This is a genomic window from uncultured Aliiroseovarius sp. (genome assembly GCF_947497285.1).
Taxonomy (GTDB): domain Bacteria; phylum Pseudomonadota; class Alphaproteobacteria; order Rhodobacterales; family Rhodobacteraceae; genus Aliiroseovarius.
In genome coordinates this window covers 572948-629563 of sequence record NZ_CANMFT010000001.1, presented here as the reverse complement: position 1 = coordinate 629563, position 56616 = coordinate 572948, and the positions used below count along the sequence as shown (strand labels likewise).

General features: G+C 60.2%; 58 protein-coding genes and 1 tRNA gene (2 of these 59 only partly in view). 18 read left to right on the top strand and 41 right to left on the bottom strand.

Annotation, left to right across the window (positions count from 1 at the left end):
- Positions 1-194 carry the 5' portion of a riboflavin synthase gene (locus tag Q0864_RS02995; RefSeq protein WP_298566029.1) on the bottom strand. It extends 394 nt beyond the left edge of the window, so 194 of the gene's 588 nt are visible here — the first part of the coding sequence; its start codon is at positions 192-194; the stop codon falls past the left edge of the window.
- Positions 195-447: 253 nt separating this feature from the next.
- Between Q0864_RS02995 and Q0864_RS02990 the strand changes: the two genes are divergently transcribed.
- From Q0864_RS02990 to Q0864_RS02980, 3 genes are all read left to right on the top strand, one after another.
- Positions 448-1740, top strand: coding sequence for a capsular biosynthesis protein (locus Q0864_RS02990; protein WP_298566026.1), 1293 nt, complete (start codon positions 448-450; stop codon positions 1738-1740).
- Positions 1741-1834: 94 nt separating this feature from the next.
- Positions 1835-2983 carry a polysaccharide biosynthesis/export family protein gene (locus tag Q0864_RS02985; RefSeq protein WP_298566025.1) on the top strand — a complete coding sequence of 383 codons (1149 nt, stop codon included), beginning with the start codon at positions 1835-1837 and terminating at the stop codon, positions 2981-2983.
- A gap of 11 nt (positions 2984-2994) precedes the next feature.
- Complete coding sequence (locus tag Q0864_RS02980) at positions 2995-5058, top strand: capsular polysaccharide biosynthesis protein (RefSeq protein ID WP_298566023.1); 2064 nt, start codon at positions 2995-2997, stop codon at positions 5056-5058.
- Between the two features lie 16 nt (positions 5059-5074).
- Here the strand turns inward: Q0864_RS02980 and ribD are convergent, their stop codons facing one another.
- Together ribD and nrdR are read right to left on the bottom strand one after the other, a co-directional pair.
- A complete protein-coding gene (gene ribD, locus Q0864_RS02975; RefSeq protein ID WP_298566021.1) occupies positions 5075-6172 on the bottom strand; it encodes a bifunctional diaminohydroxyphosphoribosylaminopyrimidine deaminase/5-amino-6-(5-phosphoribosylamino)uracil reductase RibD in 1098 nt (365 codons plus the stop codon).
- Positions 6169-6639, bottom strand: a complete 471-nt coding sequence (gene nrdR / locus Q0864_RS02970; protein ID WP_298566019.1) for a transcriptional regulator NrdR — start codon at positions 6637-6639, stop codon at positions 6169-6171. The genes ribD and nrdR overlap by 4 nt, the downstream gene beginning before the upstream one ends.
- 218 nt (positions 6640-6857) lie before the next feature.
- Here nrdR and Q0864_RS02965 point away from each other — a divergent pair, with 218 nt between their 5' ends.
- A complete protein-coding gene (locus tag Q0864_RS02965) occupies positions 6858-7061 on the top strand; it encodes a dodecin family protein (RefSeq protein ID WP_298566018.1) in 204 nt (67 codons plus the stop codon).
- A gap of 233 nt (positions 7062-7294) precedes the next feature.
- Here the strand turns inward: Q0864_RS02965 and Q0864_RS02960 are convergent, their stop codons facing one another.
- The 5 genes from Q0864_RS02960 to Q0864_RS02940 form a co-directional block, all read right to left on the bottom strand.
- Positions 7295-7720, bottom strand: a complete 426-nt coding sequence (locus Q0864_RS02960) for a secondary thiamine-phosphate synthase enzyme YjbQ (RefSeq protein ID WP_298566179.1) — start codon at positions 7718-7720, stop codon at positions 7295-7297.
- A 564-nt stretch (positions 7721-8284) separates the two neighbouring features.
- Positions 8285-9202, bottom strand: a complete 918-nt coding sequence (locus tag Q0864_RS02955; protein ID WP_298566017.1) for a Stf0 family sulfotransferase — start codon at positions 9200-9202, stop codon at positions 8285-8287.
- Positions 9203-9223: 21 nt separating this feature from the next.
- Positions 9224-11212: an RNA polymerase sigma factor RpoD gene (gene rpoD / locus Q0864_RS02950; RefSeq protein ID WP_298566015.1), complete on the bottom strand. Its 1989-nt coding sequence runs from the start codon at positions 11210-11212 to the stop codon at positions 9224-9226.
- 180 nt (positions 11213-11392) lie between these two features.
- Positions 11393-13360 (bottom strand): DNA primase, encoded by a 1968-nt coding sequence (gene dnaG / locus Q0864_RS02945; RefSeq protein ID WP_298566014.1) that lies wholly within the window; start codon positions 13358-13360, stop codon positions 11393-11395.
- 52 nt (positions 13361-13412) lie between these two features.
- A complete protein-coding gene (locus tag Q0864_RS02940) occupies positions 13413-14000 on the bottom strand; it encodes a TetR/AcrR family transcriptional regulator (protein WP_298566012.1) in 588 nt (195 codons plus the stop codon).
- Between the two features lie 141 nt (positions 14001-14141).
- Between Q0864_RS02940 and Q0864_RS02935 the strand changes: the two genes are divergently transcribed.
- The 7 genes from Q0864_RS02935 to Q0864_RS02905 all read left to right on the top strand — a co-directional run bounded on the left by Q0864_RS02935 (position 14142) and on the right by Q0864_RS02905 (position 20144).
- The gene (locus tag Q0864_RS02935) at positions 14142-14429 is read left to right on the top strand and encodes a hypothetical protein (protein ID WP_298566010.1); all 288 of its coding nucleotides are present in this window, start codon (positions 14142-14144) and stop codon (positions 14427-14429) included.
- Positions 14430-14560: 131 nt separating this feature from the next.
- Complete coding sequence (locus Q0864_RS02930; protein ID WP_298566178.1) at positions 14561-15847, top strand: homoserine dehydrogenase; 1287 nt, start codon at positions 14561-14563, stop codon at positions 15845-15847.
- Between the two features lie 7 nt (positions 15848-15854).
- Entirely contained in the window at positions 15855-16607 is a 753-nt protein-coding gene (locus Q0864_RS02925; protein ID WP_298566009.1) for a ceramidase domain-containing protein, read from the top strand.
- A gap of 84 nt (positions 16608-16691) precedes the next feature.
- Complete coding sequence (glpX, locus tag Q0864_RS02920; RefSeq protein WP_298566007.1) at positions 16692-17663, top strand: class II fructose-bisphosphatase; 972 nt, start codon at positions 16692-16694, stop codon at positions 17661-17663.
- The gene (locus Q0864_RS02915) at positions 17663-18232 is read left to right on the top strand and encodes a cysteine hydrolase family protein (RefSeq protein ID WP_298566005.1); all 570 of its coding nucleotides are present in this window, start codon (positions 17663-17665) and stop codon (positions 18230-18232) included. The genes glpX and Q0864_RS02915 overlap by 1 nt, the downstream gene beginning before the upstream one ends.
- Positions 18229-19977, top strand: coding sequence for a single-stranded-DNA-specific exonuclease RecJ (gene recJ, locus Q0864_RS02910; RefSeq protein ID WP_298566003.1), 1749 nt, complete (start codon positions 18229-18231; stop codon positions 19975-19977). The genes Q0864_RS02915 and recJ overlap by 4 nt, the downstream gene beginning before the upstream one ends.
- A gap of 92 nt (positions 19978-20069) precedes the next feature.
- Positions 20070-20144, top strand: a tRNA-Glu gene (locus Q0864_RS02905).
- 120 nt (positions 20145-20264) lie between these two features.
- Here the strand turns inward: Q0864_RS02905 and Q0864_RS02900 are convergent.
- From Q0864_RS02900 to Q0864_RS02880, 5 genes are all read right to left on the bottom strand, one after another.
- Positions 20265-20621, bottom strand: coding sequence for a hypothetical protein (locus tag Q0864_RS02900; RefSeq protein WP_298566001.1), 357 nt, complete (start codon positions 20619-20621; stop codon positions 20265-20267).
- 45 nt (positions 20622-20666) lie between these two features.
- Entirely contained in the window at positions 20667-21749 is a 1083-nt protein-coding gene (locus Q0864_RS02895) for a diguanylate cyclase (RefSeq protein WP_298565999.1), read from the bottom strand.
- Positions 21746-22336, bottom strand: a complete 591-nt coding sequence (locus tag Q0864_RS02890) for a heme NO-binding domain-containing protein (RefSeq protein WP_298565997.1) — start codon at positions 22334-22336, stop codon at positions 21746-21748. Before Q0864_RS02890 ends, Q0864_RS02895 begins: the two co-directional genes overlap by 4 nt.
- 90 nt (positions 22337-22426) lie before the next feature.
- The gene (locus Q0864_RS02885) at positions 22427-23122 is read right to left on the bottom strand and encodes an HAD family hydrolase (protein ID WP_298565995.1); all 696 of its coding nucleotides are present in this window, start codon (positions 23120-23122) and stop codon (positions 22427-22429) included.
- A gap of 42 nt (positions 23123-23164) precedes the next feature.
- Positions 23165-23443 carry a DUF3572 domain-containing protein gene (locus Q0864_RS02880; protein WP_298565993.1) on the bottom strand — a complete coding sequence of 93 codons (279 nt, stop codon included), beginning with the start codon at positions 23441-23443 and terminating at the stop codon, positions 23165-23167.
- Between the two features lie 100 nt (positions 23444-23543).
- On the opposite strand from Q0864_RS02880, the gene Q0864_RS02875 reads away from it, so the two are divergent.
- Complete coding sequence (locus tag Q0864_RS02875) at positions 23544-24929, top strand: diguanylate cyclase (RefSeq protein WP_298565991.1); 1386 nt, start codon at positions 23544-23546, stop codon at positions 24927-24929.
- Positions 24930-24992: 63 nt separating this feature from the next.
- On the opposite strand, the gene Q0864_RS02870 is transcribed toward Q0864_RS02875, so the two are convergent.
- The 4 genes from Q0864_RS02870 to Q0864_RS02855 all read right to left on the bottom strand — a co-directional run bounded on the left by Q0864_RS02870 (position 24993) and on the right by Q0864_RS02855 (position 27221).
- Positions 24993-25508 carry a periplasmic heavy metal sensor gene (locus Q0864_RS02870; RefSeq protein ID WP_298565990.1) on the bottom strand — a complete coding sequence of 172 codons (516 nt, stop codon included), beginning with the start codon at positions 25506-25508 and terminating at the stop codon, positions 24993-24995.
- The gene (locus Q0864_RS02865) at positions 25505-25924 is read right to left on the bottom strand and encodes a hypothetical protein (protein ID WP_298565989.1); all 420 of its coding nucleotides are present in this window, start codon (positions 25922-25924) and stop codon (positions 25505-25507) included. Before Q0864_RS02865 ends, Q0864_RS02870 begins: the two co-directional genes overlap by 4 nt.
- Positions 25911-26498 (bottom strand): RNA polymerase sigma factor, encoded by a 588-nt coding sequence (locus Q0864_RS02860; protein ID WP_298565988.1) that lies wholly within the window; start codon positions 26496-26498, stop codon positions 25911-25913. The genes Q0864_RS02865 and Q0864_RS02860 overlap by 14 nt, the downstream gene beginning before the upstream one ends.
- A gap of 78 nt (positions 26499-26576) precedes the next feature.
- Complete coding sequence (locus Q0864_RS02855) at positions 26577-27221, bottom strand: EF-hand domain-containing protein (protein ID WP_298565987.1); 645 nt, start codon at positions 27219-27221, stop codon at positions 26577-26579.
- Between the two features lie 198 nt (positions 27222-27419).
- Between Q0864_RS02855 and Q0864_RS02850 the strand changes: the two genes are divergently transcribed.
- Positions 27420-27839, top strand: a complete 420-nt coding sequence (locus Q0864_RS02850) for a DUF983 domain-containing protein (protein ID WP_298565985.1) — start codon at positions 27420-27422, stop codon at positions 27837-27839.
- Between the two features lie 9 nt (positions 27840-27848).
- Positions 27849-28562, top strand: a complete 714-nt coding sequence (locus Q0864_RS02845) for an NUDIX hydrolase (protein ID WP_298565983.1) — start codon at positions 27849-27851, stop codon at positions 28560-28562.
- 3 nt (positions 28563-28565) lie between these two features.
- On the opposite strand, the gene Q0864_RS02840 is transcribed toward Q0864_RS02845, so the two are convergent.
- The 3 genes from Q0864_RS02840 to Q0864_RS02830 form a co-directional block, all read right to left on the bottom strand.
- The gene (locus tag Q0864_RS02840) at positions 28566-29471 is read right to left on the bottom strand and encodes an EamA family transporter (protein ID WP_298565982.1); all 906 of its coding nucleotides are present in this window, start codon (positions 29469-29471) and stop codon (positions 28566-28568) included.
- A gap of 41 nt (positions 29472-29512) precedes the next feature.
- Positions 29513-30034: a lipocalin family protein gene (locus Q0864_RS02835; protein WP_298565980.1), complete on the bottom strand. Its 522-nt coding sequence runs from the start codon at positions 30032-30034 to the stop codon at positions 29513-29515.
- A gap of 94 nt (positions 30035-30128) precedes the next feature.
- Positions 30129-31172 (bottom strand): aldo/keto reductase, encoded by a 1044-nt coding sequence (locus tag Q0864_RS02830; protein WP_298565979.1) that lies wholly within the window; start codon positions 31170-31172, stop codon positions 30129-30131.
- A gap of 158 nt (positions 31173-31330) precedes the next feature.
- On the opposite strand from Q0864_RS02830, the gene Q0864_RS02825 reads away from it, so the two are divergent.
- Complete coding sequence (locus Q0864_RS02825; protein ID WP_298565977.1) at positions 31331-31939, top strand: hypothetical protein; 609 nt, start codon at positions 31331-31333, stop codon at positions 31937-31939.
- Positions 31940-31960: 21 nt separating this feature from the next.
- On the opposite strand, the gene Q0864_RS02820 is transcribed toward Q0864_RS02825, so the two are convergent.
- Positions 31961-32740, bottom strand: a complete 780-nt coding sequence (locus Q0864_RS02820) for an SDR family oxidoreductase (protein ID WP_298565975.1) — start codon at positions 32738-32740, stop codon at positions 31961-31963.
- A 121-nt stretch (positions 32741-32861) separates the two neighbouring features.
- Here Q0864_RS02820 and Q0864_RS02815 point away from each other — a divergent pair, with 121 nt between their 5' ends.
- The 3 genes from Q0864_RS02815 (at position 32862) to Q0864_RS02805 (ending at position 36744) form a co-directional block, all read left to right on the top strand.
- On the top strand, positions 32862-34469 hold the full coding sequence (locus Q0864_RS02815) for a peptide chain release factor 3 (protein WP_298565973.1): 1608 nt from the start codon (positions 32862-32864) through the stop codon (positions 34467-34469).
- Positions 34470-34473: 4 nt separating this feature from the next.
- Positions 34474-35130: a hypothetical protein gene (locus Q0864_RS02810; RefSeq protein ID WP_298565972.1), complete on the top strand. Its 657-nt coding sequence runs from the start codon at positions 34474-34476 to the stop codon at positions 35128-35130.
- A 150-nt stretch (positions 35131-35280) separates the two neighbouring features.
- A complete protein-coding gene (locus tag Q0864_RS02805) occupies positions 35281-36744 on the top strand; it encodes a DEAD/DEAH box helicase (RefSeq protein WP_298565970.1) in 1464 nt (487 codons plus the stop codon).
- A gap of 139 nt (positions 36745-36883) precedes the next feature.
- Here the strand turns inward: Q0864_RS02805 and Q0864_RS02800 are convergent, their stop codons facing one another.
- The 20 genes from Q0864_RS02800 to Q0864_RS02705 form a co-directional block, all read right to left on the bottom strand.
- Positions 36884-38545, bottom strand: coding sequence for a ribonuclease J (locus Q0864_RS02800; RefSeq protein ID WP_298565969.1), 1662 nt, complete (start codon positions 38543-38545; stop codon positions 36884-36886).
- Positions 38542-39321, bottom strand: coding sequence for a type III pantothenate kinase (locus Q0864_RS02795; RefSeq protein WP_298565968.1), 780 nt, complete (start codon positions 39319-39321; stop codon positions 38542-38544). The genes Q0864_RS02800 and Q0864_RS02795 overlap by 4 nt, the downstream gene beginning before the upstream one ends.
- A gap of 10 nt (positions 39322-39331) precedes the next feature.
- A complete protein-coding gene (locus Q0864_RS02790) occupies positions 39332-40096 on the bottom strand; it encodes a biotin--[acetyl-CoA-carboxylase] ligase (RefSeq protein WP_298565967.1) in 765 nt (254 codons plus the stop codon).
- The gene (gene nuoN / locus Q0864_RS02785; RefSeq protein ID WP_298565965.1) at positions 40086-41522 is read right to left on the bottom strand and encodes an NADH-quinone oxidoreductase subunit NuoN; all 1437 of its coding nucleotides are present in this window, start codon (positions 41520-41522) and stop codon (positions 40086-40088) included. The genes Q0864_RS02790 and nuoN overlap by 11 nt, the downstream gene beginning before the upstream one ends.
- An 11-nt stretch (positions 41523-41533) precedes the next feature.
- On the bottom strand, positions 41534-43078 hold the full coding sequence (locus tag Q0864_RS02780) for an NADH-quinone oxidoreductase subunit M (protein ID WP_298565962.1): 1545 nt from the start codon (positions 43076-43078) through the stop codon (positions 41534-41536).
- Positions 43078-45228, bottom strand: coding sequence for an NADH-quinone oxidoreductase subunit L (gene nuoL / locus Q0864_RS02775; RefSeq protein WP_298565960.1), 2151 nt, complete (start codon positions 45226-45228; stop codon positions 43078-43080). Before nuoL ends, Q0864_RS02780 begins: the two co-directional genes overlap by 1 nt.
- Before the next feature lie 6 nt (positions 45229-45234).
- Positions 45235-45540: an NADH-quinone oxidoreductase subunit NuoK gene (nuoK, locus tag Q0864_RS02770; protein WP_298565958.1), complete on the bottom strand. Its 306-nt coding sequence runs from the start codon at positions 45538-45540 to the stop codon at positions 45235-45237.
- Positions 45541-45609: 69 nt separating this feature from the next.
- Positions 45610-46224 carry an NADH-quinone oxidoreductase subunit J gene (locus Q0864_RS02765; protein ID WP_298565956.1) on the bottom strand — a complete coding sequence of 205 codons (615 nt, stop codon included), beginning with the start codon at positions 46222-46224 and terminating at the stop codon, positions 45610-45612.
- The gene (locus Q0864_RS02760; protein ID WP_298565953.1) at positions 46221-46628 is read right to left on the bottom strand and encodes a carboxymuconolactone decarboxylase family protein; all 408 of its coding nucleotides are present in this window, start codon (positions 46626-46628) and stop codon (positions 46221-46223) included. The genes Q0864_RS02765 and Q0864_RS02760 overlap by 4 nt, the downstream gene beginning before the upstream one ends.
- 20 nt (positions 46629-46648) lie before the next feature.
- Positions 46649-47140: an NADH-quinone oxidoreductase subunit NuoI gene (gene nuoI / locus Q0864_RS02755; RefSeq protein WP_298565951.1), complete on the bottom strand. Its 492-nt coding sequence runs from the start codon at positions 47138-47140 to the stop codon at positions 46649-46651.
- 4 nt (positions 47141-47144) lie between these two features.
- The gene (gene nuoH, locus Q0864_RS02750; RefSeq protein WP_298565948.1) at positions 47145-48182 is read right to left on the bottom strand and encodes an NADH-quinone oxidoreductase subunit NuoH; all 1038 of its coding nucleotides are present in this window, start codon (positions 48180-48182) and stop codon (positions 47145-47147) included.
- A 14-nt stretch (positions 48183-48196) separates the two neighbouring features.
- Positions 48197-48937, bottom strand: coding sequence for a hypothetical protein (locus Q0864_RS02745; RefSeq protein WP_298565945.1), 741 nt, complete (start codon positions 48935-48937; stop codon positions 48197-48199).
- A 31-nt stretch (positions 48938-48968) separates the two neighbouring features.
- Entirely contained in the window at positions 48969-50990 is a 2022-nt protein-coding gene (gene nuoG, locus Q0864_RS02740; RefSeq protein WP_298565942.1) for an NADH-quinone oxidoreductase subunit NuoG, read from the bottom strand.
- 59 nt (positions 50991-51049) lie between these two features.
- Positions 51050-51469 (bottom strand): DUF5333 domain-containing protein, encoded by a 420-nt coding sequence (locus Q0864_RS02735; RefSeq protein ID WP_298565939.1) that lies wholly within the window; start codon positions 51467-51469, stop codon positions 51050-51052.
- Positions 51470-51616: 147 nt separating this feature from the next.
- The gene (gene nuoF, locus Q0864_RS02730; RefSeq protein WP_298565936.1) at positions 51617-52912 is read right to left on the bottom strand and encodes an NADH-quinone oxidoreductase subunit NuoF; all 1296 of its coding nucleotides are present in this window, start codon (positions 52910-52912) and stop codon (positions 51617-51619) included.
- Between the two features lie 6 nt (positions 52913-52918).
- Positions 52919-53143 carry a DUF5337 domain-containing protein gene (locus tag Q0864_RS02725; protein WP_248370283.1) on the bottom strand — a complete coding sequence of 75 codons (225 nt, stop codon included), beginning with the start codon at positions 53141-53143 and terminating at the stop codon, positions 52919-52921.
- A gap of 15 nt (positions 53144-53158) precedes the next feature.
- Positions 53159-53962, bottom strand: coding sequence for an NADH:quinone oxidoreductase (locus tag Q0864_RS16555; protein ID WP_363317596.1), 804 nt, complete (start codon positions 53960-53962; stop codon positions 53159-53161).
- Between the two features lie 118 nt (positions 53963-54080).
- On the bottom strand, positions 54081-55226 hold the full coding sequence (locus tag Q0864_RS02715; protein WP_298565932.1) for an NADH-quinone oxidoreductase subunit E: 1146 nt from the start codon (positions 55224-55226) through the stop codon (positions 54081-54083).
- Complete coding sequence (locus Q0864_RS02710; RefSeq protein WP_298566177.1) at positions 55226-56446, bottom strand: NADH-quinone oxidoreductase subunit D; 1221 nt, start codon at positions 56444-56446, stop codon at positions 55226-55228. Before Q0864_RS02710 ends, Q0864_RS02715 begins: the two co-directional genes overlap by 1 nt.
- Positions 56446-56616: the end of a sulfotransferase gene (locus Q0864_RS02705; protein WP_298565930.1), read on the bottom strand. It continues 672 nt past the right edge of the window; only the last 171 of its 843 coding nucleotides appear in the window; its start codon lies beyond the right edge, outside the window; its stop codon occupies positions 56446-56448. The genes Q0864_RS02710 and Q0864_RS02705 overlap by 1 nt, the downstream gene beginning before the upstream one ends.

The window sequence follows — 56616 nt, the reverse complement described above, 5'->3', positions numbered from 1 at the left end:
GTTTCTGCCGATATTTCAACATCATACCAACCCTCGCCCAACGCCACGACCGTCAGGCACACCCCGTCCGAGGCAATGGACGCACCAATGTCGATGCCGCTTGTGTCATAGGCAGTTTCGATGCGCGCGCGCATGTCGCCCGCTTGTTCCAACGCGGCGATGCGCCCGATATCGGTGATGATCCCTGTGAACATGGCCTCTCCTTCCCGGTCGATTGCTGCGTCAGACCTAGCCCGGCTGTGCGGACTTGCCAAGCGCTTCACACCGCTACATTTGCCAGTCTGCCAGCCCCAACCTGTCATCCGTGTCATATTTTTGCCAATTGCCGAGGTTAACACCACGGAAATCTTCCCCTTCCATATTGGGGACAAAAAGGACAGAAACGGGAAAACGCTTGACCCGGGCTTGGCGCGGGCGCTCTTCCCGAGGACACCGAAAAGGACGCTCATGGCGACGATCACCGGGCAAAAAAAACGCTTCTTGTTGCTGCAAGGACCGCATGGACCGTTTTTTGCGCAGCTGGGCAGAATGCTGGGCGCAGCCGGGGCTGAGGTCTGGCGCGTCGGCTTCAATATGGGCGATCAGGTGTTCTGGCACGACAGACGCAGCTTCATCCCCTTTACCGACCCACAGGACCAGTGGCCCACACATCTTCAAACCCTGCTCGACACGCACGACATCACCGATATCGTCCTTTACGGCGACACGCGCCCGGTCCACGCCCAAGCGGTCGAGATCTCTAAAGCGCGCGGGCTCGGTGTTCATGTCTTCGAAGAAGGCTATCTTCGCCCCTATTGGGTCACCTATGAACGTGACGGGTCGAACGGTAATTCGCGCCTGATGACAACAGATATCGCCCAAATGCAAGCCGCGCTGGAAAACGTCGAACTGGACCTGCCTGAAGCGCCTTCACATTGGGGGGACATGCGCCACCACGTGTTTTACGGCGCGTTTTACCATTGGTTTGTGATGTTCTGGAACCAGCGATATTCCCATTTTCGCCCACATCGCGCCTTCGCCGTCAGCAAAGAGTTTCGGCTCTATTTCAAGCGCCTCATCTTGATGCCGTTTCTGGCTGCAAACCGGATTGCTGCGACGCTCAGGATCAAGTTTGGCGGCTACCCCTATCACTTGGTGCTGTTGCAACTGGAACATGATGCAAGCTTCCAGATGCACAGCCCCTTCACGACCATGAACGAGTTTCTGGACCTTGTGATCGATGGCTTTCGCAAAGGGGCGCCCCGCCATCATCATCTGGTGTTCAAAGCGCACCCGCTCGAAAATGGGCGCATCCCATTTCGGAATGAAATCAAACGAATAGCGCAAGAACATGATGTTGCGGACCGGGTTCATTACGTGCCGGGCGGCAAGCTGGCGCAGCTTCTGGACCATGCGCGGTCGGCGGTCACCGTGAACTCGACCGCGGCGCAACAGGTGTTGTGGCGCGGGTTGCCGCTCAAGGTTTTTGGCCGCGCGGTGTTTGACAAGCCCGCCTTTGTTTCAACCCAGAGCCTGCCGGAGTTTTTCGACCTGCCGACCCGCCCAGACAACCGCGCCTATCGCGACTACCGCCACTATCTGCTGGAAACCAGTCAGGTCACGGGCGGGTTCTATTCATCGCGCGGACGGCAGCGGCTGTTGCGACAGGTCGTTGACATGATGCTGGCCGCCGACGACCCCTATGCCGCGCTGGCGCGAGGGACCGCGGCACCACGGCAACAGGTGCGTGCCGTGAAGTAGCCAATCGCCAATGAAACACTGGATTTACGCCCCTCCTGCGCGTAGTCTTCAAGGAAATAAATTCGAGGCATCACTCCAAGAAGGAGCCCGAGCAGTGAACATCGTTGGCAAGGTCTGGGTCCGCAAAGCGGCCCTTTTTGCGTTGGTTGCATCAATCAGCGCCTGTGGGTTGCCGCGTGTCGGCCCCACCAAAAACGAAATCTTTGCAGGCTCGGTCCAGCGCAACGGTGACGCGTTCGTCGTCGCGGTCAATGATCGGGTCACGCGTGCCACTGCCGTCGTCCCCGCACTTGGCTTCAGTCCTGATTTCCAGAATGCGGGCCTTGTCGGGTCCGACACGATCCAACCGGGCGACACGCTTGGCATTTCGATCTGGGAAAACGTCGAAGCCGGTATACTGACAACCGCTGGCGCACCCGCGTCGCTGGAAGAGGTTCAGGTCGACGGGGCGGGCTTCATCTTCATCCCCTATGCTGGGCGCATCAAGGCGTCGGGCAATTCACCCGAAGCGATCCGCCGTGTGATCACCGGCAAGCTGGCCGAGCAAACCCCCGACCCGCAAGTCGTGGTGCGGCGTTTGGCCGGTGACGGGTCAACCGTGACCATAACCGGTAGCGTGGGCGCGCAGGGTGTCTATCCGATTGAACGCCCAACCCGCACGTTGAACGCGATGCTTGCCCGCGCGGGCGGCGTCGCAATCGCGCCCGAGATCGCCAAGATCAAGGTCAATCGCGGCAACCAAACTGGCGAGGTCTGGTTCCAGGATCTGTTCAACCAACCCGAAACGAACATCGCCTTGCGTGGGGGTGATCGCATTCTGGTCGAAGAGGACACCCGATCCTTCACCGCCCTTGGCGCCACCGGGTCGCAAAGCCGCGTTCGGTTTGAAACGCAGACCTTGTCGGCGCTGGAAGCCATCGCGCAAGTGGGCGGGCTGTCGGCTGCCTCGGCTGACCCGACGGGCGTCTTTGTTTTACGCAACGAAAGCGCGGAAGTGTCCAACAGCGTGCTTGGCCGCGCGGACCTTCAAGGCGACCAGCGGATGGTTTATGTGCTGAACCTGACCGAACCCAATGGCATGTTCATGGCGCGTGACTTCGTGATCCGGGACGGTGACACCGTTTACGTGACCGAAGCCCCCTACGTTCAGTGGAGCAAAGTTCTGTCCGTCGTGACCGGATCCCTTGCCACGGCCGGGTCGATTTCGGCCCTGAACGACGCACTTGGCAACACCACGAATTGATCCGGGGCATCATGGCCCCCCGCTTGAAAACCTCAAACGCCGCCGATCAGGGCCACCCTGCCCGGCGGCTGTTTGTTTACAATGGCGGCTTTCTGACCCAGCACCGCATCAAGCGCATACTGGCCCTGTCGGGCTGGGAGGTGCGCCTTGGCTTGCCCAGAGATGGCGACTGGGTCGGCACATGGGGCAAAAGCCCCACCTCGGCGCGCGGAGAAGCGGTTGCAGGGCAGCGTAACGCGCCTGTCCTGCGCATCGAAGACGCGTTTCTGCGGTCGGTTTTGCCGGGACGGTCGGGCGAGCCACCGCTTGGCTTGCTGATCGACGACATGGGCGTGCATTTTGACAGCGCGCAGCCGTCGCGGCTGGAACATATCCTGACCCATGACCCGCTGGACAACACCGACACCCTGCGCCGCGCGCGCGATGCCATGGACCGGATGCGTCGGGCGCATTTGTCCAAATACAACGCCTTCGACCCGGCCCTGCCGGTGCCCGATGCGCCTTATGTGTTGGTGATCGACCAGACACGTGGCGATGCCTCGATCCGGCACGCCGGCGCGTCTGAAACCACGTTCCGCGAAATGCTGGTCAGCGCCCGGCTGGACCACCCTGCGGCGCGCATCCTGATCAAGACCCATCCCGAAACCACTCAGGGCCATCGCGCAGGGCATTTTGGCCCCGAGGACGAAAACGAACAGGTCCGCCTGATCACCGACCCGGTCAGCCCATGGGCCCTGCTGGAAGGCGCGCAGGCCGTCTATACCGTCAGCTCCGGGTTAGGGTTCGAGGCGATCCTGGCCGGTCACAAACCCCGCGTCTTCGGCCAGCCCTTTTATGCAGGCTGGGGGCTGACCGTTGATGATCAACCCGTCGACCGCCGCCAGCGCAATCTGACGCGCGCGCAGCTTTTTGCCGGTGCGATGATCCTATATCCAACCTATTACGACCCCTACCGCGATCAATTGTGCGAGATCGAGCAGGTGCTGGATACGCTTGAAGCCCGTGCGCGCGCCTGGCGCGAGGATCGTCACGGCTATGTCGCCAGCGGCATGCGGCTTTGGAAACGCCGACCCTTGGCTGATTTCTTCAGCGACGGTCCCGCAATGGTGTTCGACGACACCCCCGCCCGCGCGGCACAGGGGGCTGCCACGCTGGGGCGCCCGCTGATGGTCTGGGCGGGCAAGGAACACCCCGATCACCACGGACCGGCCCCGCTTTTTCGGATCGAGGACGGCGTGCTTCGGTCACGTGGGCTGGGCGCAGAGCTAGTGGCCCCCCTGTCGCTGGTGCGCGATGATCTGGGCATCTACTACGACCCGACACGCGAAAGCCGGTTGGAACGGCTGATTGCCGCATCACCCACCCTGCCGGATCACGCCCGCGCACGCGCCGACGCGTTGGTCGCTGCGATCCTTGCGGCCGGGCTGGCCAAATACAATCTTTCGCGTCCACAGCCCACGGGATTGGCCACCCTTCCCAAGGGGCGGCGCATTCTTGTGCCGGGTCAGGTGGAAGACGATGCCTCGATCCGGTTGGGGACCAATGAGGTTTCGACCAACCTTGCCTTGTTGCAGCGCACACGGGCTGAAAACCCGGACGCGATCATCATTTACAAGCCCCACCCGGATGTAGAGGCAGGCCTGCGCAAGGGTGCGATCCCCGCCGAAATCGCCCGAGGTCTGGCCGATCTGGTGGCGGAAGATGCCGACCCCATCGCTTTGATCGACGCGGTTGATGAGGTGTGGACGATGACCTCGACCCTTGGGTTTGAAGCCCTGCTGCGCCGCCGCACCGTCACCTGCCTTGGCACGCCGTTCTATGCCGGTTGGGGGCTGACCCGCGATCTGGGAGAGGTGCCTGACAGGCGCACCGCCCATCCGGATCTGACCGCGCTGGCCCATGCCGTGTTGATCGACTATCCGCGGTATTTCGACCCGGAAACCGGCTCTGCCTGCCCGGTCGAAATCATTGTCGAACGTTTGGCGACCGGCACGGCGCCCAAGACAAGGCTTGGCACGCGGCTGTTGTCAAAGCTGCAAGGCGTCTTCGCAAGCTACGCCTATCTTTGGCGCTAGGCGTTGACCCAGGCGGTCAGTCGCACGCGCGCCAGCGGTGCAGGACATCGCCGCCAATCGCACGGGTTTCGACCAGATCGAACCGCGGCGCTTCCGCCAGTCGGCTTAACCCCAAAGCCGCAAGCGATGGCCGGCCCTCGGCGCCAAGCGCCACCCCGGCAGTGTATCCAACAAGCTCGTCCACAACACGCGCCGCCAACAAAGATGCCGCCAACGCCCCCCCACCTTCGCAATAGACACGGGTGAGGCCACGCGCACCAAGCGCATTCAGAACTGCCACGGGATCAAGCGCGCCGGCGGCTTCGGGCGCCTCGATCATCTCGGCGCCAAGACCCGCCCAAGCCGACACAAGCTCCGGCGTGGCGCGCGGCCCATGGCAGATCCAGACCGGATGGTCGCGGGCCGTTTGGGCAAGTTGGCTGTTCAAAGGCAGGTCCAGATGACGCGACAGCACCACACGGATGGGCTGATGCGCCATGCCAAGCCCGCGCACGGTCAGCGAAGGGTCGTCTGCGCGCACGGTGCCTGCGCCGACCATCACTGCGTCATGACCGGCGCGCATTGCATGCACATGGCGCCGCGCCGCAGGGCCGGTAATCCATTGGCTTTCGCCCGAGGCCGTCGCAATGCGCCCATCAAATGAGCTGGCAAGCTTTAGCGTGACCAGCGGGCGACCCGTTGTCACGCGCGACAAAAATCCCTGCAGATCAGCGCGCGCCTCTGCCGCGCAAAGCCCGGTTTCAACAGGAACGCCCGCGTCACGCAGCATCTTCAACCCGCCGCCATTGACGCGCGGGTCAGGATCGCCAAGCGCAACAACCACCCGCGCAATGCCCGCGTCGATCAGCGCGCCAGCGCAAGGGGGCGTTTGGCCGTGATGGGCGCAAGGTTCAAGGGTGACATACGCGGTCGCGCCACGTGCGGCCTTGCCAGCCTGCGCCAAGGCAATGGTTTCTGCGTGCGGCCGCCCGCCCGGCTGGGTCCAGCCACGCCCCACGATCCGGCCGTCATTCACAATCACGCAGCCCACTGCAGGGTTCGGTGCACAGCGCCCAAGTCCCCGCCGCCCAAGCGACAGGGCCAACTGCATGAAACGCGTGTCGGTTCGGGTCACTCGTCTTCTGGCGGGACGTCGGGACGAAGCTCGCTTACGAACTTGTCGAAATCATCAGCCGCCTGAAAGTTTTTGTAAACGCTGGCAAATCGCACATAGGCCACGGTGTCGATCCGGGCCAGACTCTCCATCACAATCTCACCGATTGTCTTGGAGGGGATGTCCGTTTCACCCAAGCTTTCCAGCCGTCGCACGATGCCGGAAATCATCTGGTCAATCCGCTCGGGCTCGACGGGCCGTTTTTGCATCGAGATACGGATCGAGCGCTCCAGCTTTTCGCGGTCGAAATCTTCGCGGCGGCCATTTGATTTCACCACCACAAGGTCACGCAATTGCACGCGCTCATACGTGGTGAACCGTCCGCCACAAGCTGGGCAGAACCGGCGCCGCCGGATCGCGACGTGGTCTTCGGCTGGACGGCTGTCCTTTACTTGGGTGTCGATATTTCCGCAAAACGGGCAGCGCATCAGCGTTCTCTTTCTCTGTTCTGGCCTCGGTCCATGGGTCTTTCGCCCAGTTATCCACAGGCACTATAGGCCAGCCGCTAAGTCTTGTGTAGAGGGAAATACACGCCCCAAGATGAAGCCCACAAAGCGTCAAGGGAGAAAGTAATCCTCCCCGCCCCATGACGGATGCCAGCAGCCATGACATAGTGAAGCTTCATCCCAACCAAAGGAGCCAATCCATGTCCATCGCACGTGTGACCGAAATTTCCGCCACCTCGCCGAAAAGCTTCGACGACGCCGTCGCAAAAGGCGTTGAGCGCGCCTCTGACACTCTGCGCAATGTCGTCAGCGCTTGGGTGAAAGAGCAATCCGTGAAAGTCGAAAACGGCAAGGTTGCCCATTACCAAGTGAACCTGATGGTGACTTTCCTGCTGGAAGACTGATCGGACCAGAAAAGACAAATGGAAGCGCCCCGTTGCACAATGGACGGGGCGCTTTTCGTTTTCCGAGCGCCCCGTCCACTCACTGCTGAATCGACTGAAGGGGCGTTCTTGAAACAACTGCGCGCTGTCACTGTCCCCTAACCCGACGGTGCGGTGGCAAGTGGCACTGCTTCGCTCGAAAGAGCGGCTAACTTCAGTTTACGATCGTATTCAGGTTGGCACGTCGCGGAGGATCAATCGTCGCTTGCGACATGGGCAGCGACGTGTCGCGTGTGCGGCGCATGGCGGTGCTCAAACAAATAAATGCCCTGCCACGTTCCCAAAACCAAGCGCCCTTCAGACACCGGAATGGACAAGCTGACCGGCAACAAAGCGGCCTTGATATGCGCAGGCATGTCATCCGGGCCCTCATAGGTATGGGTCAGATAGGACATGCTTGGATCAGTGGTTGGCGGCACGAGCCGATGGAAAAAGTTATGCAGATCCGTCTGCACCTCTGGGTCGGCGTTCTCCTGAATAAGAAGCGAACACGAGGTATGACGCACGAACAACGTCAGCACGCCCTCACGGACCCCACGCTGCGCGACCCATGCGGTCACATGTGCGGTGAAATCATACAGACCTGCACCATTGGTGTTCAGTGTAAAGAGATGCGCCATTACGGCGTTATGGCGGTGTTTCCGCGCGCCGTCAAAAAGCGTATGGCGAAGGCCTGTTGCAGACAGCACCTTGTTCGCGACGGTGTTCAAGCCTTACCAACGCCCGCAACCGACCGATCCGGGCGGCGATCAAGCTGCCGCGCTGCACGGGTTTCGTTTCGCGTTTCGTTTCGGGTTTCACAACCATTGCTTCAGGTTTCAGAATACACGGTGACGTAGCTATCGCTTTTTGCATTTTTTTACCCAGTCTTTCCGGCCAGCCTAATTTCTGGCCCCCACAAGCCCACGCCCTGATTTTGCCACATTTCGGCCCAAAACCAAAACGTCGCCGACCATTTCGGCGCAATGTGCGGTGGAAACAAATTGTTTCCACACTCAGATCAGCTTGCGGCGGTCTAAATCAGCGGCCAATACGCCTATAAATAGAGAAATCAAGGGCCTAGGCCGACCGAATCACCAGAGCTTTGTCGGATTGCGCGTGCTGCTGGGGTCAGGATTGAATGAGGTCTAATTGTGGCAAGAAAGCGGCGGGGGCGCCGTCACAGCCGCCCTCGCCCGTCCTTTTCAAAACCCAGCGCTGTTCAGAAGGTCGTGACGGAAGCGGTCGGCAAATGCCACGTTCTGCGACGTCGCCTGCTTTTTCAGGCGCGTTTTTACAGGCGCTGTCCAACTGTCGCAGGGCTGGTCGACAAAACGCGCAACGGCACGGATCACCTGGGTTGGGTCGCGTGACAGGTTTTCATAACTGGTGTGAAACACGTCGATATCAAAGGCCGATACAAGCAGATCCATCAGGGCGTTTTGCTGATCCGTCATCTTGATGAAGCGCGCGATCTCGCGGGGGCGGTATTCGGGATCAGGTGGCGGGCTGTCAGGTCCATGGCGCTGATCTGAGGACCATTGCTGCGTCTGAGAGGCGATGGAAAACGAAACACCTTGAGCGATCCGGTCGGCCCGGCTGATCGCAATCAGCTTGACGCCCCCGGCAAACATCGCGGGAATATTCCAACGATAAAGCATCCGCACCTGATCAGCGCTGGCCTTGAACCCCACCCGGCGGTCGGGTTGGTCACGCGCATCGAACCTGCTTTTGAATCGGGTCCACATTCCTTCGACATAAGCGGGGAATGTATCAAAACCCAAACGATTGGCATGTTTGGCAACCGTGAAGTGATTGTATTCTTCGCCCAGCGCGCCAACCGCGCCCGCGCGTTTGAGGTATTCTGTCAATAGGGTCGAGCCTGAGCGGTTGGTAAACCCCACGATCACCAAAGGGGCGTCGATCACCGGCTGCTCGCCTGAAAAGCGGACGCGCCCTTCGAACAGCTTTTCAATCTCGACCTCGTGGCGGGCTTTGGTGGCCAGCGACGCGACCAGTTGCGACCGTCCGGTCACGGCAGTGGTCGCTGCTTTCAGCCGCCCCACCCCACCAAAGACCAGCGCCTGCGGGGCGCGTGGGTCTGGTGTGTCGGCGTCGGACATGGAGGGCCTTTCCGCGCGGCGTTACTGGTCCAGGAAGCTGCGCAATTTGCGTGACCGGCTGGGGTGCTTGAGCTTGCGAAGCGCCTTTGCTTCGATCTGCCGGATCCGTTCGCGGGTGACCGAGAACTGTTGGCCCACCTCTTCCAGCGTGTGGTCGGTGTTCATACCGATGCCAAACCGCATCCGCAGCACACGTTCTTCACGCGGGGTGAGCGAGGCCAGAACCCGCGTCGTCGTTTCCTTCAGGTTTTCCTGAATGGCGCTGTCCAGAGGCAGCACGGCGTTCTTATCCTCGATGAAATCACCAAGCTGGCTGTCTTCCTCATCGCCAATCGGTGTTTCAAGGCTGATCGGTTCCTTGGCGATCTTCATCACCTTGCGGACCTTCTCAAGCGGCATTTGCAGCTTCTCGGCCAGCTCTTCCGGCGTCGGTTCGCGACCGATCTCGTGCAGCATCTGGCGACCAGTCCGGACCAGCTTGTTGATCGTTTCGATCATGTGCACCGGAATACGGATCGTGCGGGCCTGATCCGCGATCGAACGGGTGATCGCCTGACGGATCCACCACGTCGCATAAGTCGAGAACTTATAGCCGCGGCGGTATTCGAACTTGTCGACCGCTTTCATCAGGCCGATGTTACCTTCCTGAATAAGATCAAGGAATTGCAGGCCGCGGTTGGTGTATTTCTTGGCAATCGAGATGACCAGCCGAAGGTTGGCTTCGACCATTTCCTTCTTGGCCTGACGCGCCTCTTTTTCGCCCTTCTGAACCTGCTGAACGATGCGGCGAAATTCCGGGATGTCGACGCCGACATATTGGCCAACCTGCGCCATGTCACCGCGCAACTGTTCGACCTTATCGGTGGACCGTTCAATAAAGCTTTGCCACGCACGGCCAGAGTTTTCGGTCATTTCCTCAAGCCAGGTCGGGTCAAGTTCGCGACCGCGATAGGCGTCTACGAATTCACGGCGGTTGATACGGGCCTGATCGGCCAGTTTCACCATCGCCGAGTCAATCGACATGATGCGGCGGTTGATGCCGTAAAGCTGGTCGACCAGCGCTTCGATCCGGTTGTTGTGCAGGTGAAGCTCGTTCACCAGCTCGACAATTTCTGACCGCAGCTTCTGATATGCGCCCTCTTCTTTTTTCGAGAAACTGTCATCCTCGTTTAGGGTCGCGGACATCCGCAAATCCTGCATTTCCGACAGTTTGTTATAGTCGCGCGCGATCAACTCCAACGTTTCAAGCACACGCGGCTTCAGCGCGGCCTCCATCGCGGCAAGCGACATGTTCGCGGCTTCATCTTCGTCATCATCATCGTCATCAGTGACAATCGGGTTACCGTCTGCATCGAGTTCAGGCTGATCCTTCTTGGTCTCGCCCGAAGCTGGGGTTTCCGTGGTGGTCCCGCCAACGACGTTTTCTTCTTCCTCGTCCTCTTCCAGCGTGTTGCCGAAAGTCGCATCAAGGTCGATGACGTCGCGCAAAAGAATGTCTTCGCTCAGAAGTTCGTCACGCCAGATCGTGATGGCCTGAAAGGTCAGCGGGCTTTCGCACAGCCCTGCAATCATCGTGTTGCGACCGGCTTCGATCCGTTTGGCAATCGCGATCTCGCCCTCGCGGCTCAACAGTTCGACCGAGCCCATTTCGCGCAGATACATGCGGACGGGGTCGTCGGTGCGGTCCAGTTTTTCGGTTTCAGCGGTGGCGACGGTGACTTCGCGCGCGCCTGCCTGTGTCACCAGATCGGTCGAGCCCTTCTCTTCCTCTTCCGCCTCTTCATCTTCGATGATGTTGATGCCCATCTCGGACAACATCGACATCACGTCTTCGATTTGTTCAGAACTGACCTGATCGGGCGGCAACACCTGGTTGAGCTGATCGTAGGTGATGTAGCCCTTTTCGCGCGCCTCGGCGATCATCTTTTTGACCGCTGTTTGGCTTACGTCACCAATGGCGTCGTCGTCCTGGTCGTCCTTGCGGTCGTTGGCGGTGTCCTTGGCGGCCATGGGCCCTCCTTGCACTTGGCTTGGCGGATATGGGGCATCGGGCGTCGCCCTTTTGATGTCCCACCACGTCGGTGATTCGGGTTGGCCGAATCATCACTCCGAATCGGTGATTCGCCAACCCATGTATCGCGTATTCTTTGCCGGGTCTTTAGCAAAAGGCCAGACCCCCTAGCGGAGTTGTTATTTCCTTTTCCCCTTTGTGGGGTCGATTTGCGCCAACAACTTGTCCAGCGCATCACGTTCATCGCGGTTCAAAAGAGACCCGTTATCGGCAACCTCATAGGTGGCTTTGTCCTCGGTCTGGCTGCGCTGCGCGTTGCGTTGCGCCTCGGCCGCCTGCCCCAGGCGCCATGTGACGCCCTCGTCCGGCAGCGTATCCATATCTTGGGCCGCATCGGCCACCTCGCGTTGCAAGCCGCGTAGCGCCTCGAGCTTCGTCAACTCCTGAATAAGACAAGCCCCAACGGTCTCATCATCATCGGGATGACGCAACGCAGGGGTGATCCGCACATGGTTGAGCGCGTATAGTTTTTCAAGGGCAGACGCCCCCATTCGTTCGGTGATCGTGCGTTCGAGCACCTCTGCCCCTTCATGGGCGTGACGAAGCAAGATGCGCTGCAATGCGCCGTGGCCCGGGCCGATCATATCCAACCGCTCCATCCGGCTTTCCACCAGTTCAAGCTTGTCGGGTCGGCGGATCAGCACGGCCAGAATAACCGCCTCGCGCAGCACCTCTTGCGCTTGATCATCCGCCATCGCCAGCAACGAGCTTTTGGTGGATTGCAGCACCGGCGGTGTTTGCGACCAGCCGCGCCCTTTGCCGGGTGTCCATGAACCACGCGCTGCGCCCTGCCCTTTGGGCCGCGCCCGGAACAACTCCCACCGTTTGTCTTTGATCGCCTGACCATAATGCGACCGGATCGAGGGGTCTTGAATGCGCGCAATTGCCGTGCGCAGATCCTTGTCCAGCGCGGCCTTGCGTTCGGGGCTGTCAAAGTTCTTGCCTTCGGTTTCACGCCGCCACAGCAGATCAACCATGGGGATTGCCGCGTCGATCAGGGTTTGCATCGCCGCCGGCCCGCTTTCCTTCAGCAAATCGTCAGGGTCTTTGCCTTCGGGCAGAATAGCAAAGCGCAGACTCTGCCCGGCTTCCAGCAGGGGCAGCGCGTTGTCGATCACCCGCATGGCGGCTTGCAAACCGGCATTGTCCCCATCCAGCGCGATGATCGGTTCGGGCGCGATGCGCCACAAAAGCCGCAACTGGTCTTCGGTGATCGCGGTGCCAAGGGGCGCGACGGTTGCCTCGAACCCGGCCTCGGACAGGGCGATCACGTCCATATAGCCTTCGGCCACGATCAGAGGCTGGCCTTTGCCTGCCGCCTCTCGGGCGGGTCCGTGGTTGAACAGGCTGCGGCCCTTATCAAACAGATCAGTTTGCGGAGAGTTCAGGTATTTCGCGCTTTCCTCGGGGTCCATCGCACGACCCCCGAACGCGATTGCGCGGCCACGGGCATCGCGGATCGGAAACAGGATGCGCCCCCGGAACGTGTCATAGGGTTTGCCGCCCTTCGAACTGGGTTTGGCCAGCCCGGCCCCAAGGATCAGGTCATCCGCGACACCCTTACCTTTCAGGTGGTCCCAAAGCCCCTGCCACGCGTCCGGCGCAAAGCCGATTTCCCACCGTTCCAGAGCGGCCTCATTCAAGCCGCGGCGGGTCAAATACTCGCGTGCGGCCGTGCCAGCGCCGGTTTTCAGCATCAGGCGGAAATGGTTCACGGCCATCTCCATCACCTCGACCAATTGGGTGCGATGGTCTGCCTTTTCCTGTGCTTTCGGGTCGCGGGCGGGCATTTGCATCCCGGCCTCACCTGCCAGAATTTCGACCGCTTCCATGAAGCCGACATTCTCGGTTTCACGCACAAAGGAAATCGCGTCGCCCTTTTGGTGGCAGCCAAAACAATAGTAATAGCCTTTACGATCATCCACGTGAAAGGACGGTGTTGCTTCCTGATGGAACGGGCAAGGTGCCCACATATCGCCCTTGGCCTGATTGGATTTTCGCTTGTCCCATATGACCTTGCGCCCGACGACCTGTGACAGGCTCAGACGATTGCGCAATTCATCTAGGAAACCGGGTGGAAGCGACATGTTCTATATATCGGCGCGAAGGCTGTCAGAGTCCAGTGGGTCAGGTGCCTGATTAAGCGCCAACCGCGCCGCGCACCATGTCCCAATAAATATCGGCCACAGCGTCGCGCGACAGCCGTCCACCGTCACGATACCAGGTGTTCACCCCCGTCAGCATGGCAATGAGCGCCATGGTGGTCAGGCGGATATCGGGCGCGGACAAGACCCCTTCGGCCTGCCCGGCTTGCAGTATCGCTTCCAGCTCGCCCTCGTAGCGGCGGCGCAACGCCTCGATCGCTGCGAAATTTTCGTCCGACAGGTTGCGCAGCTCCATATAGGCGATGAATACGGCATCGGGGCGTTCCAGATGGAACTGGATGTGAAACCGCGCAAAGGCCTCCAGCCGGGACACTGCGTCATCGGCCTTAGGCTGCGCGGCCCATGCGGACAAAAGTTCATCCATATGCGCCTGCATCAGATCGTAAAGCAGGCTTTGCTTGTCCTTGGTGTAGAGATACAGCGCACCTGCCTGCACGCCCACCTCGGCCGCGATCTGGCGCATGGACACGGCGGCAAAGCCGTGACGCGCAAAAAGCTTGAGCGCCGCAGCGCGAACGCGCGGCCCTGTGATTTCGCTGTGAGATCCGGTTTTACGTGCCATTGAGCCTTGATAACTAAACGGTCGTTCAAATCATAGCCCGGATTGCACCCCCTTTGCGGCGTCCGGGTGGCGGCTTGCGGCCCCCTTCGCCCACGGCTAAAGTCAATCCAGCCCGATGGGCCGAAACGGAGATCACACGCAATGACCCGCCCCCTACTGCCCTGTGTTGTCGCGGCGCTGCTGGCGCTTGTCGGCTGCGCGCCCGGCCCGGATTTCGCGGCGGGCGACGCGGCATTGGCCCCTTTTCCGACCATCCAACCCATCGGTGATCTGTTGGCGCAAATCCCGCCAGATCAGGGCGATTACGGAACCGCCGATCTGGCAGCACGAGCGGCCAGTTTGCGCGCGCGCGCGGACGCTTTGCGCGGCACAGATGTGATTGACCCCGCGACCGAGGCCCAGATGGACGATGCGCTGGCGCAACGCTAGACGCTGCCCAACACGGCGGAATATTTCCCCATTCGTCGCCCGCGCGGATTGCACCCTTCGCAGCCATTGGCTACACGTCGCCTGATGACGATCACAGCCGACGGAGAAGCAACATGAGTGACACAAGCCCCCTGCGCACCCCCTTGCGCCTTGGGATTGCAGGTCTTGGCACCGTCGGCATCGGCGTGATCAAGATCATTCGCCGTCAAGCCGCCCTGCTTGAAGATCGCGCGGGACGCGCCGTGGTGGTCACCGCCGTTTCGGCCCGATCGCGCGACAAGGATCGTGGCGTCGATCTGTCAGACTACGCTTGGGAAGACGACCCCGTCGCGCTGGCAAAACGCGATGATGTGGACGTATTCGTCGAATTGATGGGTGGTCACGAAGGCCCCGCCAAAGACGCTTGTGAAGCGGCGATAGCAGCAGGCAAAGACATCGTCACCGCCAACAAAGCACTTCTGGCTCATCACGGGCAGGAACTGGCGCTGGCTGCCGAAGCTGCGGACGTTCGCCTGCGGTTTGAGGCCGCCGTGGCAGGCGGCATCCCGATCATCAAAGCCTTGACCGAAGGGTTGGCAGGTAATGAAATCACCCGCGTCATGGGCGTGATGAACGGCACTTGCAATTACATCCTGACCCAGATGCAGGCCACCGGACGCGGCTATAACGCCTTGTTCGAAGAATGTGCCGAGCTGGGCTATCTGGAAGCCGACCCCAACCTTGACGTGGGCGGCATCGACGCGGGCCACAAGCTGGCGATCCTGTCCTCCATCGCCTTTGGCACGCAGGTCAATTTCGACGCGGTCGAGCTTGAGGGCATCCAGCGCATCCAGTTGGAAGACATCGAACACGCCGCCGAAATGGGCTATCGGATCAAGCTTTTGGGTGTGGCACAGATGACGGGGCGCGGGCTGGAACAACGCATGACACCCTGCCTCGTGCCTGACAGCTCTCCGCTTGGGCAGTTGGAAGGCGGCACCAACATGGTCGTCGTCGAAGGCGACGCCATAGAGCAGGTTGTGCTGCGCGGCCCCGGTGCGGGCGAAGGCCCGACCGCCAGCGCTGTCATGGGCGACGTGATGGACATTGCGCGCGGCTTGCGTATCCCGACCTTTGGACAACCAGCAGACACCCTGCGCCCGGTCACGGGTGTGAAGGCGATGAAACCTGCGCCGTTCTATCTGCGCATGGTGTTGCTCGATAAACCCGGCGCACTGGCGAAGGTGGCGGCAGTTCTGGGCGATGCCGGCATCTCGATCGACCGGATGCGCCAGATCAGCCACGACCAGAAGTTGGCGCCCGTGCTGATCGTGACCCATAAATGCACACGCGACGCGCTGGACACTGCTCTGGCTGGTTTGGCCAAAACCAAGGTGGTCGACGGCGAACCTGTGGCCATTCGCATCGAAAAGGTCTGACCCCTCGATGGACTGGTTCGCCGCCGTCGACATCTACTGTGAACGCACCGGGGCCGACTTCTGGTCCGAGCCGCTGAACGCCTTGTCCAACTTGTCGTTCGTCGTCGCCGCACTCTGGGGCTGGCGCGAGGCCCGCCGGCGCGACCGCACCGACGTGATGACCGTCGTGCTGATTGCGCTGGCCGCCGCGATCGGGGTTGGCAGCTTTCTGTTTCACACCTTCGCCAATGCGTGGTCCAGCCTTGCCGATGTGGTGCCGATCTGGACCTTCGTGGCGCTGTTCGTGCTGGTCGCCATCCACCGGATCGGCGGCGTGCGTCCCGGTCGTATCGGGTTTGGGTTGGCCATCGCAGTTGGTGTCACGGCTGTGCTGTTCGCCTTTGGTGGAGATGGCAGCGGCAGCCAGACCAGCGCGGCCCCTCCCACCGCCACCACCACCGCCCCTACCCCGACCACGCAAGCGCATGACCACACCGCTTCGGCCAACTCTCTCCTGAACGGGTCCGAGCAATACCTGCCCGCCGTTCTGGCGCTCCTGGCCTTTGCTGCCCTCAGCCGCCGCAACGGACACCCGATCGCCCCGTGGATCGCGGCCGCCACCGCGACCTTCATGGTGTCCCTGACGCTGCGCACTTTGGACATGCACCTGTGCGCGATCTGGCCTGCTGGCACTCATTTCATCTGGCACATTCTGAACGGATTGATGATCGCGCTGTTGTTTCAGGGGCTGATCCGAAGCCCCGCCGCCCGCACGGCTTAGTCTGTCAAAAACCCGGCAAATCCCTTGCCCCTGCCCCCTGCGGGCTCTAAACCGAGATCAACTTTTACAGTAAGGATTGCCCTCATGGCCGATAAAGTCGTTTTTCTGGACCGAATGCTTTCGCTGGGTCTGGCTCGTGTATCTGAAGCCGCCGCCATGGCCAGCGCAAACCTTGTTGGGCGCGGGGATGAAAAAGCCGCGGATCAGGCCGCCGTCAACGCCATGCGCGATCAGCTGAACCTGCTGGAAATACACGGCACCGTGGTGATCGGCGAAGGCGAACGGGACGAAGCCCCGATGCTCTATATCGGGGAAGAGGTCGGCACCGGCGAAGGCCCCGCTGTGGACATCGCGCTTGACCCGCTGGAAGGCACCACGCTGACGGCGAAAGACATGCCCAACGCGCTGACCGTCATCGCCATGGCCCCGCGCGGCACGCTGTTGCACGCCCCGGACGTCTATATGGAGAAGCTGGCCATCGGGCCGGGCTATCCGAAAGACGTTGTCAGCCTGGAGATGTCGCCCGCAGACCGCGTCAAGGCGCTGGCGAAAGCGCGCGGATGCGACATGTCGGACATCACCGTTTGCGTGTTGGAACGCCCCCGCCACGAGGAAATGATCGAAGGCATCCGGTCAACCGGCGCGGCGATCCGCCTAATCACCGATGGTGACGTGGCTGGCGTCATCCACTGTGCCGAAGCCGACATAACCGGCATCGACATGTATATGGGCAGCGGCGGTGCACCCGAAGGCGTTCTGGCGGCCTCGGCCCTAAAATGCATGGGCGGGCAGATGTGGGGTCAGTTGACCTTCCGCAACGACGACGAACGCGGCCGCGCGGCCAAGGCCGGGATCACCGACCTGAACCGCATCTATACCCGCGACGAAATGGTCACCGCCGATGTGATCTTTGCCGCCACCGGCGTCACCGACGGCTCGATTGTGTCCGGCATCAAACGCGAGCCGGGCTTTCTGACGACGGAAACCATTCTGATGCGGTCGAAAACCGGATCGGTGCGGCGCATGATCTATCGCAATCCTGTCTCGGCCAGCTGATGACAGACTCGCGGGCGCTGATCTTGATTGATATCCAGAAGGGGTTTGATGATCCCTTCTGGGGCGCTCGTAACAACCCGGAAGCCGAAGCGAATGCCGCCCGGCTGCTTACCCATTGGCGGGCCAAAAGCTGGCCCGTTTTCCACATTCAGCACCTGTCCACCACGCCTGGCAGCCCGTTGAACCCGGATGGTGGTGCCGTTGACTTCAAACCCGAAGTGACGCCGCTGCCGAACGAGCCTGTGCTCACCAAACACGTAAACGCGGCTTTCATTGGCACGGATCTCGAAGCCCGGCTTCGCGCGGCCTCGGTCACCTCGGTGGTGATCTGTGGTTTGACCACGCCGCATTGCGTCTCGACCACCAGCCGTATGGCCGCAAACCTTGGATTTGACGTGACGCTGCCCCATGACGCCTGCGCGGCCTTCACAGGAAATGCAGACGCGGGCTGGCGCAACGTCACCACCCCGACGCGCCCCCCGACAGCCCACGACATCCACGTCGCCGCCCTTGATCACCTGAACGGCGAATTCGCCTGTGTGTGCACAACGGATGAGGTGATGGGGTGAGCAGTTTTCTGGGTGTCGACAGCTCGGTCACCGGGCGGCGCTGGGTTGGCCCCTCGTCTGAAATCGACCGCCAATCCGAAGCGTTGGAGCAGAAAACCGGACTGCCCGCACCCCTTTGCAAAGTGCTGGCCCGGCGCGGTGTGCCCGCCGAAGAAGCCCCGGGATATCTTGACCCAACCATGCGCGACCTGCTGCCCGATCCACGCAAGATGAAGGACATGCAAGCCGCGGCCACCCGCGTTCTGCAAGCGCTTGACCAGAAAGAAGCGGTCGCCATCTTTGCCGACTATGACGTTGACGGCGCGACCTCGGCGGCGCTGCTGATCGACTGGTTTCGACAGTTCCAGCGCGATGTTACGCTATATATCCCTGACAGGATCGACGAAGGTTATGGCCCCAACACCCCAGCGATGGAGGCACTGGCGGCCGATCACAGCCTGATCATCTGCGTTGATTGTGGCACGCTGAGCTTCGAGCCGATTGCCGCGGCGCGCGCGAAAGGCGCCGATGTTGTCGTGCTGGATCACCACCTTGGTGGCGAAACGCTTCCCGACGCCAACGCCGTGGTGAACCCCAACCGGCAGGATGAACTGGACGCGCCGGGATACTTGTGTGCCGCTGGTGTCGTCTTCTTGCTGCTGGTCGAACTGGGGCGCGTGTTGCGCGAAGCGGGGCGCACTGGCCCCGACCTGATTTCAATGCTTGATCTGGTCGCCCTTGGCACCGTCGCCGATGTGGCCCCGCTGACCGATGCCAACCGTGCCTTTGTGCGGCAGGGATTGAAGATCATGGCTCGGCGCACACGCCCCGGCATGGTTGCGCTGGCCGACGTGGCGGGCCTGAACGAGGCCCCACGCGCCTATCATCTTGGCTACCTGATGGGGCCACGGGTGAACGCGGGCGGGCGGATCGGCAAGGCCGATCTTGGCGCGCGGCTGTTGTCCACCACCGATCTGAACGAAGCTCGTTCCATCGCTGAAAAGCTGAATGAACTCAACGCAGAACGGCGCGAAATTGAAGCCCGTGTCCAGGACGCCGCGATGGATCAGGCCACCCAACGCGGGTTGGACGCCCCGCTGGTCTGGGCCGCCGCAGATGGCTGGCATCCCGGCGTGGTCGGCATCGTCGCCAGCCGCTTGAAGGAAGCCACCAATCGCCCCGCCATCGTGATCGGCTTTGACGGGGATGACGGTAAAGGATCGGGCCGATCCGTCAGGGGCATCGACCTGGGCGCGGCGATCCATCGGCTGGCTGCGGACGGGTTGATCAGCAAAGGAGGTGGTCACAAGATGGCGGCCGGACTCAGCTTGTCACGCGATCAGTTGTCCCCCGCAATGGCACGCCTGTCCGAAATGCTGGCCGCACAGGGTGCAGGAGATTTGGGAGCGGCAGATCTTGTGATTGACGGGGTTCTTATGCCTGCCGCCGCAACCGTCGATTTGATTGAAACGTTGGAACAAGCCGGCCCATTTGGTGCCGCGGCCCCCGCCCCGCGGTTCGCCTTTCCCGATGTACAGATCCTCTTTGCAAAGCGCGTCGGGCAAACGCATCTTAAAGTCAGCTTTGGGGATGGGCTGGGAACCCGCATTGACGCCATTGCGTTTGGGGCATTCGATGGTCCGATGGGGCCAATGCTAGAACAACATGGCGGCGCGCGGTTCCACTTGGCAGGGCGACTTGAAATCAACCAGTGGCAAGGTCGCTGCAGCCCGCAACTGCGGCTTGAAGACGCTGCCAAAGCCTGATTTTGACGGGCCCGTTAGTTTTTTCAAAAAAGCGCCGAAACCCTCTTGCGCGCTTTGAACCTTTCTCATAGAACCCCCCTCACCAACAGAGTGGCCCGTTCGTCTATCGGTTAGGACGCCAGGTTTTCAACCTGGAAAGAGGGGTTCGATTCCCCTACGGGCTGCCACTTTTCCCAAAAACATCTCAGACAAAGCCACTTCCAATGCGCGGCTGTCGTTTCGACACCTTCGACCTGTAGGTGCGACGGTTCTGTGCAACCACCTGCAAATGCGTGCAAATATTGCGGTCAATCCATCAAGTGGAATTGCGTTCGGTAGCCATCGCCCACGAAGATCACCCCAACAATTCGGCCCGCCGCATCGCGGTCAGCGCGCACCTGCACACAAGACTGGGCAAGGGCAATCCCGCGCGTGAACTCGCGACAGTATTGGTCGCCGTCCAGATACCATTTTCCCGAAAACGCGATACCGTTATAGCGCCCCTCGAGTGACCCGTCGGCATGGATGATCGAATGCGACGCCTCGGACCCGACAAGCGTGCGCCCAATGATGGACTGAACGACCTCGCCTGTGTCGGCCGCAAGCGGTTGCGACAGACACAACAGAGCGACAGCGCGGGCCAATGTCGGGCAAAGAAAGGTCAATGCGCAGTCCTGCACCAAAGGTTCATCAATAGGATCGCCCCCCTGCTAGGGCTCCGGTAAGGTCGTGTCAATGGCCGCTTTGTCTGTCCCCAATCCCTGTTTCATCGTGCCTTGTTTCACCTCTTCTGCGTCGCAGTCGGACGGATGATCTGGCGTGAACATCGTATAGCAGGCGCGCCCTCGTTTTTTTGACATATAGAGTGCCCGATCAGCGTCTTCGGCCAGCTGGTCCGCGTCAATCGTGTCATAAAGTGAGCTGCGCACGATCCCGATGCTTGCAGAAATGCGGCACAGGTCTGTTTTGTAGGGGATTGGCTGTTCGAGTTTTGAAATGATCCTTCGGGCGATACTCTGCAAACGGTCTGCATCCGTCAGACCACCAAAAAGTATGACGAATTCATCTCCCCCGACGCGGGCAACCGAATCGGTATCGCGCGTTTCCTCGGACAGAATGGTTGCGACCTTGCGCAAAACCGCGTCACCTGCCGCGTGGCCATAGGTGTCGTTCACGGCCTTGAAGAAGTCGAGGTCGATATGCATCAGCGAAAAGGAAAGACCCCGCGAAATCTGCCGATCCAATGTGTCATCCAATGCCCGCCGATTGCACACCCCGGTCAGCCCGTCGGTCATGGCGACCTCTTGCGCTTCGGCCTTTTCCCCGTGCAGGCGATGCGCCAACTGGCTTGTTGCTTCCATCGCGGCGGTCTTTGCTTCCACCAGATACAACATCTCGACCGTCAGGTCTGTTGGCGCAAAATCCGAACCGGCAAGATCATAGCGCGCCACCGCATCGACAATGGCGTAGCCAAAGGAAAGGTTGATCAGAACATGATTTGCCTCCGGAAGCACCGCGACCGTTCCCACCATCGGGGTGCCGAAGCCATCTTTCAGGCGCAAATAGACCTTGGCATCACCCAAGGCGCGCACATCCTGCATCGAGTTCACGAAACGTGGCCGACGTAATTCGAAGAGCGAAAAGACGACCCGGCCCACCAGGTCGGATGACAGCACCTTGGTGATGGTTGGTCCCGCATGCAATACGCGCGCGGTTTCGTCGACGATAAGATGCATCGGCATCAACTGATCAAGCGTGTGAGCGGCAAGCCGGAAGGGCGTTTCGGCGTTCATGTGCCGCCCCCCATAGCCAGTTGAAAGGCGCGCCCTTCCCCGTGCTGCATCGCCAGCAAGTGAACGGACAACGTTTCGGTTTGGTCCTCACGGCCCAGATGTTCCAGAAAGGCCAATGTACCATAGTCGTCGGCAAGGGCGCGCAACACGCCCAGCAGCACATGGCCCAGATCCTTTGGCACGTCCCGGCAGGTTACCACATACTCATCTGCTCGGATTTCATCCAGTTCGATCACGGGCAGATCAAGGTCGGGAACAGCCAGTTGCGCCCGGCCGCTTAGATCTTCAAGCGAGTGTAGGAAATCAACAAAGCTGGTGCCGCCAAAGCGCAGCAGGCGCCGCACCCTGCCGGCGCGATCATCTGTCACCAGAAACGTGCCGAAATCCTCCAACACCATATCGCGGGGCTTTTCAAGCTGCGCTGCGGTCGCGTCGACGACAGCGGTGGCCATACTGGCCTCGTAGCGGAACATCGGGACAAAACTATCATAAGACAGGTCGAGGTCGCGCATTATGTCGCGCCACCGCCCGTGCCCATAGGTCAGGCACATAAACCGTTCAAAAGACCACAAGATCAGCCCGTGCATCATCATCACATATTGTTAGGTGAGGTGACGCTAACAGTCGTTTGTTAACAAACAGGAAATCTCAGACCGAAGATAATTCAGAGCAGCCGTTCAGCTTTGCTGGTCGTCCAGCCAAGGAGAGATATGTCCGATATGGTCCAAGACTATGTCGGCGTGGGGCGACAGCTCATCTCGCGTTGCAAGCCCGGTTAATACGCCAATCGTTCTCATGCCAGCGGCCCGTCCGGCGTGCAGGTCATGCAAGCTGTCACCCACCATGGCGATGCGGTCGGGGGCGATCCCGCAAGCTTGGGCAAAGGCATTGCAGGGCCCCGGAGCGGGTTTGGACCCATAGCCGCTGTCATAACCCGCGATGAAGTCAAAATGGGCAACAACCCCAGCCGCTGTCAAATGCGCGCGCGCCGGGCGCTCTGCATCATTGGTGGCGACCCCAAGCTTCAACCCGCGCCCGCGCAGGTTTTCAAGAAATTGCGTCAACGGAACGGCTTCGACTTGTGGCGCGACGGCGGCTTCGTCGTTAAGAAGTCTTTCCAGCGCGCTTGCCTCAATGTCGATATGGGCCTGCAATGCAGCGACAACCTGTGACGGGGTGCCGGCGATGACGACGCTGTCACGCTCGAACCGTTGCGCCGGCAAGTCGAAACCGATGGCGCGGCCCAAGACCTCGGCCCGGCTCAGATCACCATCCGACAGACGCAACAGCACCGCGCGCGCCCAGCTTTCCCAAGTTGCCTCAAACAGGAACAGCGTTCCGTCCTTGTCGAAAAGTAAGGCGTCTATGGACATAAAACTTCTTTCTATCTTGTTGAGATTGAACGCTTTCCGGGATCAGGTCCAATGAACTTGCGCACCACCGGGAAGCAGTTGCCGGGCCCGGCCCAACGTTTCATAAGGTAGCTTCAGCGCGTCGCAAGCCTGGATCACCCAAGCATCATCCATCAGTACGAAGTCCAGAACCGAACCCATGAAGTCCGGGGCCCCTGCCTGTTGGCGGAGCGCCTCTTGATCAATCCCTGTCGCCCCCATGAAAACGGGCAGCAATTCGTCATTGGTGACCAGCCAGCCCAGCACATTCAGGGCGGTGGTTTCTGCATTTTCGGGCGTCATACGGAAACTCCTTAAGACTTGGAAAGGATTTCTTAACCAATCTGACGACACAATGAACAGAACTACTGGGCTGATGCAATCACAAGGGCAACGTGACGATATGAGTGGGAGAATCCTGATCGCGGATGACCTTGCGACCAATCGCATCGTCCTGAAGGTCAAACTGACCGTCGCGTGTTATGAGGTCATTCAGGCTGATCGCTGTGTGGATGTGGACGCATTGGCGCGCCGCACGCAACCTGATCTGATTTTGTTGGGGCGCGGACGGTCAGATGTCTGCATCGACACCTGCCGACGCGTGAAAGCCGATCCGGTGCTCAAACGCATTCCGATCATCGTGATTTCGGATCAGGAAGACCGCGATGGTCGGCTTGAGATCCTGAAATCCGGCGCGGATGATGTGTTTTCTCGGCCGCAAGATGATGCAACACTGCTGGCGATGGTGCGCAGCCTGATCCGCACACGCGGCACGGATGACGAGGTTTTGCGGCGGCGCGACATCTCGCGCGAATTTGGCTGTGCCGAAGCCCCCCTGACTTTTGATCACGCGGCGAAAATCGCGCTGATTGCGCCGGGCGCCGAAACTGGCATCCTCTGGCGTATGCATCTGGCTGCTGAAACGCGCAACAAAATCAGCATTATGACCCAAACGCAGGCCTTGGAAGACCTTGGCGCGCTGTCTGCTGTGCCGGACGCTTTTGTCATTGGGTCGACACTTGGAACCACTTCGGACGGATTGCGGCTGGTCAGCGAACTCCGGTCGCGTCAGACGACCCGCCATTCGGTCATCATCGTTCAGGATTGCGGCGAAACGCCGTCACCCAGCTCGATGGCGCTGGATTTGGGGGCAAATGCGGTCCTGCGCCCGGAATTCGATGCCCGCGAACTGGCCGAACGCTTGCGCAAGCTGCTGGCGCGAAAGCTTGAAGGCGATGCATTGCGCAAAAGCTTTGACACCAATCTGGCCTTGGCCGCGCAAGACCCCCTGACCGGGCTTCACAACAGGCGCTATGCGCAAAGCTATCTTGAACGGCTGGAGCGCGAAGCGCATGCAAGCGGCCAACCCTTCGCCCTTATGGTGCTGGATCTGGATCGCTTCAAATCCATCAACGACCGCTTTGGCCACCCCGTTGGCGACGAGGTTCTGATCGAGGTGGCACAGCGCCTGAAATCCAACTTGCGTGAACATGATCTGCTGGCGCGATATGGCGGAGAAGAGTTTCTGATCGCGTTGCCCGGCATTTCCCGCAAGCAGGCGCAACACATGGCTGAACGGCTGCGCCGTGCCGTCGGGGACACCCCAGTCGCGTCCTCTTCGTCGCGCCAAGACGTGCCGGTCACCCTTTCGATCGGTGTCGCTGTGTCACCGGAGGGCCGGGGCAATTTGCGTAGCGCGCACGAGCTTTTGCAAGCTGCGGACCGGGCGCTTTATGTCTCAAAATCCGACGGGCGCAATCTGGTCACCTTCGTTCACAACGCGGCCTGACCTGCGCCACCCTACCCGGCCAAAAACCGTGCAAAGCTGGGGCGGTCATGGCGCAGAGTTCCGTCACTTTGTGTGTCGGCGGACCGAGCGTTCAAGCCGGTCGGCAAAGGCGCGCCGTTCCTCGGTGCTCATCGCGCCTAACCGTTCGACAACAAGTTCGCGCAGGGTGCTGCCACGGTCGCGCAATCGGTCGGATTGGGCCACCATCAGACCTGCCAGCGCCTCCGGGGCAAAGGCGTCGGCGCGCAGAATGTCGAGCATTGACTGAAAATCACGTTCCAGCGTCTTTCGGTTGTCCTCAAACGACCCCGAGCGGTCGCGTAAGGCACGCCCGATTTTGCGACGATCCTCGCGGTCAAGCGCCCCGGCCAGCGGCCCGAACCCCAGATCGCGGATCGCGCCCCGGTCAGGTCCGCGCGTGTCAAACCCGTGGTCACGATGGTCGCCAAGTTTGGCACCAACCACAAGCCCCAGCACCAGCAGGTTGAAGGTCAGCGACACGGCCAGCAAAATCCGCGGCCATTTGCGCGGTTTGGTCGGCGGGGTCACATTGGGGGTGTGGGTTTGATCGGCACTCATCCGTCATCCTCCATCAAAAACGCGGTTCCGAAATAGCTGGGGGCCATGTCCTCCAGGGCGTAAACCTCTTCATTGGCCGCGTATTCGCCAGACAACACCAAGCCGCCCGACAAAGTTTCAAGTTGCGTGGGTGCTGCAAACCCGATCCAGACGCCCGCAAGCGTTGCTGTGGCCATCCCGGCCAGCGCGGGCCAGCCACCGATGGCTGATGTGATGCGGGACCAGACATTGGGTTGCTGGCGGGTGTCGCGCCCGTCCGATACACCACGGCCTGCTGCGCCGGGCTGATGCGCTGCGGCATCCGCCAAGATCGCCGACACAAGCCCGGCCGAAAGCTCTGTCACCTCGGATCGTGCCGCGTCAAAAAATGCGTCAAGCATTTGATCGTCCAGCATATCTTTGTCAGTCTTTGCCATATCCCAACTCCTCGCGTCGGCCTGCCAATGCGACAGCCAGCGCCTTCTTGCCACGGGCCGTCAAGCTTTCGACGGCCTCGGTGCTTATCTCCATGATCTCGGCGATCTCGGGGTTTGTCGCCCCTTCGATATGCCGAAGCGTCACGGCCATTCTTTGCCGCTCGGGCAGCGCGTTCAGCGCCTGTTGCAAGGCGGCCGCCCGGTCGGACTGGATCATCCGATCAACTGCGCCCGGTGCGTCGTCTTGCGGTTCTTCGATCGCGTCGATGTCAACCGTGCGTCGTTTGCGCAGCCGATCTGTGCACAGGTTCGACACCACCCGAAACAGCCATGTTGACACTTTCGCCTCGCCGGTGCGCCAGTCGGGCGCGATCTTCCAAAGGCGCAACATCGCTTCTTGCGCGACATCTTCGGCTTCGGCCCGGTCGCCGCCCAATAGGCGCGTGGCATAGCCCAATACCCGCGGCACAAGCCGGCGGGTCAGAAGCTCTGCGGCCATCGGATCCCCGTTCCCGTAAAGCACAAGAAGCGTGTCGTCCGAGGCCCCTGCATACGCGTCCAAGGCCATTTCCATCCAATCTGCCTAGCCGGTCCCCGGTTGCCTGACAACCGGCGAAGCGGCCCCCGCGCCACCCGCGGGAGCCAATCTGTTTTAGCCGCCGTTGCGCTTGCCTTGGCCGCCCTTACCGTGCCCGCCTTTGCCATGCCCGCCTTTGCGGCTGCGCAGGAACGCTTCCTTCTGCGCCTCGTCAAACTCAGCTTGCGAGATCGCGTTGTCATCATCGGTGTCGAACCGGTCAATCATGCGATCCATCCGGGCGGTGTCAGGGGTCATTTCCTCAAGGCTTAGGCTGCCATTGCCATTGGTGTCGCGCTTGGAAATCATGCGCTCCATCATCCAACCCTTTTGCTTTTGCGTCATAGACCCTTTGCCATCAGGCCCCTTTGCGGTCTTCCCGCCACCTTGCTGGCCACTGCCTTGCTGGCCTGCACCCTGACGGGCGGCCATCTTGGCGTCGCGATGGGCTTGCATCTCTTCAAGGGACAGCTCGCCGTTTCCATCCGTATCGACAGCCGCAAATTCTGCGCTGAAATGGGCTTGCAGGTCTTCGGCCGTGATCAGGCCGCTTTTGTCCATGTCCAGATCCGCAAACTCCATCTGCATGAACCCACCTTTCGGACCCTGCATGCCGCGATCTTTTCCGCCGAACGCGACCGCAGAGGTCGCCGTCAGCGTCAGCGCCGCCCCAAGGGCCAGTGCAATCGCGGTGGTCGTGGTTTTTTTGCTAAGTGTCATAACGTCATCCTTCTGTCTTGCCTGTTTGCGCCGCGCCACGTATTGCCCGACGTTCTGTATCTTGAACGGGTCAGACCCGGCATTCCGTCGCTGGACGCGCGAAAAAAACGCGACATCCCGACGCAATGGCAAAAGGTGACATGATTTTCGGCCTCGCTTTCCTTAGGATGGCTTGATACGCGACGAAGGACACGACAGATGAGTGATGCCATGGCATTTACCGAAAACGACCTGCAAGATGACGGCCAGGAACGCGAGCTGAAGCCCGCGATCTGGAAAGGCTGGCGCAAGCGCTGTCCCAGTTGCGGGACCGGCAAGATGTTTCAAGGCTATCTGAAGGTCCATGACAGTTGCACCGTGTGCGGCGAAGAGCTGATGCACCAGCGCGCCGATGACGGCCCAGCCTATTTGACGATCATCGTCGTCGGGCACGTGATGGCCCCCATGCTGCATATCGTCTATGTGAATTTTGTGCAGGACCCAATGATGCTGGCGTCGATCTTCACGGTTGGCACGGTTGCGGCCTCGCTTTATCTGTTGCCCAGGTTCAAGGGGTTCATGGTTGGCTTTCAATGGGCCAAACGCATGCATGGGTTTGCACTCAAACGCTCGCAATAGGGATTGGTAATGGACAAGACGCTGGACAAGTCGAAAATCATTCGAGACGCGGCGACGGTGATCCTGATCCGTGACAAGACCACGCGCCCGCAGGTGTTGATGGGTCAGCGCGGCGCCAAGGCGGCCTTCATGCCCAACAAGTTTGTCTTTCCCGGCGGGGCACTTGATGCAGAGGATGCGAAGGTGCCGTTGGCCGAGGCGGGCGCCGAGCCTTGTCTGACCCGCTTGGGCGAACACGCCGACCCCTCGATCGCATCAGCCTTGCTGGTGACTGCGATACGCGAGCTTTGGGAAGAAACCGGCCAGATACTGGGCGCGCCCGGCGAATGGCCCGGCGCGGTTCCCGATGATTGGGCATCGTTTGCCGATGCAGGCTTTATCCCATCCGCCCTTGGCATGGCGTTCGTGTTCCGCGCGATCACACCGAAAGGCCGCCCGCGTCGGTTTGATGCGCGCTTCTTCGCGATAGACGCCGACATGCTGCGCACAGATATCGACGATTTCTCGCGCGCATCGGACGAGCTGAGCCATCTACAGTGGATCCCGTTGGACGACGTGCGCCGGTTTGACCTGCCTTTCATCACCGAAGTCGTGTTGGCGGAAATCGTCGGCAACCTGCCCGATCTGGGTGCACCTGCCGAAGTGCCGTTTTTCAACAATTCGGACGAGGAAAGCTTGTTTGAACGTCTGGGCGGCGTTGGCCCGTTAACGGCGGCTGGCTGACGGCTATTTCAGAAACAGCACCAGAACCAGCACAGACAGCAGGATCAACGCGGTCCCGGCATATTCGCGCCCGGTGACCTTTTCGCGGAACACAAACAGCGTCGCGGCATAAGAAAACAACAGCTCCACCTGCCCCAACGCTTTCACCAGTGCCGCGTTTTGCAGCGCGAATGCGGTGAACCAGCAAAAGCTGCCGATCATTGAGCTGAGGCCCACCAGAACGCCGACCCGCCATGCGGTGAAAACGCGCGTGATCTCGCCCTTTTCGCGCAGGGACATCCAGATCATCATCACAACGGACTGAAACGCCGTGACGACGGCCAAGGTGAACCCGGCACGCGCAATCACGTCTTGCGCTGGCAAGGACAAGGCCGCGCCGCGATACCCGATGGCTGAGATTGAAAACAGGAACCCTGCCCCCAGCCCCAACGCAGCCGCCCTGTTAAAGAAACGTTTCCACCCGGTCTTGCCGCCTGCGGGCGGGTCCGACAACAAGATCAGACCCAGAAAGCCCACCGCGATGGCCAATCCACCTGCCAGCCCAACGCCTTCGCCCAACACTGCCAGTCCGACCAGCGCGGTCAGAACGACCTCGGTCTTCTTGAAGGTGATGCCGACGGCGAAATTGCGTTCGGCAAACAAGGCGACAACGCAGATCGTGGCAAGGATTTGCGCAATGCCGCCGGTGAAGGCGAACAGGAAGAAACGCCCCCCCGGCACCGGCGCGCTTTGGTCTGTTGCACCCAGATAGACCACAAGGATCAGCGCCACCAACGGCGCGGAATAGACAAACCGCGCAAGTGTCGCGCCGGTCGACGACAAGCGCGTATCCTTCAGCCGCTTTTGCAGCATGAAGCGCAGGTTTTGCGAAAACGCCGCAGCGATCGTTATGGGGATCCAAGCTTGCATCTACGCCATTTGACATGGCGGGGGCGAAAACGCCAGCGTGCTTAGCTGATCTTCAGCCGCGACAGGTCATAGCCGTTGAACCCCAACACATCGCGCGCGGCCTTGATCCGGTCTTCACCGCCAGATTTCGCGCGGTCGATGATCCAGCCAAAACTGCCCGAGGGCGTGCCGATCGCAGCCGTGCGGTAATCGGCATCGACCCAAAGCACCCAGTATTGAGTGTCAAATGGGGCCATCCCGACAGAAATGCGGCCCGCTGCGGGTTGTTTCGCTGGGTAACGCTCCAACAGCCCGCCGGGACCATAGACATCCAATGCGGTGATCTTGCCGCCGCTTTGTGCGAAGTTCACCGCCCCGAAGGACGGCGTTTCGCCGGGATAGACAAATTCGCCCCGGATCACCCAACGACCGGCAAAACGAGCCGCATCAAACCGCGTGGTCGAGCTGAGGGTCCGTTTCTTGCTGCGGTGAAATTCGACACCGGTGCCGCCACCAACGCAGGCGGTCATGCCCGCGCCAACAGTCAGCGCCACTGCCGCTTTCAATACCTGCCGCCGTTTCATGGCCTGCTCCTTCCGGTTCGGGATGTCACATATGTCTGGTGGGTAAGGCTACGGTGTAAGCCCACCGTGACGCAAGCGCGCGGGGCGCATCGGGTCAGAACGGCATTGGATGGGCGCGGTGCGCGGTATCGATGTCTTTCATCACCTCGTCCGACAAGGTCAGGTTCCTGCCGTCCAACACGCGGGCCAGTTGCTCCATCGACGAGGCGCCAAAAATGGTCGACCCCATAAAGGGCCGCGAAACGACGAATGCCAGCGCCATATGGACCGGGTCCAGCCCGTGTTTCTTTGCCACCTCAAGATAGGCGTCCACGGCTTCAAACGCGCGCGCAGTGGCCCGCCCGCCCAACCCCGGCGACAGGTCCATCCGCGACCCTTTGGGCACGGCGTTGCCTTGGTATTTTCCGGTCAACAGTCCCGTCGCCAAAGGCGAAAAGGATAACACACCCACGTCTTCGTTCACGCAAAGCTCGGCCAGGTCGGTGTCTGCCAGACGGTGCATCAGGCTGTATTCATTCTGGATTGAGATGACTTCGGGCGCGCCCATTTCGCGTGCGATGCGCAACCATTGTGCCGTGCCCCACGCGCTCTCATTGGACAGACCGAAATGACGCACCTTGCCGGCGGCCACGACCTCAGCCATCGCGCCCAGAACGTCGCGCATATGCGCCTCGATCTCAGCCTTGTTCTGGGCTGATGGATCAAACGTCCAGTTTTGCCGAAACGCATAGCTGCCGCGAATGGGCCAGTGGGTCTGGTAGATGTCGATATAGTCGGTGTTCAGTTTGGTCAGGCTGTCGTCGACCGCCTCGCGAATGATCGCGCCGTCATAGCCCTTGCCGTCCCGCTTCCAGCCCGGATTGTCGCCTGACACTTTGGTGGCGATGACCACATCATCGCGCCGCCCGCTTTTGGCGATCCAGCTTCCGATTATCTGCTCAGACCGACCGCATCTTTCCGCCTTGATCGGGTTGACCGGATACATCTCGGCGCTGTCGATGAAGTTGATACCGTGATCCAGCGACATATCAATCTGGGCGTGGCCGTCGGCCTCGGTGTTGGTGGATCCCCACAGCATCGAGCCCAGGCACAGCGCACTCACTTCGAGCTGTCCACCTGCCAGTTTGTTCATCCTCATCGCGCATCTCCGTGTCGTTTTGCCTTTGCGGGCGTTGGCAGTTTCCCTGTCGTGGCAAGGTTGCCGATCGCGCGGGCAAGGGCAAGACCCCATTCCAGCGCAAGACCGGACTTGAGAACGCGCTTGAGAACATTGAGCGAACATCGTAATCTGCCCCCATGCAACACGTGACCCTTGATCGCCGCCCACATCGCCCGGCACGCGGGCTTGCCTTTCTGGGCGACCTGACGCTGACACCGGCGCGGGTGCACGAGTTTTGCGGCCCTGCACGCCAGACGCTGGCAATGATGGTGGCCGGTGCCAACGAAGGGCCGGTTTTCTGGATCGCGCCCGGATGGGGGACATCCCGACTGCATGGGCCGGGCATGGTGCCCTTTGCCGACCCCGCGCGGTTCATCTTCGTGCAGGTGGACCGGGCCGAGGACGTGCTGTGGGCGTTGCAGGAAACATTGCGCGCAGGTGTCGTGCCGCTGGTGGTCGGTGAAATGGACAAGCCCCCCGCCCTGACCCCGATCCGCCGATTGCACTTGGCCGCCGAAACCGGAACACAACTGTCCGGCCGCGCTCCGACGGCGCTGCTGCTGACCCCGGATGGTGGGGCGCAGGGGGTGGAAAGCCGCTGGCACATGGCACCGGATCACTGGCCCGACCCGGACCGTTGGGCGCTGAGCCGACAGCGGGCGCGGTCGGACCCGCCGCGCCACTGGTCCGTGCGCCCACAGGGCAACGGCTTTGCCTTGACCCCACCGCGCTCCGAACGGCCATAGCTCCGGTCTGTCAAAAGCAGATCAGAAGGTGGCGTTCACCGCGCCGCCATCCAGGAGCACGTTCTGCCCCACCATGAAACCAGCATGTTGGGAACACAGAAAGGCACAGGTCGCGCCAAACTCCTCCGCCGTGCCATAGCGACCGGCCGGGATCGTGGCCGCACGCGCCGCGCGGGCTTCGTCAACCGATCCGCCATGCGCCTCGACCACGCCCTTGTCCAGCGCGGCGGCACGGTCGGTGTCATGGATCCCCGGCAAAAGGTTGTTGATGATCACACCCTGCCCGGCGACCTGACGCGCGGTGCCAGCCACAAAGCCCGTCAGGCCCGTGCGCGCGGTGTTGGACAGGCCAAGCACAGGGATTGGTGCCTTGACCGAGAAGCTGGTGATATTCACCACCCGGCCCCATCCCTGATCCGCCATGCCGGGAACAAGCGCCTGCATCAGTGCAATCGGCGCCAGCAAATTGGCGTCAAACGCCGCGATGAAATCGTCGCGATCCCAATCCGACCACATGCCGGGGGGTGGGCCACCTGCGTTGGTTACTAGAATTTCGACGTCGCCTGCAGTGTCCAGCACCCGTTTGCGCCCATCCTCTGTCGTCACGTCCGCGGCAACCGTCACCACGTCCACGCCTGTTTCTGCACGGATCGCCTTGGCCGCGTCCAACAATGGCCCTTCGGTGCGCGCATTCATCACCAGCGACACGCCTTCCCGCGCCAAAGCCCGCGCGCATCCAAGCCCCAACCCTTTAGAGGACGCACATACCAGCGCCCGCTTGCCTGAAATTCCCAGATCCATCGGTCTCTCCCATCTTCCGGCATCACGTGCCCAGTTCATCCCAGACCTAGCAGGGCCACCCACACGAGGAAAGCACCCATGCTTGTTGCGCGCACCCGCGCCCGTCGCTATATGCGATCCCATGTTAGACACAGCATCAAACCGCCCCAACTTGCCGCCCGAGATTGCGCGCCGTCGAACCTTTGCGATCATCAGCCACCCGGACGCCGGCAAGACGACCCTGACCGAGAAATTCCTTCTGTATGGTGGCGCCATTCAGATGGCCGGACAGGTGCGCGCCAAGGGTGAATCGCGCCGCACCCGGTCGGACTTCATGAAGATGGAGCAGGATCGCGGCATTTCCGTCTCGGCCTCGGCCATGTCGTTTGATTTCGGCAAGTATCGCTTCAATCTGGTCGACACGCCCGGCCACTCGGATTTTTCGGAAGATACCTACCGCACGCTGACCGCCGTGGACGCCGCCGTCATGGTGATCGACGGGGCGAAAGGTGTGGAAAGCCAGACGCAGAAACTGTTCGAGGTCTGCCGCCTGCGCGATCTGCCGATCTTGACGTTTTGTAACAAGATGGATCGCGAAAGCCGCGATACGTTTGATATCATTGATGAAATTCAAGAAAATCTCGCGATTGACGTGACGCCCGCAAGCTGGCCGATCGGCATGGGCCGCGATTTTCTGGGCTGCTACGACCTGCTGAACGACCGGCTGGAACTGATGGACCGCGCCGACCGCAATGTGGTTGCCGAAACCATCGAGATCAACGGGCTGGACGACCCCAAACTGGCCGAGCACGTCCCCGCGCACATGCTTGAGAAGTTTCTGGAAGAGGTTGAGATGGCGCGCGAATTGCTGCCCACCCTTGACCCCAAATCTGTGCTGGAAGGCCACATGACCCCGATCTGGTTCGGCTCGGCGATCAATTCGTTCGGGGTGCAGGAACTGATGCAAGGCATCGCCCAATACGGTCCCGAACCGCAGCCCCAACAGGCCAGCCCCCGCGCCATTGCGCCCGAGGAAGGCAAAGTCGCGGGCTTTGTGTTCAAAGTTCAGGCGAATATGGACCCCAAACACCGCGACCGCGTGGCCTTCGTGCGGCTGGCGTCAGGCCATTTCAAACGCGGGATGAAGCTGACCCATGTGCGCACGAAAAAGCCGATGGCGGTGTCAAACCCTGTGTTGTTCCTCGCCTCTGACCGCGAATTGGCGGAAGAGGCTTGGGCCGGCGACATCATCGGCATCCCCAACCACGGCCAGCTGCGCATCGGTGACACGCTGACCGAAGGCGAGATGATCCGCGCCACCGGCATCCCCTCCTTCGCGCCCGAGCTTTTGCAAGGTGTGCGCGCAGGCGATCCGATGAAGGCCAAGCACCTTGAAAAGGCGCTAATGCAATTCGCCGAAGAAGGTGCGGCCAAGGTGTTCAAACCCAATATCGGGTCCGGCTTCATCGTCGGCGTCGTCGGCGCGCTTCAGTTTGAAGTGCTCGCCAGCCGGATCGAACTGGAATACGGCCTGCCGGTGCGGTTCGAGGCGTCCCAGTTCACCTCGGCCCGCTGGATTGTTGGCGACAAGGACGAGGTTGAAAAACTGGTCGAAGCCAACAAGCAGCACATCGCGCACGACAATGACGGCGACCCGGTTTTTCTGACGCGTCTTCAATGGGATATCGACCGTGTTGAACGTGATTATCCGGCACTGAAATTGTCTGCGACGAAGGAAATGATGGTCTGACTCCATGCCCACGCATCGCCCCTCGCCCTTGCAAAACCGCGTGTTGCCAACGGGTGAGATTGTGGCGGACCACGCGCGCGGGATGTTCACCGGCAACCGGGGTATTCTGCCCTTCACCCATGGCCGCCTTGGCACGTCACGCTGGAAACACCACCACTGGATCATTTGCACGCTGACCCATCCCAAGGGGCGCTATCATGGCCCCATGCCTGCACGCGGCTGGACGCCGCTGTTCTTTCTGGACGAGGCGGTAGGCTTGGCCGCGGGCCACCGCCCCTGCGCCTATTGCCGTCCAGAAGCTTACCGCGCGTTCAAGGCCGCTTGGGCAACCGCCACAGGTCGAAACGAGGGTCACAAAGCGATTGATAAATGTCTGCATCATGACCGGGTCGATCGAACGCGCACGCAAATCCGTCACAAGGCCGCACTGGATACCCTGCCGAACAGCAGCTTTGTGCTGCACGATGGCGCACCACATCTTGTCGTCGATGACCACCTTCTTCCTTTTCGATCAATGACCTATGGCCCGCAGATTCGCAGACCATCTGGCGTGGCAATCGTGCTGACCCCGGCGCCGCTGGTGCAGGTTCTGCGCGCGGGTTACACGCCGGTCTTGCACGAATCCGCTCAAACCCGGCAACAATCACACCGCTTTGCTTGAATTGTTCGCAAACGCACCCATGTTGTTGACCATAGCCCGGTTTTTCTTTACCCACATGGCATATTGAAGGGGCGCAAGCTTTGTGCACCGGCCATACGGGCCTTCCCTTCCCATCCGCACGGGCGAAGATGTCCGTGAAACAGGACATACATGATAAAATTTTCTGACCTAAAGCTCAGCCCTAAAGTGCTGAAAGCCATTGATGAAGCGGGCTATACCAGCCCTACCCCGATCCAAGAAGGTGCCATCCCGCCCGCGCTTGAAGGGCGCGATGTTTTGGGGATTGCCCAGACCGGCACGGGAAAAACCGCCAGCTTCACGCTGCCAATGATCACGGCCCTTGCCCGTGGCCGTGCCCGTGCGCGCATGCCACGCTCGTTGGTTTTGTGCCCGACACGCGAGTTGGCCGCGCAGGTGGCTGAAAACTTCGACACCTATGCCAAACACGTGAAACTGACCAAGGCCCTTTTGATCGGCGGCGTCAGCTTCAAGGAACAAGACCAACTGATCGACCGCGGCGTTGACGTTCTGATCGCCACCCCCGGCCGCCTGCTGGACCATTTCGAACGCGGCAAGCTTTTGCTGACCGGCGTGCAAATCATGGTGGTGGATGAAGCTGACCGGATGCTCGACATGGGCTTCATCCCGGATATCGAAAAGATCTTCTCGCTGACGCCGTTCACCCGGCAAACGCTTTTCTTCTCGGCCACGATGGCGCCCGAGATTGAGCGGATCACCAACACGTTCCTGTCGAACCCCGCCCGGATCGAAGTAGCACGCCAAGCCACCGCGTCAGAGACGATCACCCAAGAGCTTTGCATGTTCAAGGCGTCACGCCGTGATCGCGCTGCGACGGAAAAACGCAAAATCCTGCGCGCCCTGATCGACCGCGAAGGTGACGCCTGCACCAACGCTATCATCTTCTGCAATCGCAAGACCGATGTGGATACCACCGCCAAAAGTCTGAAGAAATACGGCTATGACGCGGCCCCGATCCACGGTGATCTGGAACAATCCAAGCGAACCGAAGTGTTGAACGGATTTCGCGCAGGCACGCTGCGCTTTTTGTGCGCGTCTGACGTTGCGGCGCGCGGGCTCGACATTCCCAATGTCAGCCACGTGTTCAACTTCGACGTGCCCGGACACGCAGAAGACTATGTCCACCGCATCGGCCGCACGGGCCGCGCCGGGCGTGACGGCAAGGCCATCATGATTTGCGAGCCGCGCGACGAAAAGAACCTTGATGCAGTAGAGCGCCTGATTGAGACGAAAATTCCGCGCGTCGACAACCCGCTTGCGACCCATCAGCCAGCGGCTGACAAAAAGGACGCAGGCGAGGTCGAGGAGAAACCGAAGCGGTCGCGTGGTCGCCGGTCAGATGACACAGCCAAGCCTGCACCCAAGGATCAGCCCGCCAAAGAGGCGCGCCAAACACCCGACACCGAGGCGCAACAGCAAGCGCCTAAGGCAAAGCGCGACGACGCCAAGCCGCAACGGGGCGGGCGTGGACGTGGCGGCTCTGACCGTCGTGACGGCGGCAACAAGACTGTCGGCATGGGCGATCATCTGCCTGATTTTATTGCAAAAAGCTTTGACGAACGCCGCACAAGCTAAGGCACGCGTCCTTCAGCACAAATACGAAAGGCCCGCAGGATAACCTGCGGGCCTTTGTGTTTTCCAAGTGCCTTCGCGCGTTTTGTGACACGACAAACTCTGCCACAGCTTGCCCCGCAACACGCAGCAACACCCACGTTTATTCCAGGCGGCTGACCACCAAAGTCACTTCCGGCTTGTGGCCGGTTTCATCATTGGTCGTCTTGCGCGCGATACGCTTGAGCTCTTCGCCCAGCTTGTCGTCGTCCCGCAGGGTCTTTTTGCCCGCGCGCATCAGGAATTGACCAAGGTCTTCTTCAAGCACGTCGACCAGAGCCGCTTTGGACTTTCCAATCTCGGGCAGCCCCATCAGTTCGACCCACGGCTCACCCAAAGGCTCGTTGCCTTCGACAATCACGTTCACGATGACATGACCGTTCAGCGCCAGACGAATGCGGTCGCGCACGACCCCGTCCAGTGCGCCGATCAAAATGTCGCCATCCAGATAGATGCGCTCTGCCTCAACATGTTCGACCACGTGTGGGGTGCCACTTGTCAGGTCACACATCGCTCCATTCACCACGACCAGCGATTTGCGGCCACTCTCTTGCGCCAGCATGGCGTGTTGGCGCAGATGACGGTGTTCGCCGTGCATCGGGATCACGATCTCGGGGTCCACAATCTCGTGCACGCGTTGCAGGTCCGGGCCATTGGCATGGCCAGACACATGATAGCGATCGCTTTCAGCAACGACATCGACACCCATCTCGGAATAGGCATTCAGGATGCGGATAACCCCGCGTTCATTGCCGGGGATGGTCTTGGACGAAAACAGGAACATGTCGCCTTCAGCAAGGCTGAGCCCCATATACTTTCCACGCGCCAATTGGGCGCTGGCGGCGCGCCGTTCGCCCTGACTGCCGGTCACGATCAGCATCAGACTTTCACGCGGAATATCGCGCGCGTCTTCAGGGGTGACGGTTGCGGGGAAGTCCTGCAACACACCGGTTTCGATGCCCGCCTGGATCATACGACGCATCGCGCGCCCCAACAGACAAACAGAGCGTCCCGCCGCTTTGCCCGCTTCGGCCAGTTGTTTCACGCGGGCGACGTTCGAGGCAAAGGTGGTCGCCACCACCATATGCGGTGCCGCCTCGATCAGCGTCACCAGTTCGGGGCCAACTTCGGCTTCCGAGCGGCCGGGATGGGTTGAAAACACGTTGGTGGAATCGCACACCAGCGCCTTCACGCCCGGTTTCGCAATTTCGCGCCACAGCGCTTCGTCAAACGGGTCACCCAGCACCGGGGTTTCGTCCAGTTTGAAGTCACCCGTATGCACCACCCGGCCAGCAGGCGTGTCAATCACCAGCCCTGCGCTTTCCGGGATCGAGTGGCTGATCGGCAGAAAGCTGACTTTGAACGGCCCCGCCTCGATCACTTGTGGATAGACATCGGCCGCGATCACGGCCTCGGCCACCTGTCCGTTTTCTTCCATCTTGCGCTGCGCGTGATAGCGGGTGAAGGGGCGCGCGTGGATCGGCGCTTTCAGCCGCGGATACAGCCGCCCAATTGCCCCCACGTGATCTTCATGCGCGTGGGTGATGAAGATCGCTTCCAGCCGGTCGGCATTGTCAGCAAGCCATGTGATGTCCGGCATGATCAGGTTCACCCCCGGCGTGGTGTCCATATCTGGGAAGGTCACGCCCAGATCCACAAGGATCAGACGTTCTTTCCCCGGTTTGCCATAGCCATAGACATAGGCATTCATGCCGATCTCGCCGGCGCCCCCCAGTGGGAGGTAAATCAGACGGTCAGCACTCATAAGTTGCCCTGTTCCTTATTGTAATCGTAGATCCGAACCAGACCGTGCATGGTCAGGTCGTGATCAATTACGTCATATAGATTGTCGCCCTGCTCGAACAGCGGGGCAAGGCCACCGGTTCCGATGACTTTCATTGGCAGGCCGTATTCGTCTTTCACCCGTTGCACAAGCCCTTGCACAAGCCCGACATAGCCCCAGAAGATGCCCGACTGAATGCAGCCAACCGTATTGGTGCCAATCACCTTATCTGGCTGGGTCACGTCGACATGCGGCAGGGCTGCGGCGCCTTGGTGCAGCGCTTCAAGCGACAGGTTCACACCCGGTGCAATCACGCCCCCGATATAGGCCCCGTCATGCGCCACCACGTCGATATTTGTGGCGGTGCCGAAATCGACGACCATGCAATCGCCACCGTGGCGATCAAAGGCCGCAACCGCGTTTGCCAAGCGGTCGGGGCCGGGCACAGCGCCCACGTCCACACGTGGCGGAACGGGCAAAAGGCAATCGGGCTTTCCGACCACCAAAGGGCGGCAGTCAAAAAACCGATCCGCAAACACGCGCAGGTTCCACACGACGCGCGGCACGGTCGAGCTGACGACCACATCCGTGATCTCTGGCTTGATCCCATAGTGGTTGATCAGGGTCGAGAACCACGTGAAATAGGCATCCGCCGTGCGTGAATGGTGGGTCGAGGTTCGCATCGTGCACAGAAATTTCTCGCCATCCCAGATCGAGAATGCTGTGTTCGTGTTTCCGCAGTCGATCGCCAAAAGCATGCGTTGCCCCTTAGAAGAAAATCTCGGCCGCGGGGATGACCTCGCGGGATGTGGCTGTTGATAGAACAAGGTTGCCGTCCGCGTCCACCGTGTCAAACCGTCCGGTATATTCGGCGCGCGTGGTGCGCGCGGTGATGACCTCGCCCAGACGGGCGGCGCGGGCCAGCCACGCCTCGCGAATGGGCGCGAAACCATAGGTGGTGAAGCTCGCCTCGTGTTGCGCATAGGCGGGGGCCAGCAGGTCAAGAAACGCCTCTGGGGTCAGGCTGACCCCAGTTTCCCCGGCCAGACTGACAGGCGCAACGGCGCGTCCTTCGATGGCCGCTCCTTCGGGCGCGTCGATCAGGTTCACGCCGATGCCGATGGCAAAATGCCCAACCTGCGCGCCCAACCCGGCGCTTTCCAGCAAGATGCCAGCCACTTTGCCGCCGTTCAGCAGCACATCATTGGGCCACTTCAACGAAAACGCCTCCGGCCGACCGGTGGCCATGACGAGTGCATCAAAAAGCGCCAGCGAGGCCACGAAGCTTCGCAGCGCCACCTGTGCAGGTGGTTCGGTCGGGCGCATCACAAGCGTGGCTGAGAAATGTCCCTTGGGGTCTGCCCAAGCGCGGCCCCGGCGACCGCGGCCTGCGGTTTGCCGGTGGGCTAATATCCATGTTGGACCCAAAAGACCCGGCGCGATGCGCCGGGCCTCTTCATTGGTGCTGTCGACCTGGTCCAGAACGCGTTTTCCAACGCCCTCTGGCCAAGCCGTGACGGGTTTATTTGACAAGGGCTTCGGCCGCTGCAGCGGCGGCTGTTTCGATGCCGAAGAAATTGACGACGCCCAGAACAACAATCGCAGCCGATCCGACCAACGCCACCCAAGCGGCGGGCGACATTTTCATCTCGACCCCGGCGCCTTCTTCCCCGAAATACATGAAGTAGACAATGCGCAGGTAATAGAACGCACCGATCACCGATGCGATCACACCGGCCACAGCCAGCCATGCCAGACCGGATTGCACGGCAGCGATCAGCACACCGTATTTGGCAAAGAAGCCCAGCATCGGCGGCACACCGGCCAGCGAGAACAGCAAGATCAGCATGGCCAGCCCGCGCAGCTTGTCATTCACCGCAAACTGGTTCAGCGCCGAGATGTCAGCGACCGGGCGCCCGTCACGTTCCATCGACATGATGAAGGCGAAGGTGCCGATGTTCATGGTCAGGTAAACCGCCATATAGAGCAGCATCGCCTGCACACCGTATTCCGTGCCAGCGGCCAGACCCATCAAGGCGAAACCCATATGGGCGATCGACGAATAAGCCATCAGGCGTTTGATGTTGGTTTGACCAATGGCGGCAATGGCACCAAGGAACATCGACAACACGGCCAGAAGCGCGATGATCTGCTGCCAGTCTCCGATGGCTCCGCCGAACGCATCGAACAATACGCGGCCGAAAAGGCCCATTGCTGCCAGCTTTGGTGCGGTGGCGAAGAACGCCGTGACCGGGGTCGGCGCACCTTCGTATACGTCCGGCGTCCACATGTGGAACGGCACGGCCGAGACCTTGAAGGCCAAACCGGCAGTCACGAAGACCAGACCGATCAACAGGCCAAGGCCCACATGCCCGTCATTGGCAGCTTGAATGATGCCCGAGAACAACGTTGTGCCCGCATAGCCGTAGGTCAGCGACGCGCCGTAAAGCAGCAAGCCCGAGGACAACGCGCCCAGCACGAAATACTTAAGACCCGCCTCGGTCGATTTCACGCTGTCGCGGTTCAGGGACGCGACGACATAGAGCGACAGCGATTGCAGCTCCAGTCCCATGTAAAGCGACATCAGATCGCCTGCCGACACCATCATCATCATGCCGACGGTGCCAAGCGCCACGAGGATCGGGTATTCGAAGCGCAGAAGCCCGCGGCGCGACATCGTCGCCTCGCCCATCACCAGAACGGCAGCAGCGGCCAGCAGGATTGCCACCTTCGCAAAGCGCGCATAGGCGTCGTCCAGGAACATGCCACCGAAGCTCGCATGTGCGCCGTCACCACCTGCCACCATCAACGCGATGGCAACCATCACCGCACCGGTGATCCATGTGATCGGCTTCGCCAGCGCATCCTTGCCGGTATAAACCGCGCCCAAAAGGGCAACCATCGCATAGATGGCCAAAGCGAGTTCAGGCAGAACCGTTTGAATATCGACAGAGCTCATCTGTGCTCTCCTTAATGCGATGCAGTCTGGGCCATCTCTGCAACATCTGCAGGAACGGCGGCGTGGAAGTTGGTCAGAAGGGCCTCAACCGAGGGACCGATCATGTCGGTCACAAGGCTGGGATAGATGCCCAGAAGCAGGGTCATGAACACCAGCGGGGCGAAGATCATCTTCTCGCGCCCGTCCATGTCGGTGATCGACTTCAGGCTTTCCTTGATCAGATCGCCAAAGACGACGCGGCGATAAAGGTAAAGCGCATAGGCCGCCGAAAGGATCACACCCGAGGTGGCAACCAGCGCCACCCAAGTGTTGGCTTGGAACATACCGACCAGCGTCAGGAATTCACCGACAAAGCCAGAGGTGCCCGGCAGGCCGACATTGGCCATGGTGAAGAACATGAAGATCAGCGCATAGGCCGGCATCCGGTTCACAAGGCCTCCGTAAGCGTCAATCTCGCGGGTGTGCATGCGGTCATAGATGACGCCAACACACAAGAACAACGCGCCCGAGATAAAGCCGTGGCTGAGCATCTGGAAGATCGCGCCGTCCACACCTTGTTGGTTGAGCGAGAAGATACCCGCTGTCACATAACCCATATGTGCCACGGAGGAATACGCGATCAGCTTTTTCATGTCCTCCTGCACCAGCGCCACGAGCGAGGTGTAGACAATCGCGATGACCGACAGCCAAAGCACGAAAGTCGCCATCACATCCGTCCCAATCGGGAACATCGGCAAGCTGAAGCGCAGGAAGCCGTAGCCGCCCATCTTCAAAAGGATCGCGGCCAGCACGACCGAACCCGCTGTTGGCGCCTGAACGTGTGCATCCGGCAACCAGGTGTGCACCGGCCACATCGGCATTTTCACCGCGAACGAGGCGAAGAAGGCCAGGAACAAGAGCGTCTGCGCCCCGCCAACGATCTGGATGCCCAACAGGCTGAAACTGTCCGACCCGAACTTATGCGCCATCAGCGTCGGAATGTCGGTCGAGCCCGCATCCACATACATATAGACCATGGCAACCAGCATCAGGACCGAGCCGAGGAAGGTGTAAAGAAAGAACTTGAAGGCGGCATAGATCCGCTCTTTCCCGCCCCAGATCCCGATGATCAGGAACATGGGGATCAGGCCTGCTTCGAAGAACAGGTAGAACAGCACCAGATCCAGCGCCATGAAAACACCCAGCATAAGGGTTTCAAGCAGCAGGAAGGCGATCATGTATTCCTTCACGCGGGATTTTACGCCCCAGCTGGCCCAGATCGTCAGCGGCATCATGAAGGTGGTGAGCATCACGAACAGGACCGAAATCCCGTCGACGCCCATCTTGTATTTCAGGCCCATGATCCATTCACCTTCTTCCACGAACTGGAAGTCGGTGTTGGCAGAGTCAAACCCGGTCAGCAGAAGAAGCGAGAACAGGAACGTGGCCACAGTTGCCGCAAGTGCAAGCCACTTGGCGTTGCGAACGGCCGCTTCGTCATCCCCGCGCAGGAAAAGCGCAAGGATCACCGCCGCGACCAGCGGCAGGAAGGTGATGATGGAAAGCAGATTGTTCATTAGTGCGCTCCACCGCTGAAGAGGATCATGATTGTCACCAGAGCGACGATGCCGAGGACCATCGCGAAGGCATATGTAAAGACGTAGCCAGTTTGTGCCCGACCTGCCTGTTTGGTGAACCATGGGACAACGCCCATGGCGACCCCGTTCAGGAAGCCGTCGATGACGTTGCCGTCACCGCGCTTCCAGAAGAACCGCCCTATGGCGAAAGCAGGCTTGACGAAGAGCACGTCATAGATCTCGTCGAAATACCATTTGTTCAGCAGGAACTGGTAGACATGCGGGAACGTCTCGGCCAGCTTTTTGGGCAGGCTCGTGTTCACCATGTAGAACCAATAGGCCGTCACAAGCCCGATCAGCATCGCGATGAAGGGCGACACCTTGACCCAAGCGGGCGCATGGTGGGCATCGTCGATCACGGTGTTGTCCGCGCCCATGAAGATCGCACCTTTTGGTGCCTCCCCATGATGGACGGCGGCGACGGGGGCGTGGGCCGGATCTGCCATATTTGCGGCGTGATCCTCGTCCTCGGTATGGGTGGCGTCGGCGGTTGCGGTGTCCGTCGCCGGGGCTTCGGCGTGCGTGTCCGCAGCTTCGCCGTGGCTTGCGTCAGCCTCGGCATGCGTTTCAATCCCGAAGAAATGGTTGACCTTGTGATGGTCGCCAAAGAACGAGCCATACCAGATCATACCCGAGAAGATCGCACCCAGCGCCAGAACGCCAAGCGGCACCAGCATGACCATCGGGCTTTCATGCGCGTGTTCATGCGTGTGCTTGTCACCGCGCGCCTTGCCGTAGAACGTCATGAACATCAGCCGCCAGCTGTAGAAGCTGGTGAACAGCGCCGCGATGACCAGCATCCAGAAGGCATAGCCGCCTTGCGTGCCAGCATAGGCGCTTTCGATGATTGCGTCTTTCGACAGGAAGCCTGCAAAGCCGATGGTTGTCAGCGGAATGCCGACACCGGTGATGGCCAGCGTGCCGATCATCATTGCCCAGAAGGTCATCGGTAGCTTTTTGCGCAGGTTGCCATAGTTCCGCATGTCTTGTTCGTGGTGCATGCCGTGGATCACGGAGCCTGCCCCAAGGAACAACATCGCCTTGAAGAAGGCATGGGTGAACAGGTGGAACATGGCGACCGAATAAACGCCGACGCCGGCGGCCACGAACATGTAGCCCAGCTGCGAACAGGTCGAATAGGCGATCACGCGTTTGATGTCGTTTTGCACCAGCCCCACGGTGGCCGCGAAGAACGCGGTCGTGGCCCCGATGAAGACGATGACGCCAGTTGCCTCGGGCGCGTATTCCATCAAGGGCGACATGCGGCAGACAAGGAAGACACCCGCAGTCACCATGGTCGCAGCGTGGATCAGCGCCGACACGGGCGTCGGGCCTTCCATCGCGTCGGGCAGCCAGGTGTGCAAGAACAGCTGCGCCGATTTGCCCATCGCGCCGACAAACAGCAGGAACGCCAGCAGGTTGGCCGCATTCCAGTCGCGCCACAGGAAGTGAAGCTCGGTCTCGGCCAGCGCAGGGGCGGCGGCGAACACGTCGTCCAGCACAATCGAGTCCGTCAGGTAGAACAGACCGAAGATCCCCAGCGCGAAGCCGAAGTCACCCACACGGTTCACCACGAAGGCTTTGATCGCCGCCGCGTTGGCCGAGGGTTTCTTGTAGTAAAAGCCGATCAGCAGATAAGACGCGACGCCCACACCTTCCCAGCCAAAGAACATCTGAAGCAGGTTGTCGGCGGTGACCAGCATCAACATCGTGAAGGTGAAGAAGCTGAGATAGGCAAAGAAGCGGGGGCGATAGCTTTCGCCCTCAAATTGCGGATCGTGGGCCATGTAGCCCATGGAATAAAGGTGAACCAGCGACGACACCGTGGTCACGACGATCAGCATGATCGCGGTCAGCCGGTCTAGTCGGATCGACCAGTCAACCGACAGAGTGCCTGACTGCACCCAATCCAGAAGGTGGATGTGCTGGGTCTCGGACCCAAGGCTCAGGAACGTCGCCCAAGACAGCAGCGCAGACAGGAACAGAAGTGCCGTGGTCAGCACTTGCGCGCCCTTGTCGCCGATGACCCGATGGCCAAAGCCCGCGATCAGCGCACCGATCAGGGGGGCAAAGAGGATGATTTGTACCATTTGCCGTTAGCCTTTCATCACGTTGACATCTTCAACCGCGATGGTGCCGCGGTTTCGGAAGAAGCTGACAAGGATCGCCAGACCAATGGCCGCCTCGGCGGCCGCAACGGTCAGCACGAACAAGGTGAACACCTGCCCGACCAAATCGCCTAGGAAGCTTGAGAAGGCCACGAGGTTGATGTTCACCGCCAGAAGCATCAATTCAATCGACATCAACAAGATGATGATGTTCTTGCGGTTCAGGAACAGCCCGAAAATGCCGATGACGAACAGCGCCGCCGCCACCGCGAGATAGTGTTCAAGTCCAACCATGTGCTTGCGTCCCTTCGTTCCGGGCTTGGCTGCCGGTGCAGCCTGCCCAAGTCTTGTTATTCGTGTTCATCAAAGCCCCTGCCCCGGTTTCACGTCGATGATCTTCATCGCCTCGGCCGGGTCGCGGTGCATCTGGGCAATCACGTTCTGGCGTTTGATATTGGTGCGGTGGCGCAGGGTCAGGACGATCGCGCCGATCATGGCGACCAACAGGATCAAACCGGCCAGCTGAAACAGCAAGATGTAGTCTGTGTAAAGGATCATCCCCAGCGCCTGCGTGTTATGCGCGACATCAAGCGCGGGCGTTACAGCAGCACGCGCCGCCTCGGCCCCGTCCGAGAACTGCCAGACGCCAAAAATGGTGCCCAGTTCCATCAAGAGGATCACGCCGATCAGAAGTGCCAGCGGCAGCGATTTGGCCATTTCAGCCTTCAACGCCGCGAAATCCACATCCAGCATCATCACGACGAACAGGAACAGAACCGCGACCGCGCCCACATAGACGATCATCAGAAGCATCGCGACGAACTCGGCGCCCAGCAGGACAAACAGCCCGGTGGCCCCCACAAAAGCGGTGATCAGCCACAGGACCGAGTGGACCGGGTTTCTTGCCATCACGGTGAAGAACCCGCCCACCACAGTGGTCAGGGCAAAGAGGTAAAATGCGAAATCGGCAACGCTCATGCGTCCCCCTCCTCGTTGTCGGCAAACACGGCTTGCGCCAGTTCCAATGCACGGGTCATGGCCGGAAGGCCGCCCAGCATCGACATTTGATAGATCACCTCGGCGATCTCTTTCTCGGTCGCGCCCGCTTCCAAAGCGTGGCGCACGGTCATCTTGATCTGCGCGTCGGCTTGCGCGCCAAGAACGGTCAGACCCGCCAGCGTGATCAGCATCCGCGTCTTGGCATCCAGCCCGTCCTTGTTGAAGGCGTTGCCAAACATCATGTCCATCATGTCTTTCGGCATGGTCGGCATCATCTTGTCAAAACCCTGCGGCTTGAACGTCTCCAAGGCAGGATTGAAGTTGCGGAGCATTTCCTGCCCCTGCTCCATCATCTGTGCGTATAGTTTGGAGAAATCGTTCATGGCTTTTCCTTCGCGGTCACTTAGCGATACGGCGCGTCAAGTTCGATATTGCGGGCAATCTCGGCTTCCCAGCGTTCGCCGTTCTCAAGCAGTTTGGCCTTGTCGTAAAACAGTTCCTCGCGCGTTTCGGTCGCAAACTCGAAGTTCGGGCCTTCGACGATCGCATCCACCGGGCAGGCTTCCTGACAGAAGCCGCAATAGATGCACTTGGTCATATCAATGTCATAGCGCGTCGTGCGGCGCGATCCGTCGTCGCGGGGTTCGGCGTCAATCGTGATCGCCTGCGCGGGGCAGATCGCCTCGCACAGCTTACAGGCGATGCAACGCTCTTCCCCGTTGGGATAGCGGCGCAGCGCATGCTCCCCCCGGAAACGCGGGGACAACGCACCTTTTTCATGCGGGTAGTTCAACGTCACCTTGGGCGCGAAGAAGTATTTCAGCCCCAGTCCGAACCCCTTGATGAAGTCCGTCAGCAGGAAGTATTTCGTTGCGCGTGCGTAGTCGAATGCCATCCGATCAGCCCCCTACAGTCCAGCGGGCGTAAGTGCCCCAGAATGCCCCGTATTGGGCGAAGAATGCGACCAGAACAACCCATGCCAGCGACAAAGGCAGGAAGACTTTCCAACCGATGCGCATCAACTGGTCATAGCGGTAGCGCGGCGTGATGGCTTTCACCATCGAGAACACGAAGAAGAAGAAGAAGATCTTCGCAAACAGCCACAGGATACCATCCGGCAGCGCCTCGACCGGCGACAGCCAGCCGCCGAAGAACAGGATCGAAATCAGCGTGCACATCAGAACGATGGCCACGTATTCACCGATCATGAACAGAAGGAACGGGGTCGACGAGTATTCCACTTGATAGCCTGCGACCAGTTCCGATTCAGCCTCGGGCAGGTCGAACGGCGGGCGGTTGGTTTCAGCCAAAGCCGAGATCAGGAACAGGAACACCATCGGGAAGTGCGGCAGCCAATACCAGCTCAAGAGCCCCTTGCCGTCTTGCGCCATGACAATGTCGCCGAAGTTCATCGAGCCGGTCGTCAGGATCACACCGATGATGATCAGGCCGATCGACACCTCGTAAGAAATCATCTGTGCGGCGGACCGCAGCGAGCCAAGGAACGGGTATTTCGAGTTCGACGCCCAGCCGCCCATGATCACGCCGTAGACCTCAAGCGAGGACACCGCGAACACAAACAGGATCGCCACGTTCACATCGGCCAGAACCCAGCCATCGTTGAATGGGATCACGGCCCAGGCGAGCATCGCCAAGACGAAGCTCATCAGAGGTGCCAGGAAAAATACGAAGCGGTCCGCGCCTGCGGGCACCACAATCTCTTTCAGCACATATTTGATGAAGTCCGCGAAGGACTGCAAAACGCCAAACGCGCCAACCACGTTGGGGCCTTTGCGCATCTGCACCGCTGCCCAGACCTTGCGGTCGAAATAAAGCAGGAAGGCCAGCGCGACCAGAAGCGGGACCACGATCAGCAGACACTGACCAAGGATCAAAAGGGCGATGCCCAGATTTGTTGTCGTGAAGAATTCAATCATTTCTCTTCATGCCCTTAGACCGTCGGTATTCCGTTTTCAAAACAGCTCTGAGCGGTGACCGCCGCGTCAATTGTCACCAGCCCACGCGGAAGCGTCTCTGACACCCAATAGACCGACCTTCCAGTCCAGATACTGTTGTCTCGTGTCACACTTGTCAGAACGTGACGGGTGAACCCATAGCCCCGACTAAGTGTATATTGCGCTGCTACACATTCAGCATACTCAGCGACATCTTCATTCTTTACTTCGCCATTCAGACGCACGGTGATCTGCACCAATTCGTCATCCAAACGTTTTGTTTGAACGCCGAGATACGAAATCTTCCATTTGTCTTCCAGCGCGTCGAAGCTGTTCTCCAACGGGTTGGTTTCCAGCATCGTGGCTTCTTGACCCGCATTGTGTGCGTCCGCACTGATCAAGGCGATATCCTCGCCTGCCGCTGCATCGGTGCTCGCTTCAGTCGACACATTCGACGCAACCTGAGTTGTCCGGTTGGACGCAGCCCACCAACATTCGCCACGCGCTCTGCCCACAGGTCGCCCCGGCGTGTGAAGGATCACATGCTCGCCATTTTCCGAGCCACTCACGGTCTGGACAGCCAAGCCGCCATCCTTAGGCTCGCCAGTTTGGCAATCACTCAGTCCAATGGCCTGCTTCATGACGCCTCCGACATGATCAAGAAACGCACAGGACGACAGGGCGGAGGTGATCACCACCACGCCCAGCAATCGTTTGCCCCATCTTCCTATGATCACGGGAAATCCCATAAACTTTTCAGACCCTTAGTTACTCTGCCGCCAGCTTCGACGACGCCCGTGCGCGCGCCTGTGCTGACAGCTCTGCCATCACCTCTGACGCCCGTGCGATCGGGTTGGTCAGATAAAAATCACCGATTGTGTAACGGAAGCTCGCCGCCCCCATCTTGTCGACCGGCAACGGTTGCCATTCATTCTCTGCCACCTGATCGACACCACCCAAAACCGGTGCGGCCTCGACCATCGCCCGGCGCAGGCCCGCCAGGCTGTCCCAGGGCAAGGTCGCGTCCAGTTCAGCAGACAGAGCGCGCAGGATGGCCCAGTTTTCCTTGGCCTCGCCCGGTGCGAAATTCGCCCGCAGCGCCAGTTGGGGGCGGCCTTCGGTGTTGACGAACAGCCCGCCTTCTTCGGTATAGGCTGCGCCCGGCAGGATCACGTCGGCACGCATCGCACCACGGTCGCCGTGGCTGCCCTGATAGATCACGAAGGGGCCAGCATCGATGTCAATCTCATCGGCACCCATGTTGTAAATCACGTCCGCGCCCATCGTGGCCGCTTCCATGCCACCCTCGGTCACGGCGCCAACATCCATCGCGCCAACGCGGCCAGCGGCGGTGTGCAGGATCATCAGCTTCGATCCGGTGTCCTCGGCCAGCTTCATCGCGTTGGACAGAACCGCCAGACCATCGGCTTCGCGCACAGCGCCCATGCCCACGATCACCACCGACGGGGCATCTTTCACCGCGCCGTAGTCTTTGCCCACGATGCTTTCCAGCGCCGCGCGGTCATTGCCGACATGCGCATAATCATAAGTCAGATCAACGGCTTCGCCGACCAGACCGACCTGAGCGCCCTTGAGCCACGCCTTGCGAATGCGCGCATTCAGAACCGGCGATTCAACGCGCGGGTTGGTGCCGATCAGTTGGATGAATTTCGCGTTGTCGATATCTTCAATCGACGCCGTGCCGACATAGCCCGAACGATTGCCGATGGGCAAACGCGCGTTGTCGGTGCGGCACTCGACATTGCCGCCAAGCCCTTCGACCAGGGTTTTCAGGCTGAACGCTGCTTCGGTCGGGGCCAGATCACCGACCAGACCCGCAACTTTCTTGGCGCCCTTCATGGCGTCGGCCGCCTTGGTCAGCGCCTCGGCCCAGGTGGCTTTGCGCAGTTTGCCGTCATCGCGAATGTAGGGCACGTCCAGACGCTGGCGGCGCAAACCGTCCCAGATGAAGCGGGTCTTGTCGGAAATCCACTCCTCGTTCACGCCATCATGGTTGCGCGGCAGAACGCGCATGACTTCGCGACCTTTGGTATCGACCCGGATGTTTGACCCAAGCGCATCCATCACGTCGATGGTTTCGGTCTTGGTCAGCTCCCACGGGCGGGCGGTGAACGCGTAGGGTTTCGAGGTCAGCGCGCCAACCGGACACAGGTCAATGATGTTGCCCTGAAGGTTGCTGTCCAGCGTTTGGTTCAGATAGCTAACAATCTCGGCATCTTCGCCGCGACCGGTCTGGCCCATCTGGGCGATACCGGCGACTTCCGTGGTGAAGCGCACGCAGCGGGTGCAGCTGATGCAGCGCGTCATCGCGGTGCCAACCAGCGGACCCAGATCAATATCGTCCACGGCGCGTTTTTGTTCCTTGAAGCGCGACCCGGACAGACCGTAAGCCATCGCCTGATCCTGCAAATCGCACTCGCCGCCCTGATCGCAAATCGGGCAGTCCAGCGGGTGGTTGATCAGCATGAACTCCATCACGCCTTCACGGGCCTTCTTGACCATGGGCGAGTTGGTTTTAACCACAGGCGGCTGGCCTTCGGGACCGGGGCGCAAATCGCGCACCTGCATGGCGCAGGAGGCCGCGGGCTTGGGCGGACCGCCCACGACTTCGACCAAACACATGCGGCAGTTGCCAGCAATCGACAGGCGTTCGTGATAGCAGAAACGGGGCACCTCGATCCCGGCCACTTCGCAGGCCTGGATCAGCGTCATCGCGCCATCAACTTCAACTTCCATGTCGTCAATGACGATCTTTTTCAAGTCGCTCATCACGGTCCCTTTTTCAATTCGCAAGCCGAGGTGTTCCCCGTGCCCGCACGTGTCTGCCCCTAGCGTTCGTAAAGCAACGAACCAGCGAAGGAGCCCTTTTCAATCTCGGCGCGGCCAACCGCGCAATAGCTTTCCTCGTCGCCCGCATTCACACCACGCTTGGCCAAGATCGGCTCGGCAATCGCGCGGAACCGGTCCTGCTCGGATTTGCTGTCGACATAGGCCATCACCTCTTTCGATGTGAAACCCAGTGCCATCGCATGTTTGCGCAATGAAAACGCCTTGTTCAAAAGGCGCAGCTTGCGCAGGTGCAAGGACGAGCAGTTTTCGTCAATCAGATAGGCAATCGACGCGCCCAGCAATTCGCTGTGCATGCGGTCGTCGTCACGCAGCGGCGCATAGTCCTGGGCCGAGGCCATGCTCGTCGTGGCGGTGGCGGCCATAACCGAGGCAAAGGCGAAAATACGTAGTTTCTTCATGACAGTTCTCCTTTTGTCATGAAGCACGTGGGGACGCAGGGGGCTGACATGCAATAACAACGCACCGAAACGGGCGCTTTCGCACCTGTTTTCAATATGTTGTGTTGCATTACCATTTTCATGTCTTCCCTTGCCCAAGCCGACGGATCACTCCGCCGCGATGCTGGCCTTGCCTTGTTTGTTCACTTGAATGCGGTCTTCGATTTCGTCGCGGAAGTTGCGGATCAGGCCCTGAATGGGCCATGCCGCCGCGTCACCCAAGGCACAGATCGTGTGGCCTTCCACCTGCTTGGTCACGTCCCAAAGCATGTCGATTTCCTCGACCTCAGCCTCGCCGCGCATCAGGCGATCCATCACGCGCATCATCCAGCCGGTGCCTTCCCGGCACGGCGTGCACTGGCCGCAGCTTTCGTGTTTGTAGAACTTCGCCAGACGCCAGATCGCCTTGATAATGTCGGTCTGCTTATCCATTACGATCACCGCCGCGGTGCCAAGGCCCGAGCCGAGCTCTCCGCGCAGGTAGTCGAAATCCATGATCGCGTCGCGCATGTTTTCACCACGCACGCATGGCACGGACGAGCCACCGGGGATTACGGCTTTCAAATTGTCCCAACCACCGCGAATGCCGCCGCAATGCTTTTCGATCAACTCCTCGAAGGAAATCGACATGGCCTCTTCGACGACGCAGGGGTTGTTCACGTGACCCGAGATGCCAAACAGCTTGGTGCCGGAGTTGTTGGGGCGACCAAAGCCCGCGAACCATTCGGGCCCACGGCGAAGGATGGTCGGCACAACGGCGATGCTTTCCACGTTGTTCACCGTGGTCGGGCAACCATAGAGGCCCGCGCCCGCCGGGAACGGCGGCTTCATGCGCGGCATGCCCTTCTTGCCTTCAAGGCTTTCGAGCAGAGCGGTTTCTTCACCACAGATATAGGCGCCTGCACCGTGGTGCAGGAACAGGTCGAAATCCCAGCCGGAATTTGCCGCGTTCTTGCCCAGAAGACCGGCGTCATAACATTCGTCGATCGCAGCCTGCAGGGCTTCGCGCTCGCGGATATATTCGCCGCGAATGTAGATGTAAGATGTATTGGCGTTCATCGCGAAAGACGCGATCAGCGCGCCTTCGATCAGCGTGTGCGGATCGTGGCGCATAATCTCGCGGTCTTTACAGGTGCCCGGCTCGGATTCGTCGGCGTTAATCACCAGATAGGCCGGACGACCGTCGCTTTCCTTCGGCATGAAGGACCATTTCAGGCCGGTCGGAAACCCTGCCCCACCACGACCCCGCAGGCCCGAGGCTTTCATCTGCTCGATGATCCAGTCCCGGCCCTTCTTGATGATCCCGGCGGTGCCGTCCCAGTGGCCGCGTTGCTTTGCGCCCGCAAGAGTGCGTTCGTGCATGCCGTAAAGGTTGGTAAAGATCCGGTCTTTATCCTGCAGCATTCGTTCTTATCCTTCATCCGCCCGGCGCTTGCGCCAGATCCGATACGTTACCACCAGGCCAAACAAGAACCCGGCAAGGGCCAGAAGATCCACCAACGCCATGGTCCTGTTGGACCAGTCGAGGCTTTTCCCAACCCATGTGCCACCGACCCACAGCGCACCGGTGAAGGCGATGACAAGACCTGCCAGGCGCCCTTCCCGCTGTATGCTGTTTTTTGGATCGGTGTGCATGATCTGTGTCATCCTTTAATAAACATCGCCCTTTTTGACCTTTTTCGAGAACGCGGTTTCCCCGCCCTCGGCCAAGGTCTTGGCTTGTTCCACCCAGCCGTCACGTTCGATCCGGCCTTTGAAGCTTAGGTTGTCATCAACCCACGAAATCTCGTCCGCGGTCCATTTGGCGACCTGGTCGAAATGCCAAAACCCCAGACCATTCAGCGTCTGTTCCAACTTCGGACCCACGCCCTTCAGTTGTTTCAGATCGTCGGCGCCAGATTTACGCGGCGCTTTCAGGGTGCGTGGCTTTTTCGGCTGGCCAGTCTGCGCGGGTGCTGCCGCTGCTTTCGCTGCGGGCTTGCTGGCGGGCTTGGCGGCTTTCGCTGCGGGCTTCTTGGCCGCCTTCGCAGCCGGTTTCTTTGCGGTCGATGCCTTTGCTGCTGTTTTCTTCGCAGCAGGTTTCTTGTCCGCAGGTTTCTTTTTCGCAGGGGGCGTTGCAGCCTCTGCGGGCACAGGTGCGCCGTCCATCGCGGCCGCCGGAATGCTGGCTGCCGATGCTGCTACGTCCTCAGATGCCGAGGCATCCGCTGCACGGGTGCTGGCGGTTGCGTTGCCACTCAGACTCGCGGCCGTCATCTCGCCCTTGGCGGGACGGGTATCGACCACTTCGCCACAAAGGAATTTCTGCAGAAGTATAGCCGCGGCGACGGCCACGATGATGCCAACGATCAGGCCGATGAAGCCAGAAATCATCAGGAAAACTGCGAAACCCAGCAGCGCGCCGATCATCCAGCACATGTTCTTGCAGTTAAAAAATCCAGTATTGTTACTCATTGTCCCTATCCCTGTTGTTGATTGTGGACACATTTGTCGGGCGCACAGATGCGTTGGCATTTTTCTGCCTTTTCTTACGCTTATGTTCCAAACGACCCGTCAACATACCTGGTTCCTGTCAGACCTTGCCCTTCTTGCCCTTGCGTGAGAACGCGGTGTCACCGCCTTCTGCAAGGATCTTGGCTTGCTCTACCCATCCGTCACGCTCAATCCGACCTTTGAAGGACAATTGATCGTCAACCCAGGCAATTTCTTCCGCACCCCATTTGGCAACCTGATCAAAATGCCAGAAGCCAAGGCCATTCAGGACACCTTCCAGCTTGGGGCCAACGCCCTTCAGCAGTTTCAGGTCATCCGCACCCGACTTGCGGGGGGTCTTCATGACGCGCGGTTTCTTGGTTTCTGTTCCCGCAACCGGCGCAACGGCAGGCTTCACCGGAGGTTTGGCAATTTTCTTGCTGTCGTCCTCGGGCACTTTGCGCACTGGTTTTTGCTTGTTTGCAGGCTTCGCGCTTGCCGCCGGTTTCGGTGGCTGCGTCTTGCCGCTGGTCGCGTTCTTGCCCAGCCACGGCGTCAACAAAGGCACTTCGGTGCCGTCGATCCGTTTGACCGTGTCGCCAAGATCGGTGGCCAGTTGCGCGCTCGCGTTATACTGCGTCTTGCCGCTGTCATATTCTTTCAGGCTGGTCAGACCCGACAGAGGTTCGGACGCATAACGCCCGTTCTGCGGGCCCGGCACGGGCACTTTGCCAGCGGCCAGATCATCCAGCAGCTTGGCGAAGGTTTCGGCGGTCAGATCTTCGTAATAATCCTTACCGATCTGGGCCATCGGCGCGTTGGTGCAGGCACCCAAGCATTCGACCTCTTCCCAGCTGAACTTGCCATCGGCAGACACGACATGCGGCTTGTCGGCGATCTTTTCACGGCACACCGCGATCAGATCTTCCGCACCACAGATCATGCAGGACGTTGTGCCACAAATCTGGATATTTGCCACAGAACCAACAGGTTGTAGCTGGAACATGAAGTAGAACGAGGCCACTTCCAGCACCCGGATATCGGCCATGTCCAGCATATCAGCGATATGTTCAATCGCAGGCTTGGTCAGCCAGCCTTCCTGTTCCTGCGCGCGCCACAAAAGCGGGATCACAGCCGAGGCCTGACGTCCTTCGGGGTATTTCGAAATCTGCCCTTCGGCCCACGCAAGGTTGGCGGGCGTGAAAGCGAAGCTTTCGGGTTGTTCATGATGCAAACGGCGGAGCATTAGCGGTCGATCTCCCCAAACACGATGTCCATGGTGCCGATAATGGCGGCGACGTCGGCCAGTTGGTGGCCTGTGGCCACATGGTTCATTGACTGCAGGTGAAGGTATCCGGGCGCGCGGATCTTGGCGCGGTAGGGTTTGTTTGACCCGTCCGACACAAGATAGACGCCAAACTCGCCCTTGGGCGCTTCGACGGCGGCATAAACCTCGCCTGCTGGGACCTTGAAGCCTTCGGTGTAAAGCTTGAAATGGTGGATCAGGCTTTCCATTGATCGCTTCATATCGCCACGCGACGGCGGTGTCAGTTTACCACGCGCCAGCACGTCGCCCTGCCCTTCGGGCGCGCGCAGCTTGGCAATGGCTTGGTGAATGATCGACAGCGACTGGCGCATCTCTTCCAAGCGGACCAGATAACGGTCATAACAATCGCCCTTGGTGCCGACGGGAACCTGGAACTCAAACTCGTCGTAGCATTCGTAAGGCTGAGCGCGACGCAGGTCCCACGCCAACCCCGATCCGCGCGCCATAATTCCGGAATAGCCGTAATTCTGGATGTCTTCTTCGGTCACAACGCCAATATCGACGTTTCGCTGTTTGAAGATGCGGTTCTCGGTCAGCAGACCGCCGATGTCGTCCAGCACTTGCGGGAAGCCATTGGCCCATGCCTCGATATCGTCGATCAGGTCAGGCGGAAGATCCTGATGCACCCCACCGGGGCGGAAATAGGCCGCGTGCATGCGTGCACCACAAGCCCGTTCGTAAAAGATCATCAGGTTTTCACGCGCCTCAAGCCCCCACAGCGGCGGCGTCAGAGCGCCAACGTCCATCGCCTGCGTGGTCACGTTGAACACGTGGTTCATGATGCGGCCGATTTCCGAAAACAGAACCCGGATCAGAGAGCCGCGACGCGGCACTTCCACGCCCGTCAGCTTTTCAATCGCCAGACACCAGGCGTGTTCCTGGTTCATCGGCGCCACATAGTCGAGCCGGTCGAAATAGGGCAGGTTTTGCAGATAGGTGCGGCTTTCCATCAGCTTTTCGGTGCCACGGTGCAGCAGGCCGATATGCGGGTCAGCACGTTCGACAATCTCGCCGTCCAGTTCCAACACCATGCGAAGCACGCCGTGGGCGGCCGGGTGTTGCGGGCCGAAATTGATGTTGAAGTTGCGGATCTTCTGTTCGCCGGTCAGGGCGTCGTCGAAGTCCTTGGATCCGTCCATCATGCGCTCACCATCTTCTGGGTCCATTCCGACGGAAGCTCACCCATGAACTTCTCGACGAAATTGTATTGCGGTTTCAGTGCTGCTTGCAGTTGGGCGCGTTGGCCCATCGGCAGCGCGGCTTTCACGCTTTGGTGCACCATGCGGTCAAACGGTGCGGGCTGGGGGAC

Coding starts and splice junctions, on each gene's coding strand:
- Q0864_RS02815 (WP_298565973.1), top strand. CDS start 32,862: ATGTTAGACACAGCATCAAACCGCCCCAACTTGCCGCCCGAGATTGCG.
- nuoI (WP_298565951.1), bottom strand. CDS start 47,140: ATGGCATTCGACTACGCACGCGCAACGAAATACTTCCTGCTGACGGAC.
- Q0864_RS16555 (WP_363317596.1), bottom strand. CDS start 53,962: ATGAGTAACAATACTGGATTTTTTAACTGCAAGAACATGTGCTGGATG.
- Q0864_RS02780 (WP_298565962.1), bottom strand. CDS start 43,078: ATGAACAATCTGCTTTCCATCATCACCTTCCTGCCGCTGGTCGCGGCG.
- Q0864_RS02890 (WP_298565997.1), bottom strand. CDS start 22,336: ATGCACGGGCTGATCTTGTGGTCTTTTGAACGGTTTATGTGCCTGACC.
- Q0864_RS02855 (WP_298565987.1), bottom strand. CDS start 27,221: ATGACACTTAGCAAAAAAACCACGACCACCGCGATTGCACTGGCCCTT.
- Q0864_RS02940 (WP_298566012.1), bottom strand. CDS start 14,000: ATGGCACGTAAAACCGGATCTCACAGCGAAATCACAGGGCCGCGCGTT.
- nuoN (WP_298565965.1), bottom strand. CDS start 41,522: ATGAGCTCTGTCGATATTCAAACGGTTCTGCCTGAACTCGCTTTGGCC.
- Q0864_RS02990 (WP_298566026.1), top strand. CDS start 448: ATGGCGACGATCACCGGGCAAAAAAAACGCTTCTTGTTGCTGCAAGGA.
- Q0864_RS02820 (WP_298565975.1), bottom strand. CDS start 32,740: ATGGATCTGGGAATTTCAGGCAAGCGGGCGCTGGTATGTGCGTCCTCT.
- nuoH (WP_298565948.1), bottom strand. CDS start 48,182: ATGATTGAATTCTTCACGACAACAAATCTGGGCATCGCCCTTTTGATC.
- Q0864_RS02865 (WP_298565989.1), bottom strand. CDS start 25,924: ATGGCAAAGACTGACAAAGATATGCTGGACGATCAAATGCTTGACGCA.
- Q0864_RS02760 (WP_298565953.1), bottom strand. CDS start 46,628: ATGAACGATTTCTCCAAACTATACGCACAGATGATGGAGCAGGGGCAG.
- Q0864_RS02765 (WP_298565956.1), bottom strand. CDS start 46,224: ATGAGCGTTGCCGATTTCGCATTTTACCTCTTTGCCCTGACCACTGTG.
- nuoK (WP_298565958.1), bottom strand. CDS start 45,540: ATGGTTGGACTTGAACACTATCTCGCGGTGGCGGCGGCGCTGTTCGTC.
- Q0864_RS02835 (WP_298565980.1), bottom strand. CDS start 30,034: ATGAAACGGCGGCAGGTATTGAAAGCGGCAGTGGCGCTGACTGTTGGC.
- Q0864_RS02895 (WP_298565999.1), bottom strand. CDS start 21,749: ATGAACGCCGAAACGCCCTTCCGGCTTGCCGCTCACACGCTTGATCAG.
- Q0864_RS02885 (WP_298565995.1), bottom strand. CDS start 23,122: ATGTCCATAGACGCCTTACTTTTCGACAAGGACGGAACGCTGTTCCTG.
- Q0864_RS02860 (WP_298565988.1), bottom strand. CDS start 26,498: ATGGAAATGGCCTTGGACGCGTATGCAGGGGCCTCGGACGACACGCTT.
- Q0864_RS02840 (WP_298565982.1), bottom strand. CDS start 29,471: ATGCAAGCTTGGATCCCCATAACGATCGCTGCGGCGTTTTCGCAAAAC.
- Q0864_RS02805 (WP_298565970.1), top strand. CDS start 35,281: ATGATAAAATTTTCTGACCTAAAGCTCAGCCCTAAAGTGCTGAAAGCC.
- Q0864_RS02735 (WP_298565939.1), bottom strand. CDS start 51,469: ATGAAGAAACTACGTATTTTCGCCTTTGCCTCGGTTATGGCCGCCACC.
- Q0864_RS02810 (WP_298565972.1), top strand. CDS start 34,474: ATGCCCACGCATCGCCCCTCGCCCTTGCAAAACCGCGTGTTGCCAACG.
- Q0864_RS02725 (WP_248370283.1), bottom strand. CDS start 53,143: ATGCACACCGATCCAAAAAACAGCATACAGCGGGAAGGGCGCCTGGCA.
- Q0864_RS02825 (WP_298565977.1), top strand. CDS start 31,331: ATGCAACACGTGACCCTTGATCGCCGCCCACATCGCCCGGCACGCGGG.
- Q0864_RS02795 (WP_298565968.1), bottom strand. CDS start 39,321: ATGCTTTTGGCGATCGACTGCGGAAACACGAACACAGCATTCTCGATC.
- nuoG (WP_298565942.1), bottom strand. CDS start 50,990: ATGAGCGACTTGAAAAAGATCGTCATTGACGACATGGAAGTTGAAGTT.
- Q0864_RS02870 (WP_298565990.1), bottom strand. CDS start 25,508: ATGAGTGCCGATCAAACCCACACCCCCAATGTGACCCCGCCGACCAAA.
- Q0864_RS02980 (WP_298566023.1), top strand. CDS start 2,995: ATGGCCCCCCGCTTGAAAACCTCAAACGCCGCCGATCAGGGCCACCCT.
- dnaG (WP_298566014.1), bottom strand. CDS start 13,360: ATGTCGCTTCCACCCGGTTTCCTAGATGAATTGCGCAATCGTCTGAGC.
- Q0864_RS02880 (WP_298565993.1), bottom strand. CDS start 23,443: ATGACGCCCGAAAATGCAGAAACCACCGCCCTGAATGTGCTGGGCTGG.
- Q0864_RS02965 (WP_298566018.1), top strand. CDS start 6,858: ATGTCCATCGCACGTGTGACCGAAATTTCCGCCACCTCGCCGAAAAGC.
- Q0864_RS02800 (WP_298565969.1), bottom strand. CDS start 38,545: ATGAGTGCTGACCGTCTGATTTACCTCCCACTGGGGGGCGCCGGCGAG.
- rpoD (WP_298566015.1), bottom strand. CDS start 11,212: ATGGCCGCCAAGGACACCGCCAACGACCGCAAGGACGACCAGGACGAC.
- Q0864_RS02955 (WP_298566017.1), bottom strand. CDS start 9,202: ATGTCCGACGCCGACACACCAGACCCACGCGCCCCGCAGGCGCTGGTC.
- Q0864_RS02715 (WP_298565932.1), bottom strand. CDS start 55,226: ATGCTCCGCCGTTTGCATCATGAACAACCCGAAAGCTTCGCTTTCACG.
- Q0864_RS02925 (WP_298566009.1), top strand. CDS start 15,855: ATGGACTGGTTCGCCGCCGTCGACATCTACTGTGAACGCACCGGGGCC.
- nuoL (WP_298565960.1), bottom strand. CDS start 45,228: ATGGTACAAATCATCCTCTTTGCCCCCCTGATCGGTGCGCTGATCGCG.
- glpX (WP_298566007.1), top strand. CDS start 16,692: ATGGCCGATAAAGTCGTTTTTCTGGACCGAATGCTTTCGCTGGGTCTG.
- nrdR (WP_298566019.1), bottom strand. CDS start 6,639: ATGCGCTGCCCGTTTTGCGGAAATATCGACACCCAAGTAAAGGACAGC.
- Q0864_RS02935 (WP_298566010.1), top strand. CDS start 14,142: ATGACCCGCCCCCTACTGCCCTGTGTTGTCGCGGCGCTGCTGGCGCTT.
- Q0864_RS02915 (WP_298566005.1), top strand. CDS start 17,663: ATGACAGACTCGCGGGCGCTGATCTTGATTGATATCCAGAAGGGGTTT.
- Q0864_RS02830 (WP_298565979.1), bottom strand. CDS start 31,172: ATGAGGATGAACAAACTGGCAGGTGGACAGCTCGAAGTGAGTGCGCTG.
- Q0864_RS02850 (WP_298565985.1), top strand. CDS start 27,420: ATGAGTGATGCCATGGCATTTACCGAAAACGACCTGCAAGATGACGGC.
- Q0864_RS02875 (WP_298565991.1), top strand. CDS start 23,544: ATGAGTGGGAGAATCCTGATCGCGGATGACCTTGCGACCAATCGCATC.
- Q0864_RS02960 (WP_298566179.1), bottom strand. CDS start 7,720: ATGGCGCATCTCTTTACACTGAACACCAATGGTGCAGGTCTGTATGAT.
- Q0864_RS02710 (WP_298566177.1), bottom strand. CDS start 56,446: ATGGACGGATCCAAGGACTTCGACGACGCCCTGACCGGCGAACAGAAG.
- nuoF (WP_298565936.1), bottom strand. CDS start 52,912: ATGCTGCAGGATAAAGACCGGATCTTTACCAACCTTTACGGCATGCAC.
- Q0864_RS02845 (WP_298565983.1), top strand. CDS start 27,849: ATGGACAAGACGCTGGACAAGTCGAAAATCATTCGAGACGCGGCGACG.